General features: G+C 74.1%; 38 protein-coding genes, 2 tRNA genes and 1 pseudogene. 26 read left to right on the forward strand and 15 right to left on the reverse strand.

Going from position 1 to position 44,968, the window contains the following annotated elements:
• Positions 1–152 precede the first annotated feature (152 nt).
• The gene (locus ACFC1F_RS22060; RefSeq protein ID WP_209415668.1) at positions 153–560 is read right to left on the reverse strand and encodes a helix-turn-helix domain-containing protein; all 408 of its coding nucleotides are present in this window, start codon (positions 558–560) and stop codon (positions 153–155) included.
• Between the two features lie 105 nt (positions 561–665).
• Between ACFC1F_RS22060 and ACFC1F_RS22065 the strand changes: the two genes are divergently transcribed.
• From ACFC1F_RS22065 to ACFC1F_RS22085, 5 genes and pseudogenes are all read left to right on the forward strand, one after another.
• Positions 666–1,301, forward strand: a complete 636-nt coding sequence (locus tag ACFC1F_RS22065; protein WP_376160541.1) for an FMN-dependent NADH-azoreductase — start codon at positions 666–668, stop codon at positions 1,299–1,301.
• A 157-nt stretch (positions 1,302–1,458) separates the two neighbouring features.
• Complete coding sequence (locus ACFC1F_RS22070; protein ID WP_376160543.1) at positions 1,459–2,430, forward strand: MBL fold metallo-hydrolase; 972 nt, start codon at positions 1,459–1,461, stop codon at positions 2,428–2,430.
• A 36-nt stretch (positions 2,431–2,466) separates the two neighbouring features.
• A complete protein-coding gene (locus tag ACFC1F_RS22075; protein ID WP_209415665.1) occupies positions 2,467–3,048 on the forward strand; it encodes an NTP transferase domain-containing protein in 582 nt (193 codons plus the stop codon).
• Positions 3,049–3,211: 163 nt separating this feature from the next.
• Positions 3,212–3,494: pseudogene (locus ACFC1F_RS22080) on the forward strand (DUF6457 domain-containing protein); the annotation flags it as partial.
• Positions 3,491–4,702 carry a molybdopterin molybdotransferase MoeA gene (locus tag ACFC1F_RS22085; protein ID WP_376160545.1) on the forward strand — a complete coding sequence of 404 codons (1,212 nt, stop codon included), beginning with the start codon at positions 3,491–3,493 and terminating at the stop codon, positions 4,700–4,702. The pseudogene ACFC1F_RS22080 and the gene ACFC1F_RS22085, both read left to right, overlap by 4 nt.
• Before the next feature lie 53 nt (positions 4,703–4,755).
• On the opposite strand, the gene ACFC1F_RS22090 is transcribed toward ACFC1F_RS22085, so the two are convergent.
• The gene (locus tag ACFC1F_RS22090; protein WP_209415696.1) at positions 4,756–5,751 is read right to left on the reverse strand and encodes a TrkA family potassium uptake protein; all 996 of its coding nucleotides are present in this window, start codon (positions 5,749–5,751) and stop codon (positions 4,756–4,758) included.
• Positions 5,752–6,094: 343 nt separating this feature from the next.
• Here ACFC1F_RS22090 and ACFC1F_RS22095 point away from each other — a divergent pair, with 343 nt between their 5' ends.
• The 5 genes from ACFC1F_RS22095 (at position 6,095) to ACFC1F_RS22115 (ending at position 12,681) form a co-directional block, all read left to right on the forward strand.
• Complete coding sequence (locus ACFC1F_RS22095) at positions 6,095–7,072, forward strand: NAD(P)H-quinone oxidoreductase (protein ID WP_376160547.1); 978 nt, start codon at positions 6,095–6,097, stop codon at positions 7,070–7,072.
• Positions 7,073–7,222: 150 nt separating this feature from the next.
• The gene (locus ACFC1F_RS22100) at positions 7,223–8,329 is read left to right on the forward strand and encodes a hypothetical protein (RefSeq protein WP_376160549.1); all 1,107 of its coding nucleotides are present in this window, start codon (positions 7,223–7,225) and stop codon (positions 8,327–8,329) included.
• A gap of 164 nt (positions 8,330–8,493) precedes the next feature.
• Positions 8,494–9,102: a bacterial proteasome activator family protein gene (locus tag ACFC1F_RS22105; protein WP_374106147.1), complete on the forward strand. Its 609-nt coding sequence runs from the start codon at positions 8,494–8,496 to the stop codon at positions 9,100–9,102.
• Between the two features lie 303 nt (positions 9,103–9,405).
• Positions 9,406–10,776 carry a protein kinase gene (locus tag ACFC1F_RS22110; protein WP_376160551.1) on the forward strand — a complete coding sequence of 457 codons (1,371 nt, stop codon included), beginning with the start codon at positions 9,406–9,408 and terminating at the stop codon, positions 10,774–10,776.
• A 111-nt stretch (positions 10,777–10,887) separates the two neighbouring features.
• The gene (locus ACFC1F_RS22115; RefSeq protein ID WP_376160553.1) at positions 10,888–12,681 is read left to right on the forward strand and encodes a protein kinase; all 1,794 of its coding nucleotides are present in this window, start codon (positions 10,888–10,890) and stop codon (positions 12,679–12,681) included.
• Positions 12,682–12,810: 129 nt separating this feature from the next.
• Here the strand turns inward: ACFC1F_RS22115 and ACFC1F_RS22120 are convergent, their stop codons facing one another.
• On the reverse strand, positions 12,811–13,899 hold the full coding sequence (locus tag ACFC1F_RS22120) for a phosphotransferase (protein WP_376160555.1): 1,089 nt from the start codon (positions 13,897–13,899) through the stop codon (positions 12,811–12,813).
• 88 nt (positions 13,900–13,987) lie between these two features.
• Positions 13,988–14,647: a response regulator gene (locus ACFC1F_RS22125; protein WP_376160557.1), complete on the reverse strand. Its 660-nt coding sequence runs from the start codon at positions 14,645–14,647 to the stop codon at positions 13,988–13,990.
• A 380-nt stretch (positions 14,648–15,027) separates the two neighbouring features.
• On the opposite strand from ACFC1F_RS22125, the gene pdhA reads away from it, so the two are divergent.
• Genes pdhA through ACFC1F_RS22140 form a run of 3 tightly spaced genes read left to right on the forward strand, consistent with a single transcriptional unit; the run spans position 15,028 to position 18,616 of the window.
• Positions 15,028–16,182 carry a pyruvate dehydrogenase (acetyl-transferring) E1 component subunit alpha gene (gene pdhA, locus ACFC1F_RS22130; RefSeq protein WP_376160559.1) on the forward strand — a complete coding sequence of 385 codons (1,155 nt, stop codon included), beginning with the start codon at positions 15,028–15,030 and terminating at the stop codon, positions 16,180–16,182.
• The gene (locus ACFC1F_RS22135) at positions 16,182–17,156 is read left to right on the forward strand and encodes an alpha-ketoacid dehydrogenase subunit beta (protein WP_374106145.1); all 975 of its coding nucleotides are present in this window, start codon (positions 16,182–16,184) and stop codon (positions 17,154–17,156) included. The genes pdhA and ACFC1F_RS22135 overlap by 1 nt, the downstream gene beginning before the upstream one ends.
• A 14-nt stretch (positions 17,157–17,170) precedes the next feature.
• Complete coding sequence (locus ACFC1F_RS22140) at positions 17,171–18,616, forward strand: dihydrolipoamide acetyltransferase family protein (RefSeq protein WP_376160561.1); 1,446 nt, start codon at positions 17,171–17,173, stop codon at positions 18,614–18,616.
• 78 nt (positions 18,617–18,694) lie between these two features.
• Here the strand turns inward: ACFC1F_RS22140 and ACFC1F_RS22145 are convergent, their stop codons facing one another.
• Positions 18,695–19,618: an LAETG motif-containing sortase-dependent surface protein gene (locus ACFC1F_RS22145; protein ID WP_376160563.1), complete on the reverse strand. Its 924-nt coding sequence runs from the start codon at positions 19,616–19,618 to the stop codon at positions 18,695–18,697.
• A gap of 218 nt (positions 19,619–19,836) precedes the next feature.
• Here ACFC1F_RS22145 and ACFC1F_RS22150 point away from each other — a divergent pair, with 218 nt between their 5' ends.
• The 3 genes from ACFC1F_RS22150 to ACFC1F_RS22160 all read left to right on the forward strand — a co-directional run bounded on the left by ACFC1F_RS22150 (position 19,837) and on the right by ACFC1F_RS22160 (position 24,033).
• Positions 19,837–21,063, forward strand: a complete 1,227-nt coding sequence (locus ACFC1F_RS22150) for a benzoate/H(+) symporter BenE family transporter (protein WP_376160565.1) — start codon at positions 19,837–19,839, stop codon at positions 21,061–21,063.
• 318 nt (positions 21,064–21,381) lie between these two features.
• Positions 21,382–22,614: a M64 family metallopeptidase gene (locus tag ACFC1F_RS22155; protein WP_376160567.1), complete on the forward strand. Its 1,233-nt coding sequence runs from the start codon at positions 21,382–21,384 to the stop codon at positions 22,612–22,614.
• A gap of 72 nt (positions 22,615–22,686) precedes the next feature.
• Positions 22,687–24,033 carry a nitrate/nitrite transporter gene (locus ACFC1F_RS22160; protein ID WP_376160569.1) on the forward strand — a complete coding sequence of 449 codons (1,347 nt, stop codon included), beginning with the start codon at positions 22,687–22,689 and terminating at the stop codon, positions 24,031–24,033.
• A gap of 90 nt (positions 24,034–24,123) precedes the next feature.
• Here the strand turns inward: ACFC1F_RS22160 and ACFC1F_RS22165 are convergent, their stop codons facing one another.
• Together ACFC1F_RS22165 and ACFC1F_RS22170 are read right to left on the reverse strand one after the other, a co-directional pair.
• Positions 24,124–24,969, reverse strand: a complete 846-nt coding sequence (locus ACFC1F_RS22165; protein ID WP_376160570.1) for a Bro-N domain-containing protein — start codon at positions 24,967–24,969, stop codon at positions 24,124–24,126.
• 155 nt (positions 24,970–25,124) lie between these two features.
• Entirely contained in the window at positions 25,125–25,946 is an 822-nt protein-coding gene (locus ACFC1F_RS22170) for a maleylpyruvate isomerase family mycothiol-dependent enzyme (protein ID WP_376160572.1), read from the reverse strand.
• A gap of 172 nt (positions 25,947–26,118) precedes the next feature.
• Between ACFC1F_RS22170 and ACFC1F_RS22175 the strand changes: the two genes are divergently transcribed.
• From ACFC1F_RS22175 to ACFC1F_RS22185, 3 genes are all read left to right on the forward strand, one after another.
• Positions 26,119–26,916 (forward strand): carbon-nitrogen family hydrolase, encoded by a 798-nt coding sequence (locus ACFC1F_RS22175; protein WP_209415650.1) that lies wholly within the window; start codon positions 26,119–26,121, stop codon positions 26,914–26,916.
• Positions 26,917–27,152: 236 nt separating this feature from the next.
• Positions 27,153–28,244 (forward strand): GntR family transcriptional regulator, encoded by a 1,092-nt coding sequence (locus ACFC1F_RS22180; RefSeq protein ID WP_376160574.1) that lies wholly within the window; start codon positions 27,153–27,155, stop codon positions 28,242–28,244.
• Positions 28,245–28,360: 116 nt separating this feature from the next.
• The gene (locus ACFC1F_RS22185) at positions 28,361–29,008 is read left to right on the forward strand and encodes a hypothetical protein (RefSeq protein WP_209415648.1); all 648 of its coding nucleotides are present in this window, start codon (positions 28,361–28,363) and stop codon (positions 29,006–29,008) included.
• A 28-nt stretch (positions 29,009–29,036) separates the two neighbouring features.
• Here the strand turns inward: ACFC1F_RS22185 and ACFC1F_RS22190 are convergent, their stop codons facing one another.
• Positions 29,037–29,822, reverse strand: a complete 786-nt coding sequence (locus ACFC1F_RS22190) for an SLATT domain-containing protein (RefSeq protein WP_376160576.1) — start codon at positions 29,820–29,822, stop codon at positions 29,037–29,039.
• Between the two features lie 459 nt (positions 29,823–30,281).
• Between ACFC1F_RS22190 and purD the strand changes: the two genes are divergently transcribed.
• From purD to ACFC1F_RS22210, 4 genes are all read left to right on the forward strand, one after another.
• Positions 30,282–31,529: a phosphoribosylamine--glycine ligase gene (purD, locus tag ACFC1F_RS22195; RefSeq protein ID WP_376160578.1), complete on the forward strand. Its 1,248-nt coding sequence runs from the start codon at positions 30,282–30,284 to the stop codon at positions 31,527–31,529.
• 546 nt (positions 31,530–32,075) lie between these two features.
• Positions 32,076–33,644, forward strand: coding sequence for a hypothetical protein (locus ACFC1F_RS22200; protein WP_376160580.1), 1,569 nt, complete (start codon positions 32,076–32,078; stop codon positions 33,642–33,644).
• A gap of 255 nt (positions 33,645–33,899) precedes the next feature.
• Positions 33,900–35,441 carry a N,N-dimethylformamidase beta subunit family domain-containing protein gene (locus ACFC1F_RS22205; protein ID WP_376160582.1) on the forward strand — a complete coding sequence of 514 codons (1,542 nt, stop codon included), beginning with the start codon at positions 33,900–33,902 and terminating at the stop codon, positions 35,439–35,441.
• Between the two features lie 107 nt (positions 35,442–35,548).
• Positions 35,549–36,448, forward strand: coding sequence for a phosphoribosylaminoimidazolesuccinocarboxamide synthase (locus ACFC1F_RS22210; protein ID WP_376160584.1), 900 nt, complete (start codon positions 35,549–35,551; stop codon positions 36,446–36,448).
• Between the two features lie 27 nt (positions 36,449–36,475).
• Here the strand turns inward: ACFC1F_RS22210 and ACFC1F_RS22215 are convergent, their stop codons facing one another.
• The 7 genes from ACFC1F_RS22215 to ACFC1F_RS22245 form a co-directional block, all read right to left on the reverse strand.
• Positions 36,476–37,096 (reverse strand): response regulator transcription factor, encoded by a 621-nt coding sequence (locus ACFC1F_RS22215; RefSeq protein WP_148643880.1) that lies wholly within the window; start codon positions 37,094–37,096, stop codon positions 36,476–36,478.
• Positions 37,097–37,151: 55 nt separating this feature from the next.
• Positions 37,152–38,378, reverse strand: coding sequence for a sensor histidine kinase (locus ACFC1F_RS22220; RefSeq protein ID WP_376160586.1), 1,227 nt, complete (start codon positions 38,376–38,378; stop codon positions 37,152–37,154).
• 62 nt (positions 38,379–38,440) lie between these two features.
• On the reverse strand, positions 38,441–39,271 hold the full coding sequence (locus tag ACFC1F_RS22225; RefSeq protein WP_209415643.1) for an ABC transporter permease: 831 nt from the start codon (positions 39,269–39,271) through the stop codon (positions 38,441–38,443).
• Positions 39,268–40,272, reverse strand: a complete 1,005-nt coding sequence (locus tag ACFC1F_RS22230) for an ABC transporter ATP-binding protein (protein ID WP_376160588.1) — start codon at positions 40,270–40,272, stop codon at positions 39,268–39,270. Before ACFC1F_RS22230 ends, ACFC1F_RS22225 begins: the two co-directional genes overlap by 4 nt.
• Before the next feature lie 261 nt (positions 40,273–40,533).
• Positions 40,534–40,609 (reverse strand) — tRNA-Gly (locus ACFC1F_RS22235).
• Between the two features lie 39 nt (positions 40,610–40,648).
• Positions 40,649–40,721: transfer RNA gene (locus tag ACFC1F_RS22240), tRNA-Gly, on the reverse strand.
• Between the two features lie 130 nt (positions 40,722–40,851).
• On the reverse strand, positions 40,852–41,169 hold the full coding sequence (locus ACFC1F_RS22245; RefSeq protein WP_148643884.1) for an Lsr2 family protein: 318 nt from the start codon (positions 41,167–41,169) through the stop codon (positions 40,852–40,854).
• A gap of 467 nt (positions 41,170–41,636) precedes the next feature.
• Here ACFC1F_RS22245 and purS point away from each other — a divergent pair, with 467 nt between their 5' ends.
• From purS to purL, 3 genes are read left to right on the forward strand one after another with little or no spacing between them, the layout of a single operon-like run.
• A complete protein-coding gene (gene purS / locus ACFC1F_RS22250; protein ID WP_209415641.1) occupies positions 41,637–41,891 on the forward strand; it encodes a phosphoribosylformylglycinamidine synthase subunit PurS in 255 nt (84 codons plus the stop codon).
• Positions 41,888–42,565: a phosphoribosylformylglycinamidine synthase subunit PurQ gene (gene purQ, locus ACFC1F_RS22255; RefSeq protein WP_148643886.1), complete on the forward strand. Its 678-nt coding sequence runs from the start codon at positions 41,888–41,890 to the stop codon at positions 42,563–42,565. The genes purS and purQ overlap by 4 nt, the downstream gene beginning before the upstream one ends.
• Entirely contained in the window at positions 42,565–44,820 is a 2,256-nt protein-coding gene (gene purL / locus ACFC1F_RS22260; RefSeq protein WP_209415640.1) for a phosphoribosylformylglycinamidine synthase subunit PurL, read from the forward strand. Before purQ ends, purL begins: the two co-directional genes overlap by 1 nt.
• Positions 44,821–44,968 lie beyond the last annotated feature (148 nt).

A 44,968-nucleotide genomic window follows, 5' to 3' on the forward strand; every position in this document is an offset into this window, starting at 1 on the left:
ACTTTACCACCCCCACCACGGAATACGCTATAAACACCTGTCTGGTGGGATCGTTTTGTTTTATAAGAGCCTGGCGCGCGGGCCCGCCTGTGGGAAACAGGCGGGCCCGAGCGCTCTTCGTCGTTCCGGGGCGGTGCCGTCCGGGCCGCGGTTCAGCAGCCGCCGGGCGGCCTGAGCGCGCTCGCCGGCAGGTGGCGGTCGGCCCACAGGGCGAGCTCGGTGAGGGCGGGGCGCAGCGCGGCGCCGGCCTCGGTGAGCCGGTAGCTGACGCGCAGCGGCGGTCCCTCGTCGACCTGGCGCAGGACGAGCCCGGCCTCGGCCAGCTCGGTGAGGCGGTCGGAGAGCATGCGCTCGCTGATGCCGGGGATGGCGCGGCGCAGTTCGGAGAAGTAGCCGGGCCCGTTGTTGGTGAGCACGGCCACGATCAGGCCGGTCCAGCGCTTGCCGAGCAGCGTGAAGACCCGGGTCAGCGCCACTTCGGCACCGGTGCAGACCGGTCCCGCCGCGCACTCCGCGGGGAGCGCGTGGGCCTCGTCGGTCGCTACCTCGTGCTGGGCCATGCGTACAGCGTACCGGTCCGCCCCTAGTGACTGCAGAAAAGTAAGCTGCTACGGTACTTGCAGCTGCGGGGGAAAAAGCAGCTACTAATCCGATGGAGGTCCGCCATGCCCACCCTGCTGCACATCGACTCGTCCGCCTTCACCGACGGCTCGGTCTCCCGCGAGGTCTCGGCCGCCTTCCGGGCCGCCTGGCAGGCCCAGCACCCCGACGGCACGGTGATCCACCGCGACCTGGCCGCCCGGCCGGTGCCGCACCTGGACGCCGACGGCATCTCCGCGAGCGCCGTCCCGGCCGGCGGGCGCAGCCCCGCGCAGGCCGCCGCCTTCGCCCTGCGCGAGGAGCTGATGAGCGAGCTGGAGCAGGCCGACGCCGTCGTCATCGGCACCCCGATGTACAACTTCACGATCCCGTCCAGCCTCAAGGCCTGGCTGGACCAGGTGATCCTGGTCGGCCGCACGGCGGGGGAGAGCCCCTCGGCGGCGGGCAAGCCGGTCACGGTGGTCGCGGCGCGCGGCGGCTCCTACGCACCCGGCGCCCCGCGCGAGCCGTACGAGTTCGTCACTACCTACCTGGAGAAGGTGCTGACCGGGATGCTCTCGCTGGAGGTCGACTTCATCGTCCCCGAGTTCACCCTCGCGCCGGTCGTCCCGGCGATGGCCGGCTTCGTCCAGCAGGCCGCCGACTCCAAGGCCCGGGCGCTGGAGGACGCGGAGCGCAAGGCCAAGGCGCTCGCCGCCTGAGACCGGCCCGTCCGGTGACGCCCGCGGCCGCTCGCGCGGCGGCGGGCGTCACCGTGGAAGGCGCCCCCGCCGGGCGCGCCTTCCGGGCATTCGGCGGGTCGTACTCCCATGCTGTAGGGCGCAGGAAGTCCGACCGCCGAACCAGAGGGAGCAGCCAGTGACGTCGTCCCCGCCCGAGGACAGCGCCGGAGCGGAGCGTGCGGGCGCCGCGGACACCACCGGCACCGGCCCGGGGAGGAACGGGGCCGCGGAGGCGCCGGCGGCCGGGCCGCTGGAGACCGCCGTCTTCACCGGCCCCGAATCGGCCTTCTTCGCCACCTCCACCCTGATCCTCGGTGAGCGCACCGCGATCCTGGTCGACGCCCAGCTCACCCGCAGCGCCGGCCGCGAACTGGCCGAGTGGGTGGCCGGCAAGGGCCGCCGGCTGCTGGCCATCGTCATCACCCACCACCACCCCGACCACTACTTCGGCGCGGAGGAGGTGCTCAGGCTCTTCCCGGACGCGCAGCTGCTCGCCGCCCCGCCGGTGGTGGACGGCATCCTGCGGACCGCCGCCGCCAAGGTCGCGCAGTGGAAGCCGGTCTACGGGGACGACATCCCCGACCACCCGCTGGTGCCCGCCCCGCTGCTGCCCCAGCCGCTGATGATCGACCGCCAGGTGATCCCGGTGCTGCTGCTCGGCCAGGGCGACTGCGGCGGCTCCACCGTGGTGCACGTGCCCGGCATCCGCACCGTGATCGCCGGGGACTTCGTCTACAACGGCACCCACGTCTGGACCGCCGACACCACCCCCGCGGAGCGCGTCGTCTGGGGCCGCAACCTCGGCCGGATCGCCGAACTCGGCGCCGAGCGGGTGATCGCCGGCCACCGGGCGCCCGGCCAGGGCGACGACGCCGGCCGGGTGCTCGCCTTCACCGGCGAGTACCTGCAGGACTTCGACCGGCTGCTCGCCGAGCACCCGGACGACCCGGAGGAGCTGGCCACCGCGATGAACGAGCGGTACGGGGAGCTGACCCTGCCGGCCATCCTGGAGCTGAGCGCCGCCGCCAACACCGCCCGCCACCGGCAGCCGGAGGAGGACGACGGGATCGTCGACGCCGAGATCGTCGAGGACGAACCCGAGGACTGAACCGGGCCCGGCCGGCCCGGGGCGGATACTGGCCGCATGACGCCGTTCGACGTGATCGTGCCGGCCGGTGGCGCCGCCCGCAGGCTCGGGGGAGTGGACAAGCCCGGCCTCACCGTCGGCGAGACGACCCTGCTCGACCGGGTGCTCACCGCCTGCGCCGGAGCCCGGACGACCGTGGTGGTCGGCCCGGCCCGGCCCACCACCCGCACCGGCGTGCGCTGGACCCGTGAGCGGCCGCCGGGTGGCGGGCCGGTGGCGGCCGTCGCGGCCGGCCTGGCCGAGGTCACGGCCGACGCGGTGCTGCTGTTCGCCGCCGACCTGCCGTTCCTGGACGAGCGGACCGTCCGCCGGCTCGCCGCCGCGCTCGCCGGGGCGGACCGGGAGACCGAGGCCGTCGTCATGGTCGACGCCGCCGGCCGCGACCAGCCGCTCGCCGCCGCCTACCGCACCGCCGCCCTGCGCACGGCCCTCGCCGCCCTCGGCGAACCGGCCGGTCTCCCGCTGCGCCGCCTGACCGGCGGCCTGCGGACGCTGCGGCTGGCCGACACCGACGACGTCACCTACGACTGCGACACCTGGGAGGACTTGGAGCGCGCCCGCGAGCGGGAGCGGGGGTAGTCCGGGGCCGACGGTCCCCACCGGGCGCGCGCCCCGGTCGGACACGTCCCGGTCGGACACGTCCCGGGTGGCCCGGTACGAGAGGTCTCACGCTGCCCCCGGTACCCGTGTGAGGGAAACGACGCGCGCCGCTCACCGGGCAAACACCCCCGCGAAACCGGTGATCAGGCAGCATGGGGCCCATGGAGCGCACGCTGGATGACTGGATCGCCGAGGTCGCGGAAGAGCTGGGGATCGACCTGGACGTCGACGTCCACGGACTGCTCGACCTCGCCCGGGTGGTCGCACACGGGGTGGCCCGGCCCGCCGCGCCGCTGACCGCCTTCCTGGTCGGCTACGCGGCGGCGCAGCAGGGCGGCGGCCCGGAGGCGGTCGCCGCGGCGTCCCGGCGCACGGCCGAGCTGGCCGCGCGCTGGGTGGCGGCGGCCGGGCCGGAACAGCCGTGAGCACGGCCGAGGAGGCCCCCGTGCTCGGCCTGAAGCCCGCCGGACCGCCGGCCCTCACCTGGGGGCAGGCCCGGGAGACCGCCCGCCGCGCCGGGTCGCGCCCGCTGCCGCCCGAGCTGCTCGACCTGGCCGGGGCGCTCGGCCGCACCCTGGCCGAGCCGCTCACCGCGCTCACCGACCTGCCCGCCTTCGACACCTCGGCGATGGACGGCTGGGCCGTCTCCGGGCCGGGCCCCTGGCGGGTCGCCGGGCGGCTGCTGGCCGGTGAGCCGGCCGGGGCGCCGCTGGCCGACGGCGCGGCCGTCGAGATCGCCACCGGTGCCCAGCTGCCGCCCGGCGCCACGGCCGTGCTCCGGCGCGAGCACGGCGCGCAGGACGGGGTGCTGCTGCACGACCGGACCCCGGGCTCGCTGACCACCGGTCAGGACGTCCGCCCGCGCGGCCAGGAGTGCCGCCGGGGCGAGGTGCTGCTCGCGGCCGGTACGCGGGTCGGCCCGGCCGTGCTGGGCCTGGCCGCGGCCAGCGGCCACGACCGGCTGGCCGTCCGCCGCCGTCCGGTGGTCGAACTCCTCGTCCTGGGCGACGAACTGCTCGGCTCCGGGCTGCCGCGCCCCGGCCTCGTCCGGGACGCGCTCGGCCCGCTGCTGCCGCCGTGGCTGCGCGCGGCCGGCGCCGAGGTGGGCGCGGTGCGCGCCGTCCGGGACGACTTCGGGCTGCTCCGGGACGCCGTCCGGCACTCCGCCGCGGACGTGGTGGTCACGACCGGGGGAACAGCCGCCGGGCCGGTCGACTTCCTGCACCGGGCGCTCGCCGAGGCCGGCGGCTGGCTGCTGGTGGACGGGGTGGCCGTCCGCCCCGGTCATCCGATGCTGCTCGCCGAGCTCCCGGGCGGCCGTCACCTGGTGGGCCTGCCCGGCAATCCGCTGGCCGCGGTGGCCGGCACCGTCACGCTGGCCCTGCCGCTGCTGCACGCCCGCGGCGGCCGGTCGGCCGGTGAGCCGGTGCTCGCGCCCGCCGCCGTCGAGCTGCCCGGCCACCCGGCGGACACCCGGCTGCTGCCGGTCCGCCGGACCCTGCGCGGCGCCGTCCCGCTGGCCTTCGACGGGCCGGCGATGCTGCGCGGCCTGGCCCGGGCCGAGGCGCTCGCGGTGGTGCCGCCCGGCGGGGTGGCGGCCGGCGAGGCGGTGGAGTTGCTGGACACCCCCTGACCGGCCGGCTTCCGGGCCGGCCCGGCCGTCCCGATTCCGGGCCGTTCCGGGCCTCAGCCGGCGGGCGAGACGGCCGGCCGGATGGTGATGACCCGGTCGGTGAGGTGGAGGGTGGCGGCCTCCGGGTCGTTGAAGTTGAGCACCCGCCGGCCGCGCACCACCGCGACGACGAGGTCCGCGCACTCGCGTGGGCTGTGCCCGGCCTCGGCCCGGGTGACCGGGCGCTCGTAGATGTCGAGGCCGGTGCCGTAGGTGAGCAGGTCCTCCATCACCGCGCCGGCGTGCGGGCTGAGCATCGACATGCCGAGCAGCCGGCCGGCGGAGCTGGAGCTGGTGACCACGACGTCGGCGCCGCTCTGGCGGAGCAGCGGGGCGTTCTCGTCCTCCCGGACGGCGGCGACCACGGTGGCGGCCTTGTTGAGCTGACGGGCGGTCAGGGTGATCAGGACGGCGGTGTCGTCGCGTTCGGGGGCGACGACGACGCGGGAGGCGCGGGGGAGTTCGGCGCGCAGCAGGGTGTCGGTGCGGGTCGCGTCGCCGACCACACCGACCAGTCCGTCCAGGGTGGCCTGCTCGATGACCTTGCGCTGCGGGTCGACGACCACGATCTCGTCCCGGCGGACGCCCTGGCCGAGCAGGGTGTCGACGGCGCTGCGGCCCTTGGTGCCGTAGCCGATCACGACGGTGTGTTCCCTCACTGCGGACCTCCAGCGTCCGATCCGCCACTGCAGGCGGGTGCGTTCGGTGAGCACTTCGAGCGTGGTGCCGACCAGGATGATCAGGAAGAGCACGCGCAGCGGTGTGATCACGAAGATGTTGGTGAGCCGGGCGCTGTCGCTGAACGGGGTGATGTCGCCGTACCCGGTGGTGGAGAGCGTCACGGTGGCGTAGTAGGCCGCGTCGAGGAGGTCCACGCCCCCGCCCGCGTTGTCGTTGTAGCCGGCGCGGTCCAGCCAGACGATCACGGTGGTGGCCACCAGCACGCCGAGTGCCAGCAGCAGCCGCCCGGACACCTGGCGCAGGGGTGCCCGGGGCTTGCGCGCGGGCATGATGACCCGGTCGCCCGCCTCCACGTCGGACTCCGCACGGCCGGTGCGGCGCCCCGGCAGGCGGTGCCGGACGCCGGTCTCGTCCGGCTCGGAGGGCTGCTCACCATTGGTCACCCGTCCAGGATGGCGTGGCCGCCGGGCGGCGTGGGACCGGGGTGGCTGCCCGGGCGTGTCGGTGCCGGGGCGGCGCGGCCGGGCGGAGCAGGTGTCACGGCCCGGAAACCACGGCCCCGTTCGGCGGCGGAAGCCGGTCGCGGCCGGTCGCGGCCGGTTGTGGCCGGCCGCCGACCCGGGCCGCGCGGGGCGCCTCCGCGCGGTGGCCGGTACGCAGTAGCTTCGGGGCATGTACGCGATGACGATTCCTGAACCCGGCGGGCCCGAGGCACTGGTCTGGGCCGAGGTGGCGGACCCGGTGCCCGGCGAGGGCGAGGTCCTGGTCGAGGTGGCGGCCACCGCGGTCAACCGCGCCGACCTGCTCCAGCGGCAGGGCTTCTACAACCCCCCGCCCGGCAGCCCGTCCTACCCCGGACTGGAGTGCGCGGGCCGGATCGTCGCGCTCGGGCCCGGGGTGGCCGGCTGGGCGGTCGGCGACGAGGTCTGCGCGCTGCTGGCCGGCGGCGGCTACGCGCAGCTGGTGGCGGTGCCGTCCGGGCAGCTGCTGCCGGTGCCGAAGGGCCTCACCGTCGAGGAGGCCGCGGCGCTGCCCGAGGTGGTCTCGACGGTCTGGTCCAACGTCTTCCTCACCGCCCACCTGCGTCCGGGCGAGACGGTGCTGCTGCACGGCGGCGCCAGCGGCATCGGGACGATGGCGATCCAGCTGGCCAAGGCGGTCGGCGCCCGGGTGGCGGTGACGGCGGGCAGCGCGGAGAAGCTGGCGCGGTGCGCCGAGCTGGGCGCGGACATCACGATCAACTACCGCGAGCAGGACTTCGTCGAGGTGCTCCGGGAGGCCACCGGCGGCGCGGGTGCGGACGTGATCCTGGACATCATGGGCGCCAAGTACCTGCAGCGGAACGTGGACGCACTGGCGGTCAACGGCCGGCTGGTGATCATCGGGTTGCAGGGCGGCGTGCAGGGCGAGATCGACCTCAACACGCTGCTGCGCAAGCGCGGCGCGGTGATCGCCACCAACCTGCGCGGGCGGCCGCTGGCGGAGAAGGCCGCGATCGTGGCGGCGGTGCGCGAGCACGTCTGGCCGCTGGTCGAGTCCGGGGTGGTCAGGCCGGTGATCGACCGGGTGCTGCCGCTGACCGATGCCGCCGAGGCGCACCGGGTGCTGGCCGCCGGCGAGCAGGTCGGCAAGGTGGTGCTGCGGGCCTGACGGCGGCCGCCGCGGGCGCGGGGGCGGCGGGGCGGTTGGTGCACAGCCGTTCGAAATGCCCGGAATGCCGGATTGTGTGAATCTGGTCGGGAGCTGTCCCGCCGCCGACCCCGCCCCCGTGCGCGGTCGGCCGTCGGAAGGACCTCGACCGTGGCCGCACCTTCGAAGACGTTCCCCGGGCTGCTGCCCGCCGCGCCGTGCCGCCGCTGTACCCGGGGCCGCGGCCGACCCACCCGCAGGGACGCCGGCCGTCGCCGGGCCGGCCGCCGGCTCCGGCTGCTGCTGGCGGTGGCGGCGCTCGGAGTCGCCGTTCCGCTGGGCATCGCTCCGGTGGCGGTCGCGGCGACTGCTCCCTCGGAACAGCAGTCCGGGGCGGGGGCGGCCTTCGGGACCGGCGTCCCGGCCGACCCGTCCGTCCCGGCCGACCCGTCCGTGGCGGCCGGTCCGTCCGTCGTGGCCGATCCGGCGGAACCCTCGGCGTCCGCGGAGCCCCCGGCGTCCGCGGAGCCCCCGGCGTCCGCAGAGCCTTCGACGTCCGCAGAGCCTTCGACGTCGGCCGGGCCGTCGACGCCGGCGGGGCCCTCGACGTCGGCCGGGCCGTCCGGGCCCGTCAGTGCGCCGGCCACCGGTCCGGGGCGGTCCGGCTCGCCGTCCGCGGGGGCGGTGACCGACCCCGCGCCCCCGGCCTGGCCGTCCTCCGGGGCCGCGCCGAGCGCCGTGCCGACGGACGGGGCGAGCGCGTCGCCGTCGCCGTCCGGCCCGCCCGTGCCCGCCGCGGCCCCGGCTTCGGAGCCCTCGTCGGACGTCTCCGGACCGGCCGACGCACCACCGCGGCACCAGGGCGTCCGCCCCCGTCCGGGGACGGGGGCCGACGGGCCCTGGGCGGACGCGGCCGGGCACCGGCACCGGCCGGCATCGGCGCCCGAGCGTGCCGACGCCGCCCCGGACCGGACCTGGGACCGGGCCCCCGCGCAGGCTCCCGACCGGTTGCCGGAGCAGGCCCCCGCCCAGCCCGCCGAGGCCGGTCAGAACCAGGCGGCGGCCGGACCCGACGCCACCGCTGCGGACGGGGACGCCGCCCCCGACAGCGCGGCCCTGGCGGCCGGCCCGGCCGCCCAGCAGGCCGCCGCGACCGGCCCCGCCGTGATCCCCGCCCGGTGGGGCGACGCCTCCACGGTCCAGCTGCCGCTCGGTGCCGGGCTCGGGCTGATCGGCTGCGGGCTGGGACTGATCGGCCTGCGCCTGCGCAAGGGCTGACCCCGGGCGGGGCCCGACGCCCCCGCGCGCGAACTGAGTATCCGTACGGATGCCGGGACGCCGCGCGGGGGCGTACGGTCGTGCCCGGTGACGGGCGGAACGGCCGGAGACGGGGCGGCCGGGGGCTTCCGTCCGGGCAACCCCAGTGAGGGAGAATGTTGTTCATGACGAATCCGATGAACGAGCGCTCGCCGCAGGAGCTGTACCAGGCCATGGGCGGGCAGTCGCAGGACGGCCAGAAGGTGCTGATCGTCGGACCGGACGGGCTGCCGGTGGGCCACGGTTTCGCGGGCTCGGCGGGGGACGACGACGGTGACGGGCCGCGCGAACTCCCGGTGACCGAGATGGTGGAACAGCCCGCCAAGGTCATGCGGATCGGCAGCATGATCAAGCAGTTGCTGGAGGAGGTCCGGGCGGCCCCCCTCGACGAGGCCAGCCGGGCGCGGCTCAAGGACATCCACGCCAGCTCCATCAAGGAGCTCGAACTCGGCCTGGCGCCCGAACTGGTCGCCGAGCTGGAGCGGTTGTCGCTGCCGTTCACCGAGGACTCCATCCCCACCGAGGCCGAGCTGCGGATCGCGCAGGCCCAGCTGGTGGGCTGGCTGGAGGGGCTCTTCCACGGCATCCAGACCGCGCTGTTCGCCCAGCAGATGGCGGCGCGGGCGCAGCTGGAGCAGATGCGCCGGGCGCTGCCGCCCGGTCTGCACGGCGGCGAGCAGGAGGGCGAGGAGCCCGGCGAGGGCCGCGGCATCCGTTCCGGCCCCTACCTGTAGGCCCTTCCCGCCGGTGCGGGGCCCGGCCGGGGGCGGACCGGGCGGTGGGACGTACCGCCACCACCCGCTGCCGGACGGACCGGCGCACGCCGGACCACCGGTGCCGGATCGCGGCTCGGACACAGTGTCGGCCCTGCGCCGATCACCGTCGCCGCGAGCCGATACCCTTGGCCCCTGTCGCAGGCCGGGTGAGCCGCCGCGACAGGGGCGGGCAGGCCGACGGGCCGGCCCCGCAGTACGCACGGACGAGACCGAACGTCACGGTTGCGGCGCCACGGCCGCGCCGAGGGGGAGCAGAGGACCATGAGCGAGCACGGCAACGCGGCGGTCGAGGGCCACTCCCTGGGCAACGGCAGGTACGTGCTGCAGAGGGTGCTCGGCGAGGGCGGCATGGCCTCGGTGCACCTCGCCTACGACAACGTGCTGGACCGCCAGGTCGCGCTGAAGAGCATGCACGCCGAGCTGGGCCGGGACGACACCTTCAAGGAGCGGTTCCGCCGCGAGGCGCAGTCGGTGGCCCGGCTGGAGCACACCAACATCGTCACCGTCTACGACAGCGGCGAGGACATCGCCCCGGACGGTTCCAGCACCCCGTTCATCGTGATGCAGCTGGTCGACGGCAAGGGCCTGCGCGACGCGATCAACGAGGCGGTCGCGCAGTACGGCGCGATGCCCGTGGAGGAGGCGCTGCGGATCACCGTCGGCGTGCTGAACGCGCTGGAGGCCTCGCACGACCAGGGCCTGGTGCACCGTGACATCAAGCCCGGCAACGTCATGTTCGACCGCAAGGGCACCGTCAAGGTGATGGACTTCGGCATCGCCCGCGCGCTGGACAGCGGCGTCACGTCGATGACCCAGACCGGCATGGTCGTCGGCACGCCGCAGTACCTCTCGCCCGAGCAGGCGCTCGGCAAGCCGGTGGACGCCCGCTCCGACCTCTACTCGGTCGGCGTGATGCTCTTCGAGATGCTCACCGGCCGACTGGTCTTCGACGGCGACTCGGCGTTCTCGATCGCCTACAAGCACGTCCAGGAGGAGCCGTCCGCGCCGTCCGCGTACAACCGGGCGGTCGGCCCGGCGGTGGACGCCTTCGTCGCGCAGGCGCTGCGCAAGGACCCGGCGCACCGGTTCCCGAGCGCGGCGGCGATGCGCGACGAGGCGGAGCGGCTGATCGCGGCGGAGAAGGGCGGCGCCAACGGCAACTCCCTCGCCGCCAGCACCCCGCTGCTGATCACCGACGGCCCGCGCTCGGTGCACGCCGCACCGCAGGCGCCGCAGACCCCGCAGCCGTTCCAGCAGCAGCCGTTCCAGACGCCGCCGCCGGCCTTCCAGACCCCGCCGCCGCACATCCAGCAGACGCCGCAGCCCTTCCCGCAGCAGTTCCAGACGCCGCCGCCGGCCTTCCAGACCCCGCAGCCCTTCCCGCAGCAGGCGCACACCCCGCCGCCGCAGCCGATGCCGCCGTTCCAGCCGGCCCCCGCGTCGAACAGCGGCGGCTGCTCCACGGCGCTGGTGATCGTCGGCATCATCATCGGCGTGATCGTGCTGGCGATCATCATCATCGCCATCGTGGTGACCAAGTCGGAGAAGAGCACCGGTACCACGAAGAGCCCGCGCGGGACGGCCGCCGTTCTCCACCTGGACATCCCGGCCGACCGGAATGGCCTGCTCTGACGCGGTACGCCCGGATCGGGCGTGCTACGGGTGACGGCCGGAGGCGGTAGCGTTCGGGGACACGAGGCGACAGGGCACCGCGATCCGAGCGAAGGCCCGGGGCGAGGAGCGATGGCACAGACGCAGCAACCGGACGACGAGGGTGCCCGGGCGTCCGGTCCGGCCGGCGAGGCCCCGTACGCGCCCGGTGCCGGTAGCGACGGCGCCGCCACCACTGCACTCCCGCCGTACGTCGGCGGCCCGCAGACGCCCGGTCGCGGCACCGCGGCACCGCTCGGCACGGTCGGCGACGGCCGCTACCGGCTGACCCACCGGCTCGGCCGCGGCGGCATGGCCGAGGTGTTCGCGGCCCAGGACATCCGGCTGGGCCGGACCGTCGCCGTCAAGCTGCTCCGCGGCGAACTCGCCCAGGACGACATCGCCCGGCTGCGCTTCACGCGCGAGGCGCACGCCGTCGCGGCGCTCAACCACCACTCGATCGTCGCGGTCTACGACACCGGCGAGGAGTACGTCGGGGACGAGTCCACGCCGTACATCGTGATGGAGCTGGTCGAGGGCCGGACCGTCCGCGAGCTGCTGGTGGACGAGGAGGCGCCGCCCGTCGACCAGGCGCTGATCATCATCGCCGGGGTGCTGGAGGCGCTCGCCTACAGCCACCGGCACGGCATCGTGCACCGCGACATCAAGCCGGCCAACGTCATCATCACCACCACCGGCGCGGTCAAGGTGATGGACTTCGGCATCGCCCGCGCGCTGACCGGCACCGCCAGCACCATGACCCAGACCGGCATGGTCATGGGCACCCCGCAGTACCTCTCGCCCGAGCAGGCGCTCGGCAAGCCGGTCGACCACCGCTCCGACCTGTACGCGGCCGGCTGCATGCTCTACGAGCTGCTGACGCTGCGCCCGCCGTTCACCGGCGACACCCCGCTCTCGGTGGTCTACCAGCACGTGCAGGACATGCCGGTGCCGCCGTCGCAGGCCAACCCGCGGGTGCCGGCCGGGCTCGACCCGCTGGTGCTGCGCTCGCTGGCGAAGAACCCGGACGACCGCTTCCAGGACGCCGACGAGTTCCGCGCCCACCTCCAGCACGCGCTGCGCGAGATGCACGGCGCCGGCGGGGCCTGGGCGGCCGGTGCCGCGGCGGCCGGGCTGGCGGCGGCCGGCCAGGGCCACAGCGGTGCCACCCCGGTCATCGGCACGGACGAGACGGCCGTCCTCGGGGCCGGGTCCGCCGTACCGGGCGACCAGACCACGATGCTGCCGTACCAGCCGCCCGGCGGCCCGCACACGCCGGCCTCGCCCTACCCGGGCGCCGGCGGGCCGTACGGCGGTGGCGGCGAGGGCCCGGGCGACGGCGGCGACGGTGACGGCCACGGCCGGCGGCGCGGGCCGTGGGCCTGGCTGGCCGGTGCCGCGGCGGTGCTGGTCGCGTCGGGCGTCGGGATCGCGCTCGCGCTCAGCGGCGACGGAGGCGCAGGCGGCCACAACCCGACCCCGACGCCCAGCGCGCCGGTCTCGGTGGTCACCTCGCCGGAGGCCGTCACGCCCACCACCGGTTCGACCTCGACCACGGCGCCGACCGCGCAGAGCAGCAGCCGGCGGCCGCAGCAGCCGACGGACAACGGCAACAACCAGAGCCCGCCGGCCAGCCAGCCCACCGGCAAGCACACGACGACCCCGACCATGCCGGCCACCGGCACCAGGACGCCGACGTCCAGCATGTCGGCGACCGGCACGCCCACCGGCGGGTCGAGCAGCACCCCGACGACCGGCGGCGGGGCGAGCAGCACCCCGACGACCGGCACCGGGGGCGGGGGCGGGGCGACCGGAACCCAGGCGCCGCCGACGAAGCCGGGGATCCCCACGGGTGGGGCGACCCCTCCGATCGGCGGCGGGAACTGACCACGCGGGCCGGCTGACGGCCCGCAGCGGGTACGGATACGGGTCCGGGCCGGTCGTCGGCCCGGACCCGTCGGCCGCCCGGCCGGTCGTCGGCCCGGGCTGCCGGGTCGGTCGGCGAAGGCGTCCGGGTCAGTTGGCGAAGGCGTCCAGGACCTGCTCGTACTCCTGGCACCACCACGCCAACTGGCCCGCCGAGGCGGGGTAGAGCGGGTCGGCCCGGTGGTCCGCCCGCTGGTAGCGCCACTGGAGCATCCAGAAGTCGTTGAGCCGTTCCCACCAGACCCGGTGCACGGCGGCCGCCAGGTGCTCCGCCGTGGCGGCCCCGGTGGCCCGGTAGGCCTGCGAGTAGTGCCGGACCCGGACGAGGTCGAGCGCCCCCGTCGTCCGGTCGTTGAAGACCAGGGTGGCGGCGCGGACGGCCTCCTCGGCGCGCGGCTGCTGCCCCAGCTTGTCCCAGTCCAGGACGGCCGAGACCCGGTCGTCCAGGTGCAGCAGGTTGAGCCCGTGGAAGTCGCCGTGCGTCCAGCCGGTGGGCGGGGCGGCCTGCGGGGCCGGACGACGGTGGGCGTACTCGGCGAGCAGGTCCAGCCGCTCGGTGAGGCGCCGCTCGACCAGCCCGTCCAGTTCGCCGTGCGGGCGGTGCTCGCGGGCGCGCCGCCGGAGGTCGCGGGCGAGTGCGGCGCTGTCCAGCGGGTCGGCGGTGCGGTAGCCGGCGGGTTGTGCGACCGGGGCGCAGACGTCGTCGAGCGCGCCGTGCAGGCGGCCGAGCAGCGCGCCGAGCGCGTCGCACTGCGACAGGGAGAGGTCGGTACCGTGCCGGTGTCGGCCATCCACCCAGGGGAAGAGCGCGAACAGCCGGCCGCCGAACGCGGCCACCGTGCCGGCCCGTTCGGCACAGCCCAGCGGGGGCGCGACCGGCAGTCCGAGGGCGTGCAGCGCGGCCATCGCGCGGTGGTGGTCGGCGATCGAGCGGCGGTCGGCGGTGGCGGCGTCGACGTAGCACTTCAGGAAGTACGCCCCGGCCTCGGTGGTCACGCGGTAGCCCCGGTTCAGCAGGCCCTCGGCGACCGGCTCGGCGGTCAGCAGACGTCCGACCCGGTAACGGCGCAGGACTTCGGCCAGGGCCGCGTGCGGGACGGGCGGGCTGAGGGTCCCTATCGGGGGAGCGGAGAGGTCGGGGCGGGCCGGGGCGCAGGCGAGGGTCTGGCTGAAAGTCACAGCCCGAGGTTAGGGCCCCCTGGCGGGGGTCCTTGACAAACCGTCAGTTGTCTGTATGCGACAGGGGGGACCGGCTGCGGACGGCCGGTCAGTAGTGCTGGTCGGCCTGGTGCCGGGCGACGAACGCGGCGGCCTGGGTGCGCCGCTCCATGCCCATCTTGGCGAGCAGGCTGGAGACGTAGTTCTTCACCGTCTTCTCGGCCAGGTGCAGTTCGTTGCCGATCTGGCGGTTGGTCATCCCCTCGCCGATCAGGTCGAGGATGCGCCGTTCCTGCTTGGTGAGCTGGGCCAGCCGCTCGTCCTCCTTCTCGCCGCCGTTGCGCAGCCGGGCCAGCACCCGGCTGGTGGCGACCGGGTCGAGCAGCGACTTGCCGGCCGCGACGTCCCGGACCGCGGTGATCAGGTCGGTGCCGCGGATCGCCTTCAGGACGTACCCGGAGGCGCCCGCCATGATCGAGTCGAACAGCGCCTCGTCGTCCGAGAACGAGGTCAGCATGAGGCACTTGATCTCCGGCAGCCGGGAGCGGATCTCCCGGCAGACCTCGACGCCGTTGCCGTCCGGGAGCCGGACGTCGAGCACCGCGACGTCGGGGTGGACGGCGGGGATCCTCGTGATCGCCTCGGCGGCGGTGCCGGCCTCGCCGACCACCTCGATGTCGTCCTCGACCGAGAGGAGATCGTGGACGCCCCGCCGGACCACCTCGTGATCGTCGAGCAGGAATACCCTGATTTGTCCGTTATCAGTCACGCACAAAGCCTCCCATATCACCCTATGAAAGACCTATCGCCCGCCCCTCCCCGGGGTCGTTATCCGGCCACTGCGGCGGAAACCGATGCCGGTAACCCCCTTACGTACGGGCCTCCACCCGGATAACGTGCGCAGGTGTCCTGAAGGCGACCGATTTTGAGAGCTGCGCCACACCCGCAGTTGTCAGAGCTCAACAACTAGGACGTCCTAGCGCAAGCGCGATTGAAGCCGCCGCTGGGTAACGTTCTCGTGAGGGACGCCGTCGGAAAAGGATCACCACCTGCCTCGCAGTCGGTGCGCACACCCACGCGCGCCCCGCGAGGCGGTGACCGGACCGGTCACCGGCGACCCCGGGCGGCCGGACAGACCGAGGAGTGAACGTGACCGTCAAAAGCACGGCGAGGGCTCGCAAGAAGGCGGCCCCCGGCGTCCCTGACACCCTCCGCGCCACGGGTACGGACGCCCAGCCGGAGCTCGTACAGCTGCTCACCCCGGAAGGCGAGCGGATCGAGCACCCGGACTACCCGCTCACCACCACTCCGGACGAGCTGCTTGCCCTCTACCGCGACCTGGTGCTGGTGCGCCGGTTCGACGCCGAGGCGACCTCGCTGCAGCGCCAGGGCGAGCTGGGCCTCTGGGCCTCGCTGCTCGGCCAGGAGGCCGCCCAGGTCGGCTCCGGCCGGGCCATGCGCACCGGCGACTACGCCTTCCCCACCTACCGCGAGCACGGCGTGGCCTGGTGCCGCGACGTCGACCCGCTGAACCTGCTCGGCATGTTCCGCGGCGTGAACCACGGCGGCTGGGACCCGAACGAGAAGAACTTCCACCTCTACACCATCGTGATCGGTTCGCAGACGCTGCACGCCACCGGCTACGCGATGGGCATCACCAAGGACGGCGCGGACGACGCGGTGATCGCCTACTTCGGCGACGGCGCCTCCAGCCAGGGCGACGTCAACGAGGCCTTCACCTTCGCCTCGGTCTACAACGCCCCGGTGGTCTTCTTCTGCCAGAACAACCAGTGGGCGATCTCCGAGCCCACCACCAACCAGACCAAGATCCCGCTGTACCGCCGCGCCTCCGGCTTCGGCTTCCCGGGCGTCCGGGTCGACGGCAACGACGTGCTGGCCTGCCTGGCCGTCACCCGCTGGGCCCTCGACCACGCCCGCACCGGCAACGGCCCGGTGCTGATCGAGGCGTTCACCTACCGGATGGGCGCGCACACCACCTCCGACGACCCCACCCGCTACCGGCAGGCGGCGGAGACCGAGGCCTGGAAGGCCAAGGACCCGATCACCCGGCTCAAGGCCCACCTGGAGAAGGAGGGCCTGGCCGACGAGGAGTTCTTCGCCGCGGTCGACGCCGAGAGCGAGCAGCTGGGTCTGCGGGTGCGCGAGGGCGTGCGCAGCATGCCGGACCCGGACCCGACCCTGATCTTCGACCACGTCTACGCGGAGCCGCACGCGCTGGTCGATGAGGAACGGGCCGAGTACGTCGAGTACGCGGCCTCCTTCGAGGCGGGGGAGAACCTCTGATGGCCGGTCAGCTCAGCATCGCCAAGGCGCTCAACGACGCCCTGCGCAAGTCGCTGGAGAACGATCCGAAGACCCTGCTGATGGGTGAGGACATCGGCAAGCTCGGCGGCGTCTTCCGGATCACCGACGGCCTGCAGAAGGACTTCGGGGACAGCCGGGTGATCGACACCCCGCTCGCCGAGTCCGGCATCATGGGCACCGCGATCGGCCTCGCGCTGCGCGGCTACCGCCCGGTGGTCGAGATCCAGTTCGACGGCTTCGTCTACCCGGCCTTCGACCAGATCGTCACCCAGCTGGCCAAGATGCACGCCCGTGCGCTCGGCCACGTGAAGCTGCCGATCACCGTCCGCATCCCGTACGGCGGCGGCATCGGCGCGGTGGAGCACCACAGCGAGTCGCACGAGGCGTACTTCGCGCACACCGCCGGCCTGCGGGTGGTCACCCCCTCCAACGCCCACGACGCGCACTGGATGCTCCGCCAGTCCATCGAGTCGGACGACCCGGTGATCTTCCTGGAGCCCAAGCGCCGTTACTGGGACAAGGGCGAGGTCGGCGCCGCCCCGGACCTGGGCATGCACGACGCCCGGATCGTCCACCCCGGCGCGGACGCCACGCTGATGGCCTACGGGCCGATGGTCAAGGTCTGCCTGGAGGCCGCCAAGGCCGCCGAGGAGGACGGCCGCCGGCTGGAGGTCGTCGACCTGCGTTCGCTCTCCCCGGTGGACTTCGCCACCCTGGAGGAGTCGGTCAAGCGGACCGGCCGCGGCATCGTGGTGCACGAGGCGTCGGTCTTCATGGGCATGGGCGCCGAGCTGGCCGCCCGGCTCACCGAGCGGTGCTTCTACCACCTGGAGGCGCCGGTCCTGCGGGTCGGCGGCTACCACGCGCCGTACCCGCCGTCCCGGGTCGAGGAAGCCTTCCTGCCCGACCTGGACCGCGTGCTCGACGCCGTCGACCGCGCGCTCGCGTACTGAACCGGGGAGCGAAGATGACCACCGAAGTTCGCTCGCTCCGCGAGTTCAAGATGCCCGACGTGGGCGAGGGCCTCACCGAGGCCGAGATCCTCAGCTGGTACGTCAAGCCCGGCGACACCGTGACGGACGGCCAGGTCGTCTGTGAGGTGGAGACCGCCAAGGCCGCCGTGGAGCTGCCGATCCCGTTCAACGGGGTCGTCGAGCAGCTGTTCTTCCCGGAGGGCGCGACGGTCGACGTCGGCACCGTGATCATCTCGGTCGCGGTCGCGGGGGAGGCGCCCGCCGCGGCGGCCGCCCCGGTCGCCGCAGCGCCGGCGTCCGTCCCGGCTCCCGCCCCCGCGAAGGCCGAGCCGGCCGAGCCGGAGCGCCGCGCCGTGCTGGTCGGCTACGGACCGCGGACCGGCGGCACCCAGCGCCGGGCCCGCCGGACGACCACCACCGTGGTCGCCACCGCGCCCGTCGCCCCCGCGGCCCCGGCAGCGCCGGCCCCCGCGCCCGCCCCGGTCGTGCCGGTCGTCCCCGAGCAGCCGTCCGGCGAGCGGCCGCTGGCCAAGCCGCCGGTGCGCAAGCTGGCCAAGGACCTCGGCGTCGACCTGCGCGCCGTCACCCCGACCGGCCCGGACGGCGTGGTCACCCGCGAGGACGTGCACGCGCACGCCGCTGCCGCGGCCGCCGCCGCGGTGGCCCCCGCCGCCCCCGTGGCGGAGCCGGCCGAGGCACCCGTCGCCGTTGCGGCGGCCGTGCCGTCCGTGGTCTCGGGCGACGTCCGGGTGCCGATCAAGGGCGTCCGCAAGGCGACCGCGCAGGCGATGGTGGCCTCGGCCTTCACCGCCCCGCACGTCACCGAGTTCGTCCAGGTCGACGTCACCCGCACGATGAAGTTCGTCCGCCGGCTCAAGGAGACCGGCGAGCTGGGCCGGGACGTCCGGGTCAGCCCGCTGCTGCTGGTCGCCAAGGCGCTGCTCACCGCCATCAAGCGGCACCCCGAGATCAACGCGCAGTGGGACGAGGCGGCCCAGGAGATCGTCATCCGCGGCCAGGTGAACCTCGGCATCGCCGCGGCCACCCCGCGCGGCCTGATCGTCCCGAACATCAAGGACGCGGGCGGCAAGACCCTCTCGGGGCTGGCCTCCGCGCTCGGCGAGCTGATCGACACCGCCCGCCAGGGCAAGACCTCCCCGGGCGACATGCAGGGCGGCACCGTCACCATCACCAACGTCGGCGTCTTCGGCGTCGACACCGGTACCCCGATCCTCAACCCGGGCGAGGCCGCGATCCTCGCCTTCGGCGCGGTCCGGGAGCTGCCGTGGGTGCACAAGGGCAAGGTGGTCCCGCGTCAGGTCACCACGCTGGCGCTCTCCTTCGACCACCGTCTGGTGGACGGGGAGCTGGGCTCCAAGGTGCTGGCCGACGTGGCCGCGCTGCTGGAGCGGCCCAAGCGTCTGATCACCTGGGGCTGACGACCCGGACACGTTGAAGGGGCCCTTCTCCGCACCGCCGTGCGGAGGAGGGCCCCTTCGGGTTTCCGTGCGTTGCGGTCAGCGCTGGGGACGCATCCGGCGCACGGCGATCAGGACGCCGGCGCCGAGGGCGACGAAGGCGGCGGCGGAGGCGGCGAGGAAGCCGTTGGCGGAGCTGGAGCCGGTCTGGGCGAGCTCGGGGGTGCCGGCCGGTGCGGTGGTGGCCGGCGTGGACTTCGTGGCGGTGGGAGTGGCCTTCGGCGCCGGGGCGGCCGGGGTCTCGTCGGCGGCCGGCTTGGCGGTGGGCTTGGCCGTCGCGGACGGCTTCGCGGTGGGCTTGGCCGTCGCGGTCGGCTTCGCGGTGGTGGTGGGCTTCGGGGCGGCGGGGTGGTTGATCTTGACCGTGCGGAGGTCGGTCGCGCCCTGGTGCTCGGAGCCTGCGGACCAGGCGTCGGTCACCAGCTGGATCTCGGTCACGTCGCTCGGGGTGCTGGGGGCCAGGGCGTAGCGGAAGGTGTAGGTCATCGACTGTCCGTCCACGATGCGCTGGCGCTGGGTGCTGTTGATGTCGAAGCCCTGGTAGCAGCCCTTCTGGAGTTCGAGACGCTTCCAGGTGCCGGTGTAGTCCTTCATCTCGACGCGGAGGTCCTGGGCGCGCGGCATCCCGTTGCCGAGGAAGGCGAAGCCGAGCTGCGCCTCCGCGCCGTCGGCCCGCCGGCCGGTCCTGTTGGTGACCTTGACGGTGATCTCGTTCCAGCTGCCGTCCGTGGTGGCGGTGGCCTTGGCGGAGGTGAAGGCGGCGTCCGGTGCGACGTGCTCGCCGACCGAGGCGGGGAGCGGGCCCCCGAGGCGGGTGTCGCCCCCGCAAGCCCAGGAGGAGTCGGCGGTCATCAGCTGGACGCCGCCCGCGAGGACGGCGGTGGCGGCGATGGTGGCGAGGCGGCGTCGGCCGGAGAACGAGCGGATGTTCTTCGCAGATGCGGTGATAACGGACTTGCGCATGACGTGTCTCCCCAGGGTCATGGTGCTGATGGCGTGTTGAAGGTGACCGGCTGCCCGCTTCTGTCGAGCGGTAGCGCCCCCCGGCTCCGCCGGTCTCGCTCTCCGTGCCCTTCATCCGTACAGACGTGCATCCCTACTGGGGGTTGCAGGTGAGTTCAAAGGTTTTTTCGGAATCTTCGAGCGGCCCGTCGTGGGGGTCTCTCCGCGATACTTCCGGGATGGCAGAGGAGCTGATTACCCGTTCGGCCGACAGTCGTACCGACCACCCCGGGGAGCCCCGATCACTGCGCCGGGACGCCTCCGTCCCGGCGTTGCTGGCCGGGCTGGTGTGCATCGTGGTGTCGTTCTCCGGGCCTCTGGTGGTCGTGCTCGCGGCGGCCTCCGCGGGCCGGCTGGACCAGGCGCAGACCGCGTCCTGGATCTGGGCGGTGGCCGTCGGCAGCGGGCTGACCTGCTTGCTGCTCAGCTGGTGGACCAGGACGCCGGTGATCACCGCCTGGTCCACCCCGGGTGCCGCGCTGCTGGTGACCAGCCTCGGCGCGTACCCGTACCGGGAGGCGGTCGGCGCCTTCCTGGTGAGCGGGGCGGTGGTGGCGCTGTTCGGCGTGACCGGGCTGTTCGGGCGGCTGATCGCGGCCGTCCCGGCGGGGATCGTCAACGCGATGCTGGCCGGCATCCTGTTCTCCTTCGGCGCCGGGATCTTCGGCGCGGTGAAGGGCGCACCCGCCCTGGTGCTGGGCAGCTTCGCGGCCTTCCTGCTGGCCAAGCGGCTGGCGCCGCGGTACGCCGTCCCGGCCGCGCTGCTGGCCGGCGGGGTGCTGGCGGCGGTCACCGTCGGGCTGCCGCTGCACCTGGGCGGGGGCGGACCCACCCGGCCGGTGCTGACCGTGCCGGCCTTCTCCTGGCCGGCGATGGTGGGTCTGGCACTGCCGCTCACGATCGTCGTCCTGGCCTCGCAGAACGCCCCCGGCCTCGGGGTGATGCGGGCCTTCGGCTACCGGCCGGACGACCGGCTGCTGATCGGGGCGACCGGCGGGCTCTCCGTCCTGCTGGCGCCGTTCGGCTCGCCGGGCGTCAACCTGGCGGCGATCACCGCCGCCATCTGCGCCGGTCCCGAGAGCCATCCTGACCCGCGCCGTCGTTATGTCGCGGGGATGTCGGCGGGCGTGCTCTACCTGTTGGTGGGGAGCTTCGGCGGGGTGCTGGTGAGCCTGTTCACCGGGCTGCCGAGGGAGCTGATCGCGGTGATCGCCGGGGTCGCGCTGCTGGCCTCGTTGCAGGGCAGCCTGGCCGCGGCGGTCGCCGAGGAGCGCGGCCGGGACGCGGCGGTGGTGACCTTCCTGGCCACCGCCTCAGGGATGAGCCTGTTCGGCATCGGCTCGGCGTTCTGGGGCCTGCTGTTCGGCCTGGCCACCCACCTGGTCCTCGACGTGCGGCGCGGCTGAGTCCGAGCCGGCTGAGTCCGGGGCGGCCCGGCCGCCGGCGGCCGGGGAAGCGAGGGCCGGGGTAAGGAGGCGGGCTGGACCACGGAGCAGGGGCGGGACCACCCGGGCGGGCGGGTGCCGGGCGGGGCCGCCGAGGTCACGGTCGGTAAGGATCATCCACCTGGTCGGACTCATAGGTATGACCGGTGTGATCCGGATCGTTCGGCCAGGTCGGTGACTTTTTCGCCGGACCGGAGGAGGGACACGCCCGGCCGGGTACGTCTTCGCGTCCACCACCCGGGCGACGCCGGGTGACCGGATCCCCGAGGACGCACCCGTATGCCGCCTGGCAACCCTGGCCGTCTCGTCCGGAGTCTGGCCGCGCTCGTGCTGGTGTCCACCGCCGTACTACCGGCCGCCCTTGAGCTGGCCGGCCCCTCACCGTTCGGCGTGATCGGGCCCGGTGCCCCGGCCGACCGGGCGGTGCCGCCGCACGCCGTGCAGCACGCCGACCTGCGCGCGGCCGGCACCGCCCCGACCGTCGACATAAGGCGGACCGGTGACCCGGCCAACCGGATCACCCTGGTGCTGCTCGGCGACGGCTACACCGCCGACGAACAGGACGTGTTCCGCCAGCAGGCCGACCGAGCCTGGCGGGCGCTGATGGAGATCGAGCCGTTCCGCACCTACCAGGGCTTCTTCAACATAAGGAGGGTCGAGGTGGTCTCCCCGGTCTCCGGCATCGCCGAGACCGAGAACCGCGGCCGCAACCCCGGCACCCCGCTGGGCATGCACTTCTGGTGCGAGGGCACCGCCCGGCTGCTCTGCGCGGACGAGAGCGCCACCGCCCGCTACGCCGGGGACGGGGACGGCCCGCAGTACCTGATCGCGCTGGCCAACTCCGGCGAGTACGGCGGCGCCGGCGGCACGGGGGTGACCACCCTGGCCGGCGGCAGCCCGGACGCGGGGCGGATCATCCAGCACGAGATAGGGCACACCGTGGGCGACCTCGGCGACGAGTACGACAGCGCGCCGGACGACACCGACTACCCCAACCTCTCCACCGACAACGCCGACGAGATGCGCCGCAAGCAGACCAAGTGGTGGCGCTGGCTGGGTGCGGAGTCCCCGGACGGCGCCGGGACGGTCGGGGCGTACCGGAGCGCCAACGGGATCTACCGGCCCACCCCGGACTCGGTGATGCGCACCCTCGGCGGCACGTACAACCTGCCCTCGCGGGAGGCCATCATCGAGGAGGTCTACCGCCGGATCAGGCCGACCGACACGCCCGCGCCGGCCCCCGGCGAGGTCACCGGCCGCCCCCGCCTGGAGGTCCGCCCGCTGCCGCTGGCCGGTGCCCGGCAGCTCCAGGTCGACTGGAAGGTGGACGGGGTCCCGGTGGAGCCGCAGGCACCGGACCGCAGCTGGCTCGACACCGCCCGGCTGGACCTCGCCCCCGGGCGGAGCGCCACCGTGACGGCCACCGTCCGGGACACCACCGACTGGGTCCGGGACGAGGCCTTCCGCGACCGGTACATGACCAGGTCGGTCTCCTGGACGGTGACCGGCTGAGGTGGTTCGTGTCCGACCTCGCGGCCCCCCGGTCTGGGCGTCCAATGATGGGATGACTAATCTGGGTGCACTATGCCCGTGGAGCCCGCCAGTTCAGCCCGCCCCCTGTCCGTCCCCGCTCCCCGTTCCACCGCCGAGCCCGCACCCCCGGCCACCACCGTCCCGCCGCCGCCCGGCGGGCGCGCCGCCTGGCTGGCGTGGTCGATCGGCGTCAGCGTCTACGTCCTTGCCGTCATCCACCGCACCAGCCTCGGTGTGGCCGGGCTGGACGCCGCCGACCGCTTCGGCATCGGTGCCTCCGCGCTCTCCACCTTCTCCATCCTCCAGGTGCTGGTCTACGCGGCCATGCAGATACCGGTCGGCCTGCTGGTCGACCGCTTCGGCCCGCGCCGGGTGCTGCTGCTCGGCATCCTGCTGCTCAGCGCCGGCCAGCTGGCCTTCGCCTTCTCCTCGTCCTTCACCCCCGCGCTGGCCTCCCGGGCGGTACTGGGCTGCGGCGACGCGATGACGTTCATCAGCGTGCTGCGGATCGCCGCGCGCTGGTTCCCGGCCGCGAAGAACCCGTTCGTCGCCCAGCTGACCGGCCTCGCCGGGATGGGCGGCAACCTGGTCACCACCGTCGTCCTCGCCCGGGCACTGCACAGCGAGGGGTGGACGCGGACGTTCACCGGGACCGCGCTGCTCGGCACCGCCGTCTTCGCGCTGGTCGCGTTCTTCCTCCGGGAGGCCCCGGCGGGCCCGGCCGTCGCCCCGCTCCCGGCCGCCCCCAGGGTCCCGGTGGGCCGGCAGGTCCGGGAGGTCTGGCGCGAGCCCGGCACCCGGCTCGGGCTCTGGGTGCACTTCACCACCCAGTTCCCCGGCAACGCCTTCGGTCTGCTCTGGGGCCTGCCCTACCTGGTGGAGGCCCAGGGCATGTCACGCGGCGAGGCCGGCGGGCTGCTGACCCTGCTGGTGCTCGCCAACATGACCTTCGGCTTCGTCTTCGGCCGGGTGCTCTCCCGGACCGCCAGGGCCCGGATGCCGATCGTGCTCACCGTCATCGCCACCACGGCGGCCGGCTGGGCGCTCGTCCTGGCCTGGCCGGGCGGGCACCCGCCGCTCTGGCTGCTGGCCGGGATCATCCTGGTGATGGGCAGCAACGGCCCGGCCTCCCTGGTCGGCCTGGACTACGCCCGCGCCCGCAACCCCGTCGAGCGGCTCGGCACCGCCTCCGGCGTCGTCAACATGGGCGGCTTCATCGGCACGATGATCACGCTCTTCGGCATCGGCGTCCTCCTCGACGCCCTGAGCCGCGGCAACGGCGGCGGCTACTCGGCGGAGGCGTACCGCTGGGCGTTCTGCTGGCAGTACGTGCCGCTGGCGGTGGGGACGGCGATGATCCTGCGGTTGCGGAAGAAGGTCGCGGCGACGGAGGCGTAGGCACGGGCGTGGGCCAGTTGTCGGGCCTCCGGCCTGCGGGAACGCCGTAGGCCTCGCTCCAGGCGAGGCGTACGGCGCTCTGCGGTCGGATCAGCGCCCGTACTCGCGCATCAGCTCGGCGATCTGCGGGGGAGTCCCGTAGATCCGGGCGCCGTGCAGCTCCACGTACACGGGGCTGCGGTCGGGCTCGGGGTCGGGTTCGGGTTCAGGCCCGGGTCCGGGGTGTGCCGCCTGCCGCAGCCGGACCAGGTCGACCAGCTTGAGCTTCGGACAGCCCGGGAGCACCCGGCTGCCGCGGATCCCGACCCGTTCCACGGCCGGGCAGGAGAAGTACGCGCCGAACGGCGGCCCGCTGTCCTCCTCGCGGGTCGGCACGTGGAAGAGCATCTCCCCGTGCCGGCAGTGCACCGTCCCGTCGGAGTGGACGGACACCCCGGGCCGATCCTCGTGGCCGATCTCCGCCACGACCTCGACCCGCTGCCCGACCGCCTCGGCCAGGGTCTGCGCCATCCGCCGCTGCTGGGTGGGGACGTCGGTGTCCCCGCGGCGGACGGAGGGGAGGAGCTCGCGGGTGACCCACTCCTGGAAGGGGCCGGCGTTGGGCTTGGTCGACCGCATGACCAGGGTGTAGAAGCCGGCCTCGCTGATCACCCCGAGCATCGGATTTCCACGTGCGTAGGGTTTCTCACCTGCGGAAATGCTGTAACCCTCAGAATTTCTGAGGGTTACCCGGCGAAGGTCGACCGTGCGGGAGTCGACCTGCTTGACGATCTTGACCGCCTCGCTCGGATTGCTGCGGCCCAGCACCCGGCACACGTCCGCCGTGACGAACCACGGCACCCCGTGGATCATCACGACGCGGACCGGCTGTCCCGTGACCGGGAAGCTCGACCGCACCAGCACCATCTCTGCGTGCCGTTCCTGTTCGTCGTCCATCCGGACGCCCCTCCTTCTTCCGGGTGATGGCTCAACTGCCCGGAACAACGAGGTCGAACGGGTGAGGTGCTGGTGCCAAGCTGACGTACGGGAGCGCGAAGCGGGCCACCCGGCGCGCAGTGGTGTGTGTACGCCGGGTGGGTGAATCCGCGGGGCTACAGCGTGACGGCGAAGTTGGCCAGGAGGCGGGAGGCCAGCTCCTCGTCGCCCTCGACGGTGACCGGGCCGGGGCGGCCGCGGCCGCAGGCGAGCCGGACGTACGTCTCCCAGTCCATGGTGAGCTGGACGTCGGGCGCCAGGCTGATCGACTCGTCGACCGTGCCGCGGCCGCCGGCGTCGACCCGGACGGTGCGCAGGAACTCCACCGGGCCGGTGACGTCGAGCACCAGCGCCGTCCCGGCCGGGGCACCGGCCTGGTGGGCGACGGCCTTGGGCAGCAGCTCCAGCAGGACGTCCCGGGAGACGAGGGCGGCGGCGGAGTCCAGGTTGCCGGGCGCGTCGAGGGCCCGCCGGAGGTCCTGCTCGTGCACCCAGACGTCGAACACCCGGCGGCGCAGCACCTCGTGGTACGGCAGGTCGCGGCTGTGCGGTCCGGCCGGCCAGCGGACCGGCTCGGTCGGGGTCTGCTTGGCGTTCCGCAGCGCGCGCGAGCGGCGGATGATCGTGTACTCCAGCTCGCTGGTCATCTCCAGCGCGGTGTGGCAGCGGCGCTTGTCGACCGGCAGCTCGATGTAGCGGGCGAACTCGCTCGTGACGTGCCGCAGGTCGCGGGGGAGCGAGTGGATCGGGCGCGGGTCGCCGAGCAGCTCGGACTCGATGGCGATGACGTGCGAGACGAGGTCCCGTACCGACCAGCCGGGGCACTCGGTGGCCCGGTTCCAGGAGCCCTCCGGGAGGGGGGTCACCAGCTCCGATATCGATTCGATGGACTGCGTCCACGCCTCGGTGTAAGCCTGCACGGTCTGGTTGTCCGTCACGGGAATCTCCGGCCCTCCGTCAGCTGCCTTGCCGCGCGCGCCCTGGTCTGGGGTCCGCCGGGTTCGTCCGGCTTCCGGGCGCACACACTAACCGCACGTTACGCTGCCGGGTGAGAGCAGGGCAGTGCTTTCGGGTGACGATCGTAGGACTCTTGCCGTGGACGGTGGTACTGTGCGCGCTTCATTGATCCAACTCGCGGTCTCCGACTCGGAGCCGCCCGCCGAGCGGCGGGCCCGGGCGGCCGCCCTGGTCCGGGCCCAGCAGGGCGCCGACCTGGTCGTCCTGCCGGAGCTCTGGCCGCTGGGCGGCTTCGCGTACGACCTCTGGTCGGACGGCGCCGAGGCCCTGGACGGGCCCACCTCCGACGCGATGGCCGCCGCCGCCGAGGCCGCCGGGGTCTGGCTGCACGCCGGGTCGATCGTCGAGCGCGACCCGGACGGGCCGATCTACAACACCTCGCTGCTCTTCGCCCCCGACGGCGAACTGGTGCACACGTACCGCAAGGTGCACCGCTTCGGCTTCGACAGCGGTGAGGCGGTGGTGATGGGCGCCGGGCAGGAGATCGTCACCGCCCCCACCGACTTCGGCACGCTGGGCCTGGCCACCTGCTACGACCTGCGGTTCCCGGAGCTCTTCCGGGCGCTGCTGGACGCGGGCGCGCAGCTGCTGGTGATCCCGGCGGCCTGGCCGGAGCGGCGGCGCGAGCACTGGACGCTGCTCAGCCGGGCCCGCGCGGTCGAGGAGCAGGCCTTCGTCCTGGCCTGCAACACGGCCGGGACGCACGGCGGGGTCGAGCAGGCCGGGCACAGCATCGTGGTGGACCCGTGGGGCCGGGTGCTGGCCGAGGCGGGCCACGGCGAGGAGGTGCTGACGGTGGAGTTCGACCCGGCCGAGGTGGCCAAGGCCCGCGCCGACTTCCCGGTGCACCGGGACCGGCTGCTGGGCATTCCGGCTCCCGTCCAGCGCTGAGCCCGGGAGACCCCGCCCGGGGGTCCGCGGGGGTCCGGAGGGTCAGTGGGGGTCGCCCGGGACGCCCGCCGGGACGCCCGCCGGGGGTCCGCGCCGGGGCCGGCGGCACCGCAGTGGGGCGCCCGGCCGCACGGCGGCGGCATCTTTGAGAAGATGAGCCTTCGTCGTGTTCCAGTCGTTCGTCTACAGGCCTGTCCCGGGGCAGGCCTTCCAGCCCGCCCGAGGAGGTCGCGCGCATGTTCGGCACCGGCTCGGGCGACACCCGCCCGGTGATCCAGCGCAACAGCCTCCGCGAGCAGATCGCCGGTGCGCTGCGCGAGGAGATGATGGCCGGCCGGCTCGCGGCGGGGCGCAACTTCACCGTCAAGGAGATCGCCGACCTGTACGGGGTCTCGGCGACCCCGGCCCGCGAGGCGCTGGTCGACCTCGGCGCGCAGGGACTGCTCCGGGCCGAGCACCATCGCGGCTTCACGGTGCCCGAATTCGGCTGGGACGACTTCCTGGAGATCTTCGAGTCCCGGGTGCTGCTCACCGACAGTTACTTCCGTCGGCTCGGCGCCCTCCCCGGAGTGCCGGACACCGGCGGCCGGCTGCCCTCGCTGCGCCGCCGGGCGGACGCGGCGGTCCGGGCGGCCCGGGCCGGGAACCTGGACGTGATGGTGGGCTGCGACCGCCGGTTCTGGCAGGAGGCGGCCGGGCTGTTCGGCAACCGGCGGATCGGCGACTACCTGGACTGGCTGAGGGTGCAGTCCTGGATGTTCGCCGCGCCCTACCTGCGGGCGATGCCGAAGCTGGCCGGGGTCTGCTGGGACCGGCACGTCGAACTGGTCGACGCGGTCGAGGCCGGGGACCGGGCGGGTGCGCACCGGATCGTCTGCGAGTACAACCTGTTCACCGTGCGGCTGCTGGCCGGGCTGGTCGGGCAGCCGGTGGAGTCGGTGGGCGTCCTGCCCCTGCTGACGGACGCGCTCGGCCCGGCGGAGGAGGCGGGGCCCGCGGCGGGGGCGTGGACCGAACCGGCGGGTCCTGGGGCGGGTTCCGGGGCGGGCCAGGAGGAGGGCCCCGGGGAGCACCCCGGGAGCGGCGCCGGAAGCGGCCCCGGGGAGGCGTCCCAGGCGGCTACGGCCCAGGCGGGAGCGGCCGGCCGCGGCCACGGCCGGGAACGCGAGCTGGGCCGGGAGCTCGGCCGTGAGCTGGGGCTGGGCCTGGGACTGGTGCCGCAGCCGCGCTCGGTGCCGTACGGGCGCTTCGGCCGCCGGCTGCCCGACCCGTCGTCCGGCCAACTGCCCGAGGGCCGCCCCGGCCCGCACCGCGCGCCGGGCCGGTAGGGTGGGCGGTCGTCGTCCCGGGCGCGGTACCTGTACCGACGGTCCGGGAGCCGACCCGTCCGCCCGTCGTTCGCCCAGCGAACGGCCTCCGCCGCCCCGAGAGGAAGAGCCGGCCCATGGCCTGCGACCTCTGGCTCGTCCCGCTCGTGGACGTCCTGAGCCACAGCCCCGACAACCCGTTCCGGGACGATCTGGCGCTCTACAACGCCGTGTTGACCACGCACGGGCTGCCCGAGGTGCCGGTCTACCAGTACGTGCCGGGCATCAGCGGGGCGGTGGAGCCGATAGCCGCCTTCGACTACGACTCGCTGCACTTCCTGCGCCGCGCCTACCTGCTGGGGCTGACCGGCCTGGACATCACGCCGGTGGACGCCCTCGGCGGCGACTACGAGCAGCTGCTGGAGATGTTCGAGAGCAGCGCGGAACAGTCGCACCTGGTCTGGCACTTCGACCACGCCGGGGCGTACGTGCCGATCGAGTTCGCGGTGCCGCTGGTGGACGACGCGCTGCTCGCCGCGGGCGGCCCACTGGGCTCCAGCCACGGGCTGCTGCGCGAACTGCAGGCCGTCGCACCGGCGCTGGGCATCGACCCGCTCAACCCGCCGGACCCGACCCGGCCGCTCGGCCCCACCGGCCTGGAGCAGCCCTTCGGCCCCCCGCTGGACGACCTGCACCCCTTCGCCCGCGAGCGGCACGCCTGGGCGGGCCTGTACGCGGCGGCCACCCGGAGCCTCACCCAGGGCTCGATGATCGTCTTCGCCTGAGAGCGGCCGCTGCGCGGGCCCGTCCGGCTCAGCGCAGCGGGCCCTCCGGCGGCCGCTGGCGCGGCATGGTGGGCCGGGTGCCCGGCGGCGGCAGGACCCGCACCTGGGCGCCCCCGCCGGTCTCGCTCCGGCCGCCCCAGCTGCCGGCGACCTGGGTGGGCAGCTGGGTCATGCCCGCACGGAACTCCAGCATCCACTCCGAGGTCTCGGTGCGGACCATGTCCGAGACGTCCTCGCAGAACCGCCGCAGCACCCCGAGACAGCGCTCGGCCGCCTCGCCGGCGGTGCCCTCGGTGGGGCCGAGCACCTCGCGCACGCACTCCGACGCCCAGTCGAACTGGAAGGCCTCCAGGCGGCGCTGGAGCGCCTGCGCGGTGGAGACGTCGCGCATCCAGCCGGAGGTCAGGCCGAACACCCGGTCCGCGCCGTAGCAGGCGGCGGAGAGCGCCAGGCCGACGTAGCCCCAGCTGGTGGCGTTCGCGACGGTGCCGGTCAGGTCCACCAGCGGGGCGGTCACGCCGCCGACCGCGAAGCCAGCCGAGCCGAACCGCAGCAGGCGGGCCCAGCGGCGCTTCCAGATCCGGTCCCGGCGGTACCAGTCGATCGCCTCCACGGCCCGCTCCTCGGACCAGCGGTAGAGCTCCTCCAGCCGCTCGGCGGGCTCACCCCAGTCCCCCAGGGGGAACTGGCGGGTGCTCAGATCGGCCCGGCGGCGGGTGGAAGCCGGGCGCGCGACCGCGGCGACGGGCTGGTCCTCCTCGCCGATCTCCTTGCCCCAGGCACTCTCCTCGGGCTGCATTTCCGGCTGGCTCACCTGTGGGGCTCCCTGTGGCGGGCGGACTGCTGGGTCTGACGGCGCGACTCCCTGACGTGCCGTCGGCCTGGCTGGCCGCGGAACGCCGGGTGACGCGTCGGACGCGCGTCGCCCCCGGATGCGTGTGGTCGCCGGGGACGGCGCACCGGCCGGCGGCCGGTGGTGGTCCAACAGCACTTCTTACCGCCAAATGGCTGACCGTGGGGGCGCTTCGCCAATGATCGTTACCGGAATCGGGCACCGGAACCCGAGGTGAGCGGGTTGCGGCGGGCGGCGAGATTTCACCCGTCCGAGCGAGGCCCCGGTGACCCGCTGTCCTGACCCGGCCACCCGGGGCGTACGAGCAGGCCCCGGCCTTGGAGGTTCCTCCTGGGCGGGCAGCGTACGGACGGCTTCCGTTGGAGGTTCCGACGGGACCGGGGGACAGCCGGAACCGGCCACCGACTACCCTTGCCAACCGTGAAGGTCCTCGTCATCGGCGGCGGCGCCCGCGAACACGCCCTGTGCCGCTCTCTGTCCCAAGATCCCGCCGTCACCGAGCTGCACTGCGCCCCGGGCAACGCCGGGATCGCGCAGGTGGCGACGGTCCACCCGGTCGACCAGCTGGACGGCGCGCAGGTCACGGCGCTCGCCCGGCGGCTCGACGCCGACCTGGTCGTGGTCGGCCCGGAGGCCCCGCTGGTCGCGGGCGTCTCCGACGCCGTGCGCGCGGCCGGCATCCCGGTCTTCGGCCCGTCCGGCCCGGCCGCCCAGCTGGAGGGCTCGAAGGCCTTCGCCAAGGACGTGATGGCCGGGGCCGGCGTGCCCACCGCCCGCTCCTACGTCTGCACCACCCCCGCCGAGGCCGCCGAGGCGCTGGACGCCTTCGGCGCCCCCTACGTGGTCAAGGACGACGGCCTGGCCGCCGGCAAGGGCGTCGTGGTCACCTCCGACCGCGAGGCCGCGCTGGCCCACGCCGCCTCCTGCGAGCGCGTCGTCATCGAGGAGTACCTCGACGGCCCCGAGGTCTCGCTCTTCGCCGTCACCGACGGCACCACCGTCCTCCCGCTCCAGCCCGCGCAGGACTTCAAGCGCGCGCTGGACGGCGACGAGGGCCCGAACACCGGCGGCATGGGCGCCTACTCGCCGCTGCCGTGGGCGCCCGAGGGCCTGGTCGAGGAGGTCCTGGAGACCGTCCTGCAGCCGACCGTGGACGAGCTGCGCCGCCGGGGCACCGAGTTCTCCGGTCTGCTCTACGCGGGCCTGGCTCTGACCTCGCGCGGCACCCGGGTGATCGAGTTCAACGCCCGTTTCGGCGACCCGGAGACCCAGGTCGTGCTGGCCCGGCTGCGCACCCCGCTGGCCGGCGTCCTGCACGCCTGCGCCACCGGCACGCTCGACCAGCTGGAGCCGCTGCGCTGGGACGACGGCGCCGCCGTCACCGTGGTGATCGCCTCCGAGGGCTACCCGGCCGCGCCGCGCACCGGCGACCCGATCGAGGGCCTGGCCGAGGCCGAGGCCGCCGACGGCACCGCCTACGTGCTGCACGCGGGCACCCGGGCCGACGAGGACGGCCGGGTGCTCAGCGCCGGCGGCCGCGTCCTCTCGGTCACCGCCACCGGCGCCGACCTGGCCGAGGCGCGGGGCCGCGCGTACGACGCGGTGGGCCGGATCAGCCTCAAGGGCGGCCAGCACCGCACCGACATCGCGCTCAAGGCCGCGCAGTAGCAGGCGGTTTCGGCGTGCCGCAGGGCGCTGTGTTCGAGGGGAAACAACCCCCATGGACGCAGCGCCCTGCGGCGTTTGCGGGTCGGGGGGGATCGGAGCGCTTTCGGTGGCCGCCGCACCGTTCGGCGGCCGGAATCCAGCCCATCGAGTGACAGCAACCGCATCCGGCTGACGTAACCGGCTGCCCGGCCTTATGGTGCGCTGGTCCGCAGCGCCCCGGGCCGTGCCGCTCGCGGCCGCCGCCGGGTAGCGGCGGTCGCGCGGGGGGATGCTGGACGGCGTCCGGCCGGGCGGGCACGCCCGGGCCGCTTCGCACGACGCCCCGGCACGGTCGTCCGGAATCCGGGCACCGTCACCGGGACGAGTGGAAACCGGGGAGATCCGGAACACCCACCCGGGCACGGGCGTCAAAAATGTCAGAAGCGCCACGCAGCATGTACTACCGGGGACCGGAGCCGCCGCCTCCCCGGTCGGAACCGATCGTTTCGAGTCGGCTCAGGGCCCGTCGCCGGGCGCCCGAGGGCTCCGAAGGGGGTGCCGCACCGTATGGCCGCTTTCGACACCGCGCGCGCTCACGCCCACGCGGTCCTGCGGGTCCGTGGCCTCGCCCTGGCCGCCGCCGCGCTGCCCGCCGCCGTCGCGGTGGTGCTGCTCGCGGGCCGGTTCACCGGCCGGCTCGGCGCGCCCGGCTCCTCCGACGCCGCCGCCTGGGACGCCGTGCGCTGGGTGGTCTGCGCGGTGGCCGCCGCCACCCTGCTGGTGGCCGGACTGGCCGCCCGGGCCTACCGCAGGGCCGTCCCGCCGCGGACCCCGGCCGTCCCGCTGGAGCGGGCCCAGGCCCCCGAGCTGTACCGGCTGATCGACGAGCTGGCCGACCGGCTGGAGGTCCCCGCGCCCTCCGCGATCGCGCTCACCCCGGACTGCGACTCCTGGCTGGAGGACGTCCCCGCGGACGGCCGGGCCGGCCTCCGGGCGACGCGCCGCACCGACGAGCCGCCCGCGCCGGTGCTGGTGATCGGCTCGCCGTTCCTCTGGTGGATGCGGGCCGGCGAGCTGCGCGCCCTGCTCGCCCCCGTGGTGGCCGGCACCGCGGCCTCCGCCGACCCGGACATCGCCGCCGCCCGCCGCTTCCTGCGCAGCCTGGACGCCAGCCTGGACGAGGCCGCCCCCGGGCCGGCCGGAGCCGCCGCCCCCGCAGCCCCGACCACGGGCCGCCGCGGCCCGGCCGCACTGACCGACCGGATCACCCGCCGGCTGCTCGGCGCCTGCCGCGCGCACTCCGCCGAGCTGGAGCGGGCCGTCGCCGGCTGGGCCTCCGAGCAGGCCCGGGCGGTCGACTACGGCCTGCGGATCGCCGCGCAGGAGCAGGTCGGCCTGGCGTACGCGGGCTGGGACCGGCTGCTCACCCGGGTCGCGCTGCCCGCCTGGCGGCTCGGCCGTCACCCCGCGCACCTCAACGCCGGCGTGGTCGCCGCGCTCACCGAGCTGTCCCGGCGCGACCGCCTGGCCGACGGCTACGGCAGCCGCCTCGGCGACCGGCCCGCCTGCGACCTGCTGGAGGAGCCCGGCACGGTGGACGAGGCCGTCTCGCTGCTCGCCGCGGAGCTGTTCTTCGGCCGGCCCGCCTCCGGCGGCTGGCGGGAGCTGGACTGGGCCGACTACCCGGCCGAGGTGGTGGACGCCGGCTGGCGGGCCCGCGCCGCGGCCCTGCAGTCCGCCCTGGACCGCCCGGCCCCGCAGGCCCGCCCCGGCTCCCCGACCCTCACCCGGCTGCTGGTCCGGCTCGCCGAGGGCGACGGCGAGCAGCTGGCCGCCGCGCTCACCGCCCAGCTGGCCCGCACCACGGCCCCCGCGCCGCTGCTGGAGCCCGTCCGCACCGGGCGGGACCTCCTGGTCGAGCACGTCACCGCGATGGTCTGCTGCGCCGCGGTCGACACCGCCGGGGCCACCCCCGGCCTGGACTGGCTGGACGGCCCGGTGCTGCTGATCGGCGGGGTCCGCCGTACCGACCTGGCCGCCCCGGTGGCACAGGCCGTCGAGCAGGGCCAGGACGGCCCGCTGCGCGCCTGGCTGGACGCCGCCGACGTCCGGCTGGAGAAGCCGGTGCGGCTCTGAGCCCGTCCGGGTCCGTCCGGGTCCGTCCGGCCCCGGGCGGGGGGAGGGCGCTCGGGCCCAGCGCTCGCGCCCCCGGGGCGGCCGGGGCCGGCGGGTCTTCGCAGGCCGGAGCCCTCTCCGGGGCAGCGCGGAAGATTCATCGCCACTAGTTGCTACCGTGGGGTGACGCAGCGCCAGCACTCTGTGGTGTATTAGACCGCACGCACATCCGGTGGGCACATGCCATCCGGCGAGGTGCATCCGTGGGAGGGGCGCGTGGGGACGGAACTCAACCGCCGCTGGGAGTCCGGAACGCACGCGTACAGCGTCTCCGACCCCTTCGGCCAGGGCCCGCTGCCCTGGCTGCGCAGTCCGGACCAGTACCTCGCGGGCGCCGAGGGCACCGTCCCCTGGTACGTCTCGGTGGACGCGCCGGGCCAGCAGCCGCTGGCGGGGGGCGCCAGGCCCAAGCCGCCGGTCGGCACCCCGCAGGGCGCCAACGACGTGGTGCAGCAGATCAAGGGCTTCGCCTCGGCCGGCGTCGTCCGCCCCGGCGGCTCGGTGGACTTCCGGGTCACCGTCAACCCGCCCCGCGAGTTCACCGTCGACGTCTACCGGATCGGCCACTACGGCGGCGACGGCGCCCACCACATGACGTCCAGCCCGCTGATCGCCGGGCTGGCCCAGCCCGCCCCGCTGGTGGTCGGCCGGACGGTCTCCTGCCACCACTGGTGGCACTCCTGGCGGTTGCAGATCCCCGCCCACTGGCAGCCCGGCGCCTACGTCGCGGTGCTGACCACCGGTGACATGCTGGACCGCAGCCACATCCCCTTCACCGTGCGGGACTTCGAGGACGAGGCGCACGCCGCCGAGCTGCTCCTGGTGCTCCCGGACGTGACCTGGCAGGCGTACAACCTCTTCCCCGAGGACGGCCGCAGCGGGGCCAGCCTCTACCACGCCTGGGACGACCAGGGCCGGCTGGTCGGCGAGCCGGAGGCGGCCGTCACCGTCTCCTTCGACCGCCCGCACGCCACCGCCGGACTGCCGCTGCACGTCGGTCACGCCTACGACTTCATCCGCTGGGCCGAGCGGTACGGCTACGACCTCTCCTACGCCACCGCCACCGACCTGCACGCCGGCCTGGTCGACCCGTCCCGGCACCGGGCGCTGATCTTCCCCGGCCACGACGAGTACTGGTCCGAGCCGATGCGCCGGGCCGCCGAACGGGCCCGGGACGGCGGCACCTCGCTGGTCTTCCTCTCCGCCAACACCATGTACTGGCGGGTCGAGCTGAGCCCGGCGCCCTCCGGCGAGCCCAACCGGCTGCTCAACTGCCGCAAACGGCAGAAGGTCCAGCCCGGCAGCCCGGCCGTCGGCGCCCCCGGAGCCGCCAGCGCGCTCTGGCGGGACGCCGGCGAGGCCGAGCAGCACCTGCTCGGCCTCCAGTACTCCGGCCGGGTCGCCGCCCCCGTCCCGCTGGTCGCCCGGCACACCGCGCACTGGCTCTGGGACGGCACCGGCGTCCAGGAGGGCGACGAACTGCCCGGCCTGGTGGCGGGCGAGGCCGACCGCTACTACCCCAAGGTGGCGCTGCCCGAGCACACCGAGCGGGTCCTGCTCGCGCACTCCCCGTACCGGGACCTCGGCGGCCGCACCCGCTACCAGGAGACCTCGCTCTACCGGGCGCCGAGCGGCGCGTACGTCTTCGCCTCCGGCACCTTCGCCTGGTCGCCCGCGCTGGACCGGCCCGGCCTCACCGACGAGCGGATCCAGCGGGCCACCGCCAACCTGCTGGACCGGCTCTGCAAGAACGGCTGAGCCCGAGGCCGTCGGGGCCCGGGCGGGCGTCCATGACAGACTCGGGGGCAGTGACCTCCCCTTTCGCGCCCCACGCCCGCGAACGACCCCTGAGGACTGAGACGACCTTGAGCGGATTTGTCACCAAGCCCGAGCCGGTCCAGGTGCCCGGCCTGGTCCACCTGCACACCGGCAAGGTGCGCGACCTCTACCGCGCCGAGTCGGGCGACCTCGTGATGGTCGCCAGCGACCGCATGTCGGCCCACGACTGGGTGCTGCCCAACGAGATCCCCGACAAGGGCCGCATCCTCACCCAGCTCTCGCTGTGGTGGTTCGAGCGGATCGCCGACATCGTGCCCAACCACGTGATCTCCACCGAGGTCCCGGCCGGCGCCCCGGCCGACTGGAAGGGCCGCACGCTGGTCTGCCGCAGCCTGGAGATGATCCCGGTCGAGTGCGTGGCCCGCGGCTACCTGGCCGGCTCCGGCCTGACCGAGTACGACGCCGACCGCACGGTCTGCGGCATCGCGCTGCCCGAGGGCCTGGTGAACAGCTCCGAGCTGCCCGCCCCGATCTACACCCCCGCCCTCAAGGCCGAGGTCGGCGAGCACGACGAGAACGTCTCCTACGAGGAGACCGCCCGCCGGGTCGGCGCCGAGCTCGCCAACCAGCTGCGCCGCACCACCCTCGACGTCTACGCCCGGGCCCGGGACATCGCCCGCGAGCGCGGCATCATCCTGGCCGACACCAAGTTCGAGTTCGGCCTGCTCGACGGCGAGCTGGTGATCGGCGACGAGGTGCTCACCCCGGACTCCTCCCGCTTCTGGCCCGCCGACCAGTGGCAGCCCGGCCGCTCGCAGCCGTCCTTCGACAAGCAGCTCATCCGCGACTGGCTGGTCTCCCCGGCCTCCGGCTGGGACCGCCACAGCGAGCTGCCGCCGCCGGAGCTGCCGGCCGAGGTCGTCGAGCAGACCCGCGCCAAGTACGCCGAGGTCTACCAGCTGCTCACCGGCACCCCCTGGGTGTAGCGCGTCCCCCGCGGGCGCGGCCGGGTCTCAGATCCAGCCGTGCTCGCGGGCGATCCGCACCGCCGCGTGGCGGTTCTCGGCGCCCAGCTTGCCCGCCGCCGACGAGAGGTAGTTGCGGACGGTCCCCTGCGAGAGGGCCGCGCGCTCGGCGATCTCGGCGATCGAGGTGCCGTCGGCGGCCAGCTCCAGCACGTCCGTCTCGCGCGGGGTCAGCGGCGTCTCGCCGGCACTGATCGCGTCCGCTGCCAGCTCCGGGTCGACGTACCGGGCGCCCGCCAGCACGGTGCGGATGATCCCGGCGAGGTCCGCCGCCGAGACGGTCTTCGGCAGGAAGCCGCGCACCCCGACCTCCAGCGCCCGCTTCAGGTAGCCCGGGCGCCCGTGCCCGGTGACGATCATCGTGCGGCAGTCCGGCAGCAGCCGGCGCAGCTCGGTGGCCACCTGGATGCCGTCCAGGCCGGGCATCTGGAGGTCCAGCACCGCGACGTCGGGGCGGTGCGCCTGCGCCATCGCCACCGCCTCCGGGCCGGACGCGGCCTGGGCGACCACGGTGATGTCCTCCTCCAGGGAGAGCAGCGCGGCCATCGCCCCGCGGATCAGGTGCTCGTCGTCGGCGAGCAGGACGCGCACGGGGGCGGTGTCGGTCATCGGGCGGGCCTTCCTGCGGTGGCGGGCTTACAGGGTGACGCGGCGGGACGGCGGCTCAGAGCGGCACGGTGGCGAGCACCCGGAACCGGCCCGGCCCGGTGGCCGGGACGCTCAGTTCGCCGTCGTGCGCGGCCAGCCGCTCGCGCAGCCCCCGCAGCCCGGTGCCGCCGCCCTGGGACGGGATCGGCACCGCCGGCACCCCGTCATTCTCCAGCTCCAGCACCGCCCGGCCGTCCTCCCGGCGCAGCCGGATCACGCAGTTGCCCGCCTCGCTGTGCCGCAGCACGTTGGTGGTCGCCTCGCGGATCACCCAGCCGAGCACCGACTGGACCGGCTGCGGCAGCCCGTCGGCGTCGTCGCCGAGGTCGATCTCGCAGGCCACGTCGGCCGCGCGCAGGACCGCCCGGGCGCCGATCGCCTCCGCGTGCAGGTCCGCGGTGCGGTAGCCGCGGACCACGTCCCGCACCTCGCGCTGGGACTCCTGGGCGATCCGCTGCACCTCGGCCATCTGGTCGGCGGCCTCCGGGCGGCCGCGCCGGGCCAGCTGGACGGCCAGCTCGCTCTTCAGCGCGATGGTGGTGAGGTTGCGGCCCATCACGTCGTGCAGGTCGCGGGAGAACCTCAGCCGCTCCTCGGCGACGGCCAGCTGGGCCTGTGCCTCGCGGGCCGCGTCGAGCTCCCAGACGACGCCCTGGAGCCAGGCGCAGCCGCGGCAGCTGAGGCCGATGACGGCCATCATGACCAGGTCGCCGACCACCATCCCGGCCGCCGTCGCGAGGTCGACCCCGGCCAGCAGCGTGGCGGGGACGACCAGCAGCCGGCCGGCGATCCCGACGAGGCACGCCTGCCGCATGGAGAGGCCCACGCACGCCGGGCCGAAGGCCGAGGCCACCAGGGAGGAGACGACCACGACGGTGAACGGCGGGCCGGCCGGGTCCTCCGGGCCCGCGGTACGGCCGAGCAGCAGCACGGCCCAGCAGCCGGCCAACGCCGTCGCGCCGGTGAGAACGAGCCAGCGCAGGTGGGTGGTGGGCCGCTTCAGGTAGTGGTCGAGCGAGGTGCGGTAGGCCCGCAGGCTGAGCAGGGTGGTGGCCAGGCCGATGACCAGGCTGACCTGGGCGGTGCTCCGGTAGGCCTCCTGGCCGACGGAGGATCCGGCTGCGAGCAGGACCAGCATCAGCAGGATCAGCGGCATCAGGTAGAGCGACCAGCGGAGGTAGAGCTCGGAGCGTTGCGGCTTGCCGTAGCCCTTCCAGATGCGTATCGGCCCGCGTACGGCCATCTGCTTCGTCCCCCGTCCGGCCAAGATCGTGTCCTGCTCTTCCTACCAGGTGCGGAGGGGTCCTAGCGGCGCGGCTCCCAGCGGAAGTAGCGGACGGCGCCCCAGGCCGCGAGGCCCAGCCAGACGGTGCCGGTGACCAGGTGCGGGGCGGCGGTGGCCCAGGTGCCGGCGAAGCCGGTGGCGGCCCCGGAGCCGTCGGTGCCGAACCAGCCGACGCGGATCAGCTGGAAGGCCGGGGTGGTGGGCAGCAGGCGGCAGACGTCGGCGAGGCGGTCCGGCATGACCTCCAGCGGGAAGAACAGGCCGGAGCCGAACTGGGTGAGCAGCAGGACCGGCATGGTGGTGATGCCCGCGCTCTCGACGGTCCTGGTGAAGGCGCTGGAGATCGCGGCCAGGGCCATCAGGGTGCCGACGACCAGCACCAGCCCGGCGGCCAGCAGCAGCGGGTTGACCGGCATCGCGAGGTGCAGGGCGCCGGCGCCGACCACCCCGATGACGGTGCACATCAGCAGGGCGAGGCCGACCGAGGGCACCGCGGTGCCGGCCAGGATCTCGGCGTCCCGGGCCTCGCCGGTGCGCAGCCGCTTGAGCACCAGCTCGCCTCGGCGGGCCACGTACGCGGCGGTCAGGTTGTAGTAGACGACGAAGGCCAGCACCATCCCGACCGCTCCGTTGACCAGCAGCGAGTCGACGTCGAGTCCGGGGTTGCTCTTGGCCTGCTCGTCGAGCACGTTCTTCAGCCCGCCGATCAGCAGCACCGGCAGCAGCAGGGCGGTGAACAGCGCGGTCCGGTTGCGCACGAGCAGGGTGGCCTCGGCCCGGCCGAGGGCGAGCAGCCGGCGGACGGTGGTGCTCTGCGGGCCGGCGGCGGCGGTGGAGACGGCGGTGGTCATCGGGCGAGTCCGATCAGGCGGCGGCGGGCGGTGGGGGCGGCGGGGGCGTCGGCCGGGGGCTGGTGGGCGGCCTCGGAGGCGATGGCGAGGAAGGCCTCCTCCAGCGAGGCGCTGCGGGCGTCGAGGGCGCCGAGCGCGACGCCGTGCAGGTCGGCCCAGCCGAGCAGCGAGGTGAGGGTGGCCTGGAGCCGCGGGGTGTGCACGGTGACCCGGCGGCCGGTGACGAGGACCTCGGCCCCGGTCAGCGGCGGGAGGGAGACACCGGAGTACTCGGGGAGTTCGAAGGTGATCCGGGCGGGGCGGCCGGCGATCACCTCGGCCACGGTGCCGGTGGTGACGACCCGGCCGCCGTGCATGATGGCCAGCCGGTCGGCCAGCTCCTCGGCCTCCTCCAGGTAGTGCGTGGTGAGCAGCACGGTGGTGCCCTCGGCCCGGAGGTCGCGGACCAGGCGCCAGACGGCGGCGCGGGCCTCCGGGTCGAGGCCGGTGCTGGGCTCGTCCAGGAAGAGCACCTCGGGCCGGCCGAGCAGGGCCATCGCCAGATCGAGCCGGCGGCGCTCGCCGCCCGAGAGCTGCTTGACCCGGACGTTGCGGCGGCCGGCCAGGCCGACCAGCTCCAGCGCCTCGTCCACCGGGCGGCTGCGGCTGGTCATCCCGGCCCAGCTGCGGCCGGTCTCGGCGACGGTGAGCTCGCCGGGGAATCCGCCCTCCTGGAGCATGATGCCGATCCGGGGGCGGACGGTGGCCCGCTCGCGGTGCGGGTCGTGGCCGAGCACCCGGACCTGGCCGCCGGTCGGGGCGGCGAGGCCCTCGATCAGCTCCATGGTGGAGGTCTTGCCGGCCCCGTTGGTGCCGAGCAGTGCGAACAGCTCGCCGCGGCCGACGGTGAGGTCGACGCCGCGAACCGCGTGGTAGCCGGTGGCGCCGGAGCCGTAGTGGCGGTGGAGGCCGGTGACCTCGATCACGGGCTCGCTCGGGGCGGGGGGCTGGCTCGTTTCCATGCCTCAAGCCTTCCGCCGCCCGGGCCCCGCGGGCAGTGCGCGCCGTCATGAGAACGGGGTGCGGTTACCCGGGCCGGCGATGACAAATGTCATCGCCCCGGCGAGGGCGGCCCGGCCGGGAATGGCCCGGCGCGGAATACCGCGCCGGGAACCCCGTGCCGGAAGCCCGTGTGGTGAAGTCCCGTGCAGTGGGCGCCCGCGCGGGGAAGCCTCGTACCGGGAACGCCGAAGGGCCCCCTCGATCGAGGGGGCCCTTCGTACTGGAGCGGACGACGAGATTCGAACTCGCGACCCTCACCTTGGCAAGGTGATGCTCTACCAACTGAGCCACGTCCGCAGGTCAAACTATTGAGTTGTGCTGTGCTCGCGCACTGCGAGCGGACGACGAGATTCGAACTCGCGACCCTCACCTTGGCAAGGTGATGCTCTACCAACTGAGCCACGTCCGCACGGTGCCTTGTGGGGCACCGGCCGCCTCTTCGGATCTCTCCGTTGCGGCGACGAGGAATACTCTACAGCATCGTTCGGGGTGGTCGCCCCACCCTTTCGGGCAGGTGGGACGACCGGGTCCCGGTGGGGTCAGTTCGCCTCGGCGAACGCCTCGTACACCGCCTTGGGGATGCGGCCGCGGGCGGGCAGCTCCATGCCGTGCGACTGCGCCCAGGCGCGCACGGCGGACGGGTCCGGGGTGAGCGCGGTGCGGCGGAAGGACTTTCCGGTGCGGCTCTGGCGGCGGCCGGCCGCGACGAACGGAGCGAGGGCCTCCCGCAGCTTTTCCGCGTTGTCCAGGGACAGGTCGATCTCGTAGGACTTCCCGTCGACGCCGAAGTGGACGGTTTCCGCGGCGGCGCCGCCGTCCAGGTCGTCGGAGAGCGTGACGACTACACGCTGAGCCATGGGTGTCAATCCTCTCGGGCAATTCGGCCGAAGGGCGCGGGGTGCGCTCCCGTGGCCTGATGTGCACCACACGCGCAAGGGCATACGGGCAGGCCTGATGGCGTGCCGGATACGCAGCACTTGCCGCGGCAGGTGGCCCTATTCTGCACCCGAAGCGGGTCGAAATCGAAGAGTCCGGCTTTCTTTTCCGGATATTCACGTCTCTTCGCCGGAGTACCGGATAGTGGCGCACTCGGCTGGCCGATCTGTCCCGGAGTGCCGGTATTCGGGTGCTCTTCGGCCGTTCTCGTTCGCCGAGCCGAATCCGTAGAAATGGGGTGGTCGCCGGGGTGGGGCACGGGCCCGGAACCCTTGCGGCGTAAGGGTCTCAGGTCTACGCGCGTCGCCCTCCCCGGCCAGCAATCCCACCCGAAACCCCCGGTAGTCTGGAGTTCCCCCGCCTCACGAAGACACCACCGGGAGTGCCAGTGGCACGCGTCGTAGTCGACGTCATGCTCAAGCCGGAGATCCTCGACCCCCAGGGACAGGCGGTGCAGCGCGCACTGCCCCGTCTCGGATTCACCGGGATCGCCGACGTCCGCCAGGGCAAGCGCTTCGAGCTGGAGCTGGAGGGCCCGGTCGACGACGCCGCGCTCGCCCGTATCCGCGAAGCCGCCGAGACCTTTCTCGCCAACACCGTGATCGAGGACTTCACCGTCCGCATCGAGGAGGAGGGCAAGTGACCACCCGCGTCGGCGTCGTCACTTTCCCCGGCTCGCTCGATGACCGCGACGCCCAGCGCGCGGTCCGCCTGGCCGGCGCCGAGCCGGTCGCCCTCTGGCACCGTGACAAGGATCTCCACCAGGTCGACGCCGTCGTCCTGCCGGGCGGATTCAGTTACGGCGACTATCTGCGCTGCGGTGCCATCTCCCGCTTCTCCCCGGTGATGGAGACCATCATCGAGCAGGCGAAGCTGGGAATGCCGGTTCTCGGTATCTGCAACGGCTTCCAGGTGCTCTGCGAATCGCACCTGCTGCCCGGCGCGCTCACCCGCAACGACTCGCTGCACTTCATCTGCCGCGACCAGAAGCTGCGCATCGAGAACAACGGCACCGCCTGGACCCGGGATTACTCGGCCGGCCAGGAAATCGTCGTCCCGCTGAAGAACGGCGAGGGCCGCTTCGTCGCCGACGAGCACGTCCTCGACGCGCTGGAGGCGGAGGGCCGCATCGTGGCCCGTTACCTGGATGTGAACCCCAACGGTTCGTACCGCGACATCGCCGGCATCACCAACGCCGCGGGCAATGTCGTCGGCCTGATGCCGCACCCGGAGCACGCCGTGGAGCCGCTCACCGGTCCGACCACCGAGGGCCTGGGCTTCTTCACTTCCGTCCTGAAGCAGCTGGTGAACGCCTGATGAGCCTCGACACCGTCAAGAACGCAGAGCAGACCCCGGACGCCGCCCAGCCGTGGGCCGAGCTCGGTCTCAAGCAGGACGAGTACGCGCGGATCCGGGAGATCCTCGGCCGCCGCCCGACCGGTGCCGAGCTCGCGATGTACTCCGTCATGTGGTCGGAGCACTGTTCGTACAAGAGCTCCAAGGTCCACCTGAAGCAGTTCGGCGAGAAGGCCCCGAAGAACGACGCGATGCTCGTCGGCATCGGCGAGAACGCCGGTGTGGTCGACGTCGGCCAGGGCTACGCGGTCACCTTCAAGGTCGAGTCGCACAACCACCCGTCGTACATCGAGCCCTACCAGGGCGCGGCCACCGGCATCGGCGGCATCGTCCGCGACATCCTGGCGATGGGCGCCCGCCCGGTCGCCGTGATGGACCCGCTGCGGTTCGGTGCGGCCGACCACCCGGACACCCGGCGCGTGCTGCCCGGGATCGTCGCGGGCATCGGCGGCTACGGCAACTGCCTGGGCCTGCCGAACATCGGCGGCGAGGTCGTCTTCGACTCCTGCTACCAGGGCAACCCGCTGGTCAACGCGCTCTGCGTGGGCGTGATGAAGCACGAGGACATCCACCTCGCGCAGGCCTCCGGCGCCGGCAACAAGGTCATCCTGTACGGGGCCCGCACCGGCGGCGACGGCATCGGCGGTGTCTCGGTGCTCGCCTCCGAGACCTTCGACGCCACCGGCCCGGCCAAGCGCCCGGCCGTCCAGGTCGGCGACCCGTTCCAGGAGAAGCTCCTCATCGAGTGCACCCTGGAGATCTTCGGCGAGAAGCTCGTCAAGGGCATCCAGGACCTCGGCGGCGCCGGCCTCTCCTGCGCCACCTCCGAGCTGGCCTCGGCCGGCTCCGGCGGCATGCGGATCGAGCTGGACACCGTACCGCTGCGCGACAACACGCTCTCGCCGGAGGAGATCCTCATGAGCGAGTCGCAGGAGCGCATGTGCGCCATCGTCGAGCCCGGCAAGGTCGACCGCTTCCTGGAGATCTGCGAGAAGTGGGACGTCATCGCCACCGTCATCGGTGAGGTGACCGACGGCGAGCGCCTGGAGATCTTCTGGCACGGCGAGCTCGTCGTGGACGTGCCGCCGCGCACCGTCGCCCACGAGGGCCCGACCTACCAGCGCCCGTTCGCCCGCCCGAGCTGGCAGGACGCGCTGCAGGCCGACGTCCCGGACGCCGCGCGGCTGGCCCGCCCGACCACCGGCGAGGGCCTCAAGGCCGACCTGCTGAAGGTCGCCGGCCACCCGAACCAGGCCTCCAAGTCCTGGATCACCGACCAGTACGACCGTTACGTGCTCGGCAACACCGTGCTCTCGGTCGGCGAGGACTCGGGCATGATCCGGATCGACGAGGAGACCAACCTCGGCGTCTCGGTCGCCACCGACGGCAACGGCCGCTACACCAAGCTGGACCCGTACACCGGCGCCCAGCTGGCCCTCGCCGAGGCGTACCGCAACGTCGCGGCCGGCGGTGCCAAGCCGCTCGCCATCTCCGACTGCCTCAACTTCGGCTCCCCCGAGGACCCGGACGTCATGTGGCAGTTCGCGGAGGCGACCCGCGGTCTGGCCGACGCCTGCCTGGAGCTCGGCACCCCGGTCACCGGCGGCAACGTCTCGCTCTACAACCAGACCGGCGAGGTCGCCATCCACCCGACCCCCGTGGTCGCGGTGCTCGGCGTCATCGACGACGTCACCCGGCGCACCCCCCTCGCCTTCGCCGAGGAGGGCCAGCTGCTCTACCTGCTCGGTGACACCGAGGACGAGCTCGGCGGCTCGGCCTGGTCGCAGGTGGTCCACGACCACCTCGGCGGTCTGCCGCCCAAGGTCGACCTGGGCCGCGAGAAGCTGCTCGGCGAGATCCTGATCGCCGCCTCGCGCGACGGCATGATCGACGCCGCGCACGACCTCTCCGACGGCGGCCTGGGCCAGGCCCTGGTGGAGAGCTGCCTCAAGGGCGGCAACGGCGCGCGGATCATCGTGCCCGAAGGCCAGGACCCGTTCGTGTTCCTGTTCTCCGAGTCGGCCGGCCGCGCGGTCGTCGCGGTGCCGCGCAGCGAGGAGCTCCGGTTCAACGACATGTGCACCGCACGCGGCCTGCCGGCCACCCGGATCGGCGTGGTCGACGGCGATGCGCTGGACGTCCAGGGGCAGTTCACCGTCTCGCTGGCCGAGCTGAAGGACGCCCACACCGGCGTCATCGAGGCCCTGCTCGCCTGATGCGGCTGTGACGAGGGGCGGACGGTTCGAAGGAACCGTAGGGCCCTCGGGGTATGGTTGGCCCAGTCCTGCGCAGAGCCGTTAGTACCAGACGACGAAGGGCCGGGGCGCGCTGGCGGCGCCGACCGGCGCGGGGCGCCGAGCGGTC

Source organism: Kitasatospora sp. NPDC056181, from assembly GCF_042266225.1.
Classification (GTDB): Bacteria; Actinomycetota; Actinomycetes; order Streptomycetales; family Streptomycetaceae; genus Kitasatospora.

What these genes read in the sequence shown, in the direction of transcription:
- ACFC1F_RS22060 (WP_209415668.1), bottom strand. Translation starts at nt 560, where the DNA reads ATGGCCCAGCACGAGGTAGCGACCGACGAGGCCCACGCGCTCCCCGCG.
- ACFC1F_RS22065 (WP_376160541.1), top strand. Translation starts at nt 666, where the DNA reads ATGCCCACCCTGCTGCACATCGACTCGTCCGCCTTCACCGACGGCTCG.
- ACFC1F_RS22075 (WP_209415665.1), top strand. Translation starts at nt 2,467, where the DNA reads ATGACGCCGTTCGACGTGATCGTGCCGGCCGGTGGCGCCGCCCGCAGG.
- ACFC1F_RS22090 (WP_209415696.1), bottom strand. Translation starts at nt 5,751, where the DNA reads ATGCCCGCGCGCAAGCCCCGGGCACCCCTGCGCCAGGTGTCCGGGCGG.
- ACFC1F_RS22095 (WP_376160547.1), top strand. Translation starts at nt 6,095, where the DNA reads ATGTACGCGATGACGATTCCTGAACCCGGCGGGCCCGAGGCACTGGTC.
- ACFC1F_RS22105 (WP_374106147.1), top strand. Translation starts at nt 8,494, where the DNA reads ATGACGAATCCGATGAACGAGCGCTCGCCGCAGGAGCTGTACCAGGCC.
- ACFC1F_RS22110 (WP_376160551.1), top strand. Translation starts at nt 9,406, where the DNA reads ATGAGCGAGCACGGCAACGCGGCGGTCGAGGGCCACTCCCTGGGCAAC.
- ACFC1F_RS22115 (WP_376160553.1), top strand. Translation starts at nt 10,888, where the DNA reads ATGGCACAGACGCAGCAACCGGACGACGAGGGTGCCCGGGCGTCCGGT.
- ACFC1F_RS22135 (WP_374106145.1), top strand. Translation starts at nt 16,182, where the DNA reads ATGGCCGGTCAGCTCAGCATCGCCAAGGCGCTCAACGACGCCCTGCGC.
- ACFC1F_RS22140 (WP_376160561.1), top strand. Translation starts at nt 17,171, where the DNA reads ATGACCACCGAAGTTCGCTCGCTCCGCGAGTTCAAGATGCCCGACGTG.
- ACFC1F_RS22145 (WP_376160563.1), bottom strand. Translation starts at nt 19,618, where the DNA reads ATGCGCAAGTCCGTTATCACCGCATCTGCGAAGAACATCCGCTCGTTC.
- ACFC1F_RS22150 (WP_376160565.1), top strand. Translation starts at nt 19,837, where the DNA reads ATGGCAGAGGAGCTGATTACCCGTTCGGCCGACAGTCGTACCGACCAC.
- ACFC1F_RS22155 (WP_376160567.1), top strand. Translation starts at nt 21,382, where the DNA reads ATGCCGCCTGGCAACCCTGGCCGTCTCGTCCGGAGTCTGGCCGCGCTC.
- ACFC1F_RS22160 (WP_376160569.1), top strand. Translation starts at nt 22,687, where the DNA reads ATGCCCGTGGAGCCCGCCAGTTCAGCCCGCCCCCTGTCCGTCCCCGCT.
- ACFC1F_RS22165 (WP_376160570.1), bottom strand. Translation starts at nt 24,969, where the DNA reads ATGGACGACGAACAGGAACGGCACGCAGAGATGGTGCTGGTGCGGTCG.
- ACFC1F_RS22180 (WP_376160574.1), top strand. Translation starts at nt 27,153, where the DNA reads ATGTTCGGCACCGGCTCGGGCGACACCCGCCCGGTGATCCAGCGCAAC.
- ACFC1F_RS22185 (WP_209415648.1), top strand. Translation starts at nt 28,361, where the DNA reads ATGGCCTGCGACCTCTGGCTCGTCCCGCTCGTGGACGTCCTGAGCCAC.
- ACFC1F_RS22200 (WP_376160580.1), top strand. Translation starts at nt 32,076, where the DNA reads ATGGCCGCTTTCGACACCGCGCGCGCTCACGCCCACGCGGTCCTGCGG.
- ACFC1F_RS22215 (WP_148643880.1), bottom strand. Translation starts at nt 37,096, where the DNA reads ATGACCGACACCGCCCCCGTGCGCGTCCTGCTCGCCGACGACGAGCAC.
- ACFC1F_RS22220 (WP_376160586.1), bottom strand. Translation starts at nt 38,378, where the DNA reads ATGGCCGTACGCGGGCCGATACGCATCTGGAAGGGCTACGGCAAGCCG.
- ACFC1F_RS22225 (WP_209415643.1), bottom strand. Translation starts at nt 39,271, where the DNA reads ATGACCACCGCCGTCTCCACCGCCGCCGCCGGCCCGCAGAGCACCACC.
- ACFC1F_RS22230 (WP_376160588.1), bottom strand. Translation starts at nt 40,272, where the DNA reads ATGGAAACGAGCCAGCCCCCCGCCCCGAGCGAGCCCGTGATCGAGGTC.
- ACFC1F_RS22245 (WP_148643884.1), bottom strand. Translation starts at nt 41,169, where the DNA reads ATGGCTCAGCGTGTAGTCGTCACGCTCTCCGACGACCTGGACGGCGGC.
- purL (WP_209415640.1), top strand. Translation starts at nt 42,565, where the DNA reads ATGAGCCTCGACACCGTCAAGAACGCAGAGCAGACCCCGGACGCCGCC.